This window comes from Agarivorans sp. MS3-6 (assembly GCF_054112545.1).
In genome coordinates, this window is record NZ_CM134202.1 from 3,141,904 (window position 1) to 3,199,574 (window position 57,671).

The following is a 57,671-nucleotide window of genomic DNA, read 5'->3' on the forward strand; positions in this document are numbered from 1 at the left end:
AGCCATATAGAATAGAGCCTTAAGTTTTAAGCCTTAAGGTAAAGCCTGTAGCGCGCTTAGTTCTTGGCTTTTAGCTTGAGGCTTATAGCTTATAACTTAAGCCTTACAGGTAAGGCCTGCAGCGCGCTTAGTTCTTGGCTTTTAGCTTAAGGCTTATAGCTTATAACTTAAGCCTTACAGGTAAGGCCTGCAGTGCGCTTAGTTCTTGGCTTTTAGCTTGAGGCTTATAGCTTATAGCTTAAGCCTTACAGGTAAGGCCTGCAGTGCGCTTAGTTCTTGGCTTTAAACTTAAGGCTTATAGCTTATAACTTATAACTTGAGACTTATAGCTGATTAACTTTTGGGCGTTCTAAGCGGATAGCTAGCTGCATTTTAGGAGTATTTATTGAAGATTAACTCGCAACACCAATTAAGCGCAGCACAGCAGGTGCCTAGCCCCTTTTATAACCAACGGCCCGGCTGTGAGCCCAGCTTGTTGGTGATTCATTGCATTAGCCTACCCGAGGGGCAGTATAACAATGGCCATATCGATGCCTTGTTTAGCGGTTGTTTGGATTGCTCACTAGATGCCAGTTTTGCCGATTTGGCGGGTTTAGAGGTGTCGGCGCATTTACTGATTACCCGCGAGGGCGAACTGAAACAATATGTGCCATTTAATCTGCGCGCATGGCATGCGGGGGTCTCTAGCTTTGAGGGGCGCGAGGCTTGCAACGATTACTCCATCGGTATTGAGTTGGAAGGCACCGACAGCAGTGAATTTACCACTGAGCAATACTTTAGCTTGCAGCAAGTGACTAAAGCTTTGCTGGCGCATTACCCGCAACTGTCTAAACAACGCATTGTTGCCCATAGTGAGATCGCGCCGGGGCGAAAAACCGATCCCGGTAGCGGCTTTGACTGGGCTGTTTATTTAAATGGGCTGTGAGTCGCTTGGTTTGCTAGGCTAATTGGCTTACTATTTATGGCGATGGAAGGCGTTTTTGGAGAGTTATCAGCTACATGTCATTAATATCACTGTTATTAGCACTCAGTTTAGAGCGGGCCAGACGCATTGGTGCAGATTGGTGGTGGCAGCATGCCTTTCATTGGTGGCTAAAACGCTTTGATAGTGCCTCGGCCTTTTGGCAAATTACTATGGCGGTGTTGCTACCTAGCTTATTAATGGTTTACCTGCAACTGAGTTTGAGCGGTTGGTTATTTGGCTTGCCTAGTTTGGCTTTGTGGATTTTTGTACCGCTTATTACCTTGGGTTGCCCGCCCTTGCAGCAAGGTTATCGTGACTACTTGCGCTCGGCTGCAGAAGGCAACGAACAAGCCTGCAGCGAATTTAATCAACAGCTATTAGAGCAAATACATCCGCTACATCAGGTAGACCCTAAAGAATCTATCGCCATTTCAACTGGTACTCAGCTAATGTGGTTAAACTATCGTTATTATTTTGCGGTGATTTTTTTCTACGTATTAGCAGGCCCAGCTGGGGCCTTGTTTTATGCTTGTAGTCGCGGCCTATACTTGCATAAGAGCACAGAGGTACAAGCTCTCTCGCCAAGCATTAACACCTTTATGCATTATTTAGACTGGCTGCCTAGCCGCTTAGCCAGTCTTTGTTATTTAGCCGTAGGCAACACTAATCAAGCCATTACGGTGTGGTTACCGTCTCTAAAAGACCGCCAGCACAGTAATGGCTACTGGTTAACTAAAGTGGCGGTAGCGGCAGAGTTATCTGAACAAGAACATGATAGCGAAATGTTATGTGTTGCTACCACCTGCCGTTTTGTTAGTTTAGCGAAACGCGGCATTATGTTGGCGATAGCAATTATCGCTGCACTCACCATTGCTGGCTGGCTAATCTAAGCCAGGGTTGCAGCGCTTCGTCGCTGCGATTTTATTTCACATTCCCTATTTATCTTCCCGCTGTTGTTTACATTGTGGCGATCTAGTTCACAAAAAAAGGTCAGACCAAGTTTATTTGTACGACAAATGTATTTACAATACTTAGGCCTTTATGCTTGCAGGTTTGATGTAGATCAATTTTTCTGGACAGGGTGTTTCGTATTTGTTAATTTGCTGCGTGTAAATTGGTAATACCAATATTGATTGAATGGAAATTGATGAACTACCAACAAATTAAACCGCCAAAACTTGCCGATGTAATTGCAAAGCAATTAGAGCGAATGATCTTAGAAGGCAGTTTACCGCCTGGAGAGCGTTTGCCCGCAGAACGTGAATTGGCTAAGCAGTTTGATGTATCGCGACCTTCGTTGCGTGAGGCTATTCAACAATTGGAAGCCAAAGGATTGGTAATACGCAAGCAGGGTGGCGGTACTTATGTACAGCAGAAACTGCGTGAAGCGCTCACCGATCCCTTGTTTAATTTATTGTCCAATCATGATGAAAGCCAACTAGACTTGCTAGAGTTTCGGCATGCAGTTGAAGGTATTTCTGCTTATTACGCCGCCTTACGAGGCACCGAAGCAGACTTAGAAAAAATACAGTTGTGCCACGAGCAAATCGAACTGGCTCAACTAGATGGTAATACTGAGCAAGAAGCAAAAGCGGTGTTGAGCTTTTATGAGGCGATTACTGAAGCATCACATAATTTGGTGTTGTTTCATCTAATCAGAGGCTTAAGTCCATTGTTGGAAAAGAACATCATGGACAACTTTAAGGTCTTGTATACCCGCCCCAGTGTGGCCGAAAAAATACGCCTTCATCGGGTATTGATGTTACAGGCCATTTTGGATGGTAAGCCGGATGATGCGCGTGAAGCTTCACATAAACACTTAGCATTTATAGAAGAAACACTATTACAAATTGAGCGAGAGGAGAGTCGCGTAGAGCGTTCTAATCGTCGTTTAAAACAATTGAAAGTTTAACTCAAATCACTAGCCTGACTAGTGTTTTGAATAATGATAAATAACTGATAAGGAAACAGCCATGTCAGAGGTACTGAAGCATGATGTTGACTCACTAGAAACCAGTGAGTGGATCGACGCCATTGAATCTGTGATCCGTGAAGAAGGCGTTGAACGTGCCCAGTTCTTGTTAGAGCAGGTCATTGCTAGCGCTAAGATCGACGGTTTAGCCGGTCCGGGTGGAGCAATTACTAGCGATTACATTAATACTATTGCGGTAAGTGACGAGCCAGAATACCCAGGCGATAGCGTGATTGAACGTCGTATCCGTTCTATTATTCGCTGGAACGCAATTATGATTGTATTGCGTGCTTCTAAGAAAGATTTAGACCTTGGCGGCCACATGGCGTCTTATCAGTCTTCTGCAGCCTTTTACGAAGTGTGTTTTAACCACTTCTTCCGTGCGCGCAATGAAAAAGACGGCGGCGATTTGGTGTACTACCAAGGCCATATTTCTCCAGGTATTTATGCCCGTGCCTTTGTTGAAGGGCGTTTAACGGCTGAGCAGCTAGATAACTTCCGTCAAGAAGTGGGTGGCAACGGCTTAAGTTCGTACCCGCACCCTAAATTGATGCCTGAATTTTGGCAGTTTCCTACAGTATCTATGGGTCTTGGCCCTATCTCGGCGATTTATCAAGCGCGCTTCTTAAAATACCTAACCGGTCGCGGTTTGAAAGACTGTACTCAGCAGCGAGTATACGCCTTCTTAGGTGATGGCGAGATGGATGAGCCAGAATCACGCGGTGCAATTTCTTTCGCCGCTCGTGAGAAGCTAGACAACCTATGTTTCTTGATTAACTGTAACCTACAGCGCCTAGATGGCCCAGTTATGGGTAACGGTAAAATCATTCAAGAGCTAGAAGGCCTATTTAAAGGCGCTGGCTGGAATGTGATTAAGGTGGTTTGGGGCAGCGAGTGGGATAGCCTATTGGCTAAAGATAGCTCGGGTAAATTATTGCAATTGATGAACGAAACCATTGATGGCGATTACCAAACCTTTAAAGCTAAATATGGTGCCTATGTACGTGAGCACTTCTTTGGCAAATACAGTGAAACTGCTGAATTAGTTAAAGACATGTCTGATGATGAGATCTTCGCCCTGCGTCGCGGTGGCCATGATCCCGTTAAGCTTTACGCTGCCTTTGATAAAGCGCGTAAAACCTCAGGTGTACCTACGGTTATCTTAGCCAAAACTGTAAAAGGTTATGGTATGGGTGAAGCGGCGCAAGGCAAGAACATTGCCCACGGCGTGAAGAAAATGGACATGAACTACGTTCAGCAGTTCCGTGACCGTTTAGGGGTTGATGTTAGCGATGCAGACTTACCTAATCTGCCATATATAGAATTGAAGCCAGGTACCGAAGAGTATGAATATTTACATGCTCGCCGTACTGAATTAAAAGGTTATACGCCAACCCGTTTACCTAAGTTCACTGAAGCCTTAGCCATTCCAGAGCTTAGCGAGTTTGATGCCTTATTGGGTGAGCAAAAACGCGAAATCTCTACCACTATGGCTTACGTTCGTGCCTTGAACGTGATGTTGAAGAACAAAGGTATTGGTAAAAATATCGTGCCAATTATTGCCGATGAAGCGCGTACTTTTGGGATGGAAGGTTTGTTCCGTCAAGTGGGTATCTACAACCCAGGTGGTCAGGTATATACCCCACAAGATAGGGAGCAAGTGTCTTATTACAAAGAAGACACCAGCGGCCAAGTATTACAAGAAGGGATTAACGAGTTAGGTGCAATGAGCTCATGGGTGGCAGCGGCTACTTCATACAGCACCAACGACGTGCCAATGATTCCGTTCTACATTTACTACTCTATGTTTGGTTTCCAACGTGTGGGTGACATGTGTTGGATGGCGGGTGACCAACAAGCGCGTGGTTTCCTATTGGGTGCCACTGCCGGTAGAACCACCCTCAACGGTGAAGGTTTGCAGCACGAAGACGGCCACAGCCTGATTTTGGCTAACACCATTCCAAACTGTATTTCTTACGACCCAAGTTTTGCATTTGAAGTGGCGGTTATCTTACAAGACGGTTTACGCCGCATGTATGGTGAGCAAGAGAATGTTTACTACTACCTGACGTTGATGAACGAAAACTACCATCAGCCAGCGATGCCTGAAGGTGCTGAAGACGGCATTCGTAAGGGTATTTATAAGTTTGAATCTAATAAGGGCAGCAAAGCTCAGGTTCAATTGCTCGGTTCTGGCACGATTATGCAACAAGTACTTAAGGCCGCTAAAATCTTGAGTGAAGAGTATGACGTTGCCTCTGAAGTATTCAGTGTTACTTCGTTCAACGAGTTAACGCGTGAAGGGCAAGCGGTTGAGCGTTTCAATATGCTAAACCCAGACGCAGCCGAGCAGGTACCGTTTATCACTGAAACCTTAAGTGATTTACCTACTATTGCTGCCACTGACTATATGAAGCAATACGCTGAACAGGCGCGTGCTTATATTCCTGGTAGCTACAAAGTACTAGGTACCGACGGATTTGGTCGTAGTGATAGCCGCGAAAACTTGCGTCGTCACTTTGAAGTGAATTCAGATTACATTGTTTTAGCCTCGCTCACTGAGCTAGCTAAAGCTGGAACAATCGATAAGAAGTTAGTAGGCGAAGCCATTGAAAAATACGGCATCGACACTGACAAAGTTAACCCTCTCTACGCGTAAGGGCGAAGTGATATGAGTATTGAAATTTTTGTACCAGATATTGGCGATGATGAAGTTGAAGTGACCGAAATTCTTGTCAATGTGGGCGACAGCGTAGAGTTAGAGCAATCGCTTATTTCGGTTGAAGGCGACAAAGCTGCCATGGAAGTTCCTGCTTCTCAAGCCGGTATTGTCAAAGAAATTAAAGTGGCGGTAGGCGACAGCGTTGCCACTAACGCTTTAATTATGATTTTTGAAGCTGAAGGCGCAAGCGCAGCGGCTGAAGCTCCGGTAGCTGAGGCGCCAGCGGCGTCTGCAGCGCCAGTAGCTGGCGCTGTTGAGCTGGTACACGTACCTGATATTGGCGATGATGAAGTAGAAATTACTGAAATCACCGTCAGTGTGGGCGACGTCGTAGACGCTGAGCAAACGCTAATTTCTGTAGAGGGCGACAAAGCCGCTATGGAAGTACCCGCACCGTTCGCTGGCACGGTTAAGTCAATCAGTGTGGCTGTGGGTGACAATGTGACCACCGGTTCATTGATTATGGAATTTGAAGTGGCGGGTTCTGCTGCTTCGGCTCCCGCTCCAGTGGCAGACACAGCGCCTGCGGCACCCGCTGCTAAGCAAGAACAACAAGTGCTGATCCCTGATATTGGTGACGACGAAGTTGAAGTGACCGAAGTAGCGGTAGCGGTAGGTGATAGCGTTGAGCTAGAGCAAACGCTGATTTCTGTAGAGGGCGATAAAGCTGCTATGGAAGTTCCGGCCCCGTTTGCGGGTGTGGTTACCGCGGTTAAGGTTGCGGTGGGTGATAAGGTGAAAACTGGTTCACTGATTATGATGTTTGAAGTGAGCGCTGCAGCGCCTGCTGCTAGTGCGCCTGCGGCGAGTGCTCCTGCAGCACCCGCGCCTGCAACTAAGCCCGCTGCCGCACCGGCTAAAGCGGCAGCACCCGCTAAAGCTGAGGCGTTTGTAGAAAATAATGCTTACTTCCATGCGTCACCGGTTATTCGCCGTTTAGCCCGTGAATTTGGCGTTGATCTAGCCAAAGTGAAAGGCTCTGGTCGTAAAGGGCGTATCGTTAAAGAAGACGTACAAGCTTACGTTAAACAAGCCGTTAAAATATTAGAGTCTGGCGCTAAAGCTGGTGGCTCCGGTATGGACGTAGCGGCTTGGCCAAGTGTTGATTATTCTAAATTTGGTGAAGTGGAAGAAGTTCCATTATCACGCATTCAGAAAATCTCTGGCCCTGCATTACATCGCAACTGGGTTAAAATACCTCACGTTACTCAATTTGACGAAGCGGATATTTCAGAAATGGAAGCCTTCCGTAAAGAGCAAAACGTGATTGCTGAGAAGCAACAGTTAGGCTTTAAGATCACCCCATTGGTGTTCATGTTAAAAGCAGCAGCAAAAACCTTAGAAAGTTTACCTAAGTTTAATTCTGCCTTATCTGATGACGGCAACAGCCTGATCATGAAGAAATACATCAACATTGGTATTGCGGTAGATACGCCAAATGGCTTAGTGGTGCCAGTAGTACGTGATGTGAATAAAAAAGGTATTTACCAACTGTCTGAAGAGCTGGTTGAAATTTCTAAGAAGGCGCGTGCTGGTAAACTCACTGCGTCAGATATGCAAGGCGGCTGTTTCACCATTTCAAGCTTAGGTGGCATAGGCGGTACTCAATTTACGCCAATTGTAAATGCCCCTGAAGTGGCTATCTTAGGGGTGTCTCGTAGCGAGATGAAACCTAAATGGAACGGTAGTGAATTTAAGCCGAAGCTAATGTTGCCATTAGCCTTGTCTTACGACCACCGAGTGATTGATGGCGCCGACGGTGCGCGCTTCATCTCTACCTTAAGTGGTTTGCTAGGTGATATTCGCCGACTAGTACTTTAGTAATAAGAGCTGGATGTTTACCATCCGGCTCTTCTTTTTTATATCGATTAACCGTAAACTCAGTTTAGCTGCATGTATAAACAACATACCCTACAGCGGCTTAACAACATAACAATACCAAGAGGTCATCAATGAGTAAGGAAATCAAGACCCAGGTGGTAGTACTGGGTGCAGGCCCTGCAGGTTATTCTGCTGCCTTCCGTGCTGCCGATTTAGGTTTGGAAACGATAATTGTAGAACGCTACGCAACCCTTGGCGGCGTATGTCTAAACGTAGGCTGTATTCCATCAAAAGCATTGCTGCACGTCGCTAAAGTGATTGAAGAAGCTAAATCACTGGCCGAGCACGGCATTGTATTTGGTGAGCCGCAAACCGATATTAATAAAATCCGTACCTGGAAAGAGAAAGTGATCAGTCAGTTGACTGGTGGCCTCGACGGTATGGCTAAAATGCGTAAAGTGAAAGTTGTTCAGGGCCTAGGTAAATTTACCGGCGCTAACTCTTTGCAAGTTGAAGGTGATGATGGCGTTACTACCATTAATTTCGACAACGCGATTATTGCTGCTGGCTCGCGCCCAGTAAAACTGCCATTTATTCCGCATAATGACCCGCGTGTTTGGGACTCAACAGATGCGCTAGAACTTAAAGAAGTTCCAGGCAAATTGTTAGTACTAGGCGGTGGTATTATTGGTTTAGAAATGGGTACCGTTTACGGTGCGCTAGGCAGTGCCATTGATGTAGTAGAATTTGCTGACCAGCTAGTACCAGCAGCAGACAAAGATGTTGTTAGAGCTTACACCAAGAAGGTGAAAGACAAGTTTAACATCATGCTAGAAACTAAAGTTGTGGCGGTTGAGTCTAAGACAGACGGCCTATACGTGACTTATGAAGGTAAACAAGCCCCGCATGAGCCAGTGCGTTATGACGCAGTACTGGTAGCGGTAGGCCGCGTGCCAAACGGCTTAGGCTTAGACGCTGAAAAAGCCGGTATTACGGTGACTGAGCGTGGCTTTATTGAAGTGGATAAGCAGCTGCGCACTAACGTGCCTCATATCCACGCGATTGGCGATATTGTGGGGCAACCTATGTTGGCACACAAAGGGGTGCATGAAGGCCACGTAGCGGCTGAAGTTATCTCTGGTAAGAAACACTTCTTTGATCCTAAAGTGATCCCTTCAATTGCTTACACCGAGCCAGAGATGGCATGGGTAGGTCTTACTGAGAAAGAAGCTAAAGCTCAAGGTATTAACTACGAAGCCTCGGTGTTCCCTTGGGCTGCTTCGGGGCGTGCAATCGCTTCTGATTGCGCCGAAGGCATGACTAAGATGATTTTTGATAAAGAATCTGGTCGAGTTATTGGTGGTGCGGTAGTAGGTACTAACGGCGGAGAATTGCTTGGTGAAATTGGCTTAGCCATTGAGATGGGTTGTGATGCTGAAGACATCGCGTTAACTATCCACGCTCACCCAACCTTGCATGAGTCGGTAGGTTTAGCGGCAGAAATATTTGAAGGAAGTATTACCGACCTTCCAAATGCGAAAGCCAAGAAAAAGAAAAAATAGACTCTGATAGTGTAAAAAACTACAGTTATAAAGGCAGCTTAGGCTGCCTTTATTGTTTGTATTTCAAAGGAATGACTCTTGATGCAGCTGATGCGAAACAGTTTATTATTAATGCTGCTTTTGGTGATTACCTGCAGTGCTGTGGCTCGCCCTAAGATAGGTTTAGCTTTAAGTGGTGGAGGTGCCAAAGGTGCAGCCCATTTAGGGGTAATTCAGCTTTTAGAAGAGTATCAGATCCCGGTTGATTACGTGGCGGGGACCAGCATGGGGGCCTACTTTGGCGCAATGCTGGCAATGGGGCATAGTGCCGAAGAAATCGAAGCGATGACATTTTCTATTCACTGGGAAAGTGGCTTTGTTGATGAAGTTACTCGCAGCGAACTGTCGTTGCGTAAGAAGAAGCAGCAAGATAACTATCAAGTCGCGCTACCTTTAGGGCTTAGCCAAGAAGGCATTCAATTGCCCAAGGGCGCTGTGCAAGGCCAAACCATGGCTGAAATTTTGCGCTTTGCCACCAGTAATCTAGAAGCGCTAGCCAGTTTTGATGAGCTAGCGATACCGTTTCGAGCGGTGGCTACCGATATGGCAGAGATGAAGCCCTATGTTATACAGCATGGTGATTTAGCAGTAGCGATGCAGGCGAGCATGTCGGTGCCGGGGGCGCTACGCCCAGTTGAATTAGACGGTAAACTGTTATCTGATGGCGGAGTTGTCAATAACATGCCGGTTGATGTGCTCAAAGCCATGGGCGCAGATATTATTATTGCGGTAGATATTGGCTCACGCCTTAAATCACAGGATCAGCTTAATAGCGCTGTAGATGTGGTAGACCAGCTTTCTATCTATTTAACGCGCTCGGGCACAGAACGGCAGATAGCGTTATTAAACGTAGGGGATTTGCTGATCTCTCCAGATATGACAGGTATTGATACCGCTGATTTTTCTGCCATGCCACTGGCTTTAGCGCGCGGTAGAGAAGCAGGCAGAGAGCCTATCTCCAAATTGGCGCAGCGGATTGGTGCCCATGACTCGCAGCAATATATAGCCTATCAACAAACGATTCAGCAGCGCAAAGCCAAGCTAAAATTACATGAACAGTTTGTGGTGAGTCGCATTGAGCTAAATAATCATTCTAGTTTGAGTGATGCGGTTATTTTAACCCGTTTACAGCTTAATCAGGGAGAATTGCTATCTAAGGCAGAGTTAGAACAAAAAATTGGTCAACTGTATGCATTAGGTACCTTTGAGCGAGTGGATTACCGAATCAGCACCGAGCAAGGCGACAATGTTATTCACCTTGATACTACCGAAAAGAGCTGGGGGCCTGGTTATTTGGATATGAAAATTGGCTTACAAGAAAACTTTTCAGATAGAACCGAAGCCAATATAGGTGTGGGGCTAACCTTAACCAATTTAAATGGGCTTGGCGCAGAATGGCGTAACGAAGTTGAAATTGGTTCGATTAAGCGGTTGTATACCGAGTTCTACACCCCGATTACCGAGAATTTAAAATACTCATGGACCGTTTCGGCAGAATATGACAAAAGAAATCGGCGTATTTATGACATTACCGAAGATTTTGATTATCTAGAAGCTGGCTTTACAGACCTAAAATTTCGCACCCATATCGCTTGGAATTACCAGCCTTGGCAAGAGTGGTCTCTAGGGCTAGCCGCCAAGCGCGGCAATATTAAAGTGAACGGTATTGCTGCGGAAGCAAATTATTGGCTTTATGGCCCCTATTTTAAATTTGATTATGACACGCTGAATAGTTGGGCGTTTCCCACGAGCGGAAAAATGTTGGATCTGAACCTCACTTTATATAACGAAGATGTGGATGATTTTTCTAGCGTATTAGCGCCAAGCTTTGAAATGCGCTGGAAATATCCATTTGGTTGGAACAAACACCACCTCAATTGGTTTGGCGAATATGGTAGCAGTGGCAGTGATTTTATAATTCCAACGGATGCACAAGATCTTGGTGGTTTTCTACGCTTATCGGGCTTTACCTACGAGCAGCTGTCAGGACGCTATAAAGCGCTCACAGGCTTGATGTACTTTTATCAGCTGCACAGCTATCAATCGCCGCTTTTCCAAGCGCCAGTTTTTGTTGGTGGGTCTTTAGAAAATGGCGGTGTTTGGAATAGTTCCAGCGACATTTCATATAGCACTGCGTTGTGGGCCGGTAGCGTGTTTGTGGCTTTAGATACCAGCACGTTAGGACCGATAGTTTTGTCCTATGGGCACAATAAAACCGAGCAAACTTTATATTTATTTATTGGCAATGACTTCTAAATACGTAACAAATGTGAATAAATTGTAACTTTTAAGCTTGTGGCTAAAGTATAATATTGCGTTTAAGTTGCTGTTTAATAAGTGTTAAATGGTTTTTTTGGCGGCGTTAGCTAAACGTCGATATTTTAATTTATAGTTAAAACAGCTATAATCTCAGCCCGATGTGGCCAGCCAAGTCATTGGCCCACTCATATGGAAATCCCCTACGGGCATTATTACAATAAGGAGCGAGCCGTGCTAGAAAGCTACCGCAAACACGTCGAAGAGCGTGCTGTTGAAGGTATTGTACCTAAACCCCTCGATGCTGAACAAACTGCAGGATTAGTAGAGTTATTAAAAGCTCCGCCAGCGGGTGAAGAGGCATTTTTACTAGATTTATTAGCTAACCGAATTCCACCAGGTGTTGATGAAGCTGCTTATGTAAAAGCGGGCTTTCTTGCCGCCATTGCTTCAGGTGAGGTAAGTTCGCCGATCGTATCTCCTGCTTATGCTACTGAGTTATTAGGTACCATGCAGGGCGGTTACAATATCGAGCCACTGATCTCATTATTAGATAACGCAGAGCTAGCGCCGATTGCTGTTACAGCATTATCTCGCACCTTATTGATGTTTGATTCTTTTCATGATGTGGAAGAAAAAGCCAAAGCGGGTAATAGTTTCGCTCAGCAAGTTATGCAAAGTTGGGCTGACGCCGATTGGTTCTTAAAACGCCCTCAAGTGGCCGAGAAATCAACCCTTACCGTGTTTAAAGTGACCGGTGAAACTAACACCGATGATTTGTCTCCAGCCCCTGACGCATGGTCTCGCCCAGATATTCCTCTACATGCTTTAGCGATGCTAAAAAATGCCCGTGACGGTATCGAACCTGATCAAGCTGGCAGTATTGGCCCTATGAAGCAAATCGAAGCCCTTAAACAAAAAGGTCATCCTTTGGTTTATGTGGGGGATGTGGTCGGTACTGGTTCATCACGTAAATCAGCAACTAACTCTGTGCTGTGGTTAATGGGCGATGATATCCCCAATGTACCTAACAAGCGTGGCGGTGGATTCTGCTTAGGCGGTAAAATTGCACCTATCTTCTTTAACACCATGGAAGATGCCGGCGCGTTGCCGATTGAACTCGACGTAGAAACCTTGAACATGGGCGATGTTATCGACATTTACCCATTTACTGGCGAAGTGAAAAAAGCCGGAACCGATGAAGTGGTTTCAACTTTTGAGCTAAAAACCGACGTATTACTTGATGAAGTGCGTGCTGGTGGCCGTATTCCACTGATTATCGGCCGTGGTTTAACTGACCGTGCTCGTACCTCACTTGGATTGGCTCCTTCAGAAGTCTTTAAACGCCCGCAAGACGTGGCTGCTTCAAGCAAGGGCTTCACCCTAGCGCAAAAAATGGTGGGTAAAGCCTGTGGTGTAGCGGGTATTCGTCCTGGTCAATATTGTGAACCGAAGATGACGACCGTGGGTTCACAAGACACAACCGGCCCAATGACCCGTGATGAGCTTAAAGATTTAGCCTGTTTAGGTTTCTCTGCAGACTTAACCATGCAGTCTTTCTGTCATACCGCGGCTTATCCTAAGCCGGTAGATGTGACCACTCACCATACCCTACCAGACTTTATAATGAATCGTGGCGGCGTATCATTGCGTCCTGGAGATGGTGTCATTCACTCTTGGTTAAACCGCATGTTATTGCCTGATACCGTTGGTACGGGTGGCGATTCGCATACTCGTTTCCCAATTGGTATTTCGTTCCCTGCGGGCTCTGGTTTGGTGGCGTTTGCCGCGGCAACCGGTGTTATGCCACTAGACATGCCTGAATCTATTTTGGTTCGCTTTAAAGGTGAAATGAAACCAGGTATTACTTTACGTGACTTAGTACATGCCATTCCTTATGCTGCGATTAAAAATGGTTTGTTAACCGTTGAGAAGAAAGGTAAGAAAAATGCCTTCTCTGGCCGCATTTTAGAAATCGAAGGCTTAGAAAACCTAAAAGTTGAGCAAGCCTTTGAATTGTCTGATGCTTCAGCTGAGCGCAGTGCCGCAGGTTGTACCATTAAGTTGGCTAAAGAGCCAATCATTGAGTACTTAAACTCTAACATTGTTATGTTGAAGTGGATGATCGCTGAGGGGTATGGTGACCGTCGTACTATTGAGCGCCGTATCACTGCTATGCAAGAGTGGATCGCTAACCCTGAGTTGATGGAATCGGATAAAGACGCTGAATATGCTGAAATTATCGAAATCGATCTCGCCGACATCTCTGAGCCAGTATTGTGTGCGCCAAACGATCCTGATGATGCACGCTTGCTGTCTGAAGTGGCCGGTCAACAGATTGATGAAGTGTTCTTGGGTTCTTGTATGACTAACATTGGTCACTTCCGCGCAGCGGGTAAGTTACTGGATAAACATACCGGTTCTTTGCCAACACGTATGTGGGTTGCACCGCCAACACGTATGGACCAAAAGCAGTTAACTGAAGAAGGTTACTACGGTATTTATGGACGTGTAGGTGCGCGTACCGAGATCCCAGGTTGTTCACTGTGTATGGGTAACCAAGCACGAGTGGCTGATAACTCGACGGTGGTATCTACCTCTACGCGTAACTTCCCGAATCGCTTAGGTACGGGTGCCAATGTTTACCTTGCATCAGCTGAATTAGCCGCAGTGTCGGCTATTTTGGGCAAGCTGCCAACTCCTGAAGAATACCTAGAGTATGCGAAACAAATTGATGCTACCGCAGCTGATACTTACCGTTACTTGAACTTTGATCAAATTAGCGACTACACAAAAGTAGCCGATGAAGTGATTATTCAAGCAGCGGTATAGTTTTTCAACTAATCCAAAAAGCGTAGCCTTTAGCTACGCTTTTTTATGTCTGAAATTTGTTTACGCACTGACGGCTCCGATCGTTATACGCATCCATTAGCTCAATCTTAATCCTTCCATTATCTGGTCAGTTTTCCCTTCGGCTTTGACGATATTTTTTATATATAAAATGGCAAATAAAAATCATTTTAAGATTTTATACGGTGTTTGATCATGTTTTCAGGCGCTATATGCTGTTTTTGTGGATAATTACAGTTATTACTGGTATAACTTTTGCGCTACATTGTACTAGTTATTCTCTTGCGGTTGGAAAGAAGTATGTCCTTTAATGATGTTGTTATAGTTGGCCCTTTGGCCGTAGATATGAGCCAAAATAGTATTACATTTAAGGATAAAAGTGCCTATTTGGGACCATTAAGAACCCACTTATTGGGGTATTTATGTAAACATGTCAATCAAGTTGTTGGCAGAGACGACTTGTCTGATGCAGTCTGGGGACGCAGTGTTTCAGACCATACAATTAATCAGCATATCTCTCAGCTACGAAAAGTGATTACCACTTTAAATAATACCGACTTAACCATCGCCACGATTCCTAAAAAGGGGTACATCGCGCGTTGTGAAGCCGTCGCTCAAAAAGATAAAGCTAAACCTATTTTAGTTCAGCCAAAAGTATTGCTGTTGAGTGATTCTGATACTTGCCAGGCCTTACAAGCCCAGAAGGCGAACGGCGAGCTGAAAAACGTAGAGCTCTACTCTGAGATCTCGCGGGTACAAGAAAAGCTAATGACCAGCGAGTTTCAGCTGCTAATTGTAGATGTTGATTTAGCCAATGCAGAAGGCTTTAAGTTAATCAAGGCGATCAGAACTGGCCAAACCTTAGCCAGCTCAGATGTTGCGGTAATGGCCTTGGCGGCTGAAGCAGATAAAAAGCTAATGGGCTTTAATGTGTTAATGGATGTTCAAGGCTTGGCTCTAAAACCCATAGACGGTCAGCTATTAGATAGACAAATAAAGTCTGCTCTTGGCGCTCGGTTTAAGCTCAAGCCTAATGCTGCTTATGAATTAGTGCCTACTATGTTTAATCAGTGTACCGAGCTACACTTACAGTCAACTTGTGCAAATAATTAGACTGGTAGTATGGAACTGACAATACGCCGTTCGTTAGACGGCGTTTTTTTTATCGATTGTGGCGATGAGCAAAGATGTTTTGCTATGTGGTTAGAGCGAGAGCTTAACAATGACCGTGATTTTGTAGCTCAGTTGCTTGGGCGCTTAAAGTGTTTACAAGCGCTAGACGAGCTTCGTATCGATAGTGCGGAGTTTAGGTTTGTTGCGAATCGAGATGAGGTGTTAATTAAGGTTTCCACCGATACGCTGGGTGACGACGTCATCGACCAGCTTGATGACCTGAATCTAGATGCGGCTGAAAGTGCCTGCGGTTATGACGACTTCCTGTTGTTATTGCAAAACATCATCGATTATTAGCTTGGTGCAAGCGCGCTAAGCGTCGCTGAGCTTTTTACCGCTCCCTACTGTGTTATCTAATTTTCCATATTCATCAAGGTACTATGGGAAATATAGGCCTTAGGCCTTACTCACTTATTCCCTTCCAAATGTTTAACTGCACTCTATTAGGGCTTTTTAGTCTCGACTGTTTAATGATTGTTCCAAGTTGGGTCAATGTTAAATTTTTGTGCTCTATATTGGTGCGCCAAGCTTTGCCGTGAAATTGGGATTTTAAATTAAGTTGTTGTTTTTAATGGTTTAAATTGTTGTGGCACACACCTTGTTAGTAACTAACTAAGACTGGTTAATCGATGACTCTTTGGAGGAGTTAAAATGAAACTAATAAGTGCGATAATTAAGCCATTTAAACTAGATGATGTTCGCGAAGCTATCGCTGAAGTGGGTGTTGATGGTTTAACTGTATCAGAAGTGAAAGGTTTTGGCCGTCAGAAGGGCCACACCGAACTTTACCGGGGTGCTGAATACCAAGTGGATTTTTTACCAAAAGTAAAATTAGAAATTGCCACTAGCTCAGAAAATGTTGACCGAATCATTGAAGCTATTTCTAGTGCTGCTTACACCGGCAAAATTGGTGACGGTAAGATTTTTGTTTATGACTTAAGTAACGTTGTACGTATTCGTACTGGCGAAATGGATGCAGAAGCTATTTAAGGGGAACCTAAATAGCTTATTAATAGGGATTACGGGGAAGTAATTATGGAAAACGAAATTTATCAACTGCAGTACGCAATGGACACCTTTTACTTTTTGGTGTGTGGTGCGTTAGTAATGTGGATGGCAGCGGGTTTCTCGATGCTAGAAGCTGGCTTAGTTCGTGCTAAAAACACCACAGAAATTCTAACTAAGAATATCGCGCTTTATTCTATCGCTTGTATCATGTACTTGGTATGTGGTTATTCAATCATGTACGGCGGTGGTATTTTCTTATCGGGTATCGAAGCTTTTGATTTAGCAGGTGTTATCGCTGATAAACAAGACGCTGGCTTTGATGGCGGCAGCGTATACTCAGGCGCTTCTGACTTCTTCTTCCAAGTAGTATTCGTTGCAACGGCAATGTCTATCGTATCTGGTGCGGTTGCTGAGCGTATGAAGCTTTGGGCTTTCTTAATCTTCGCTGTAGTGCTAACTGGTTTCATCTATCCTCTAGAAGGTAGCTGGACGTGGGGCGGTGCAGACGTATTTGGTTTATACAACCTTGGTGACCTTGGTTTCTCTGACTTCGCTGGTTCTGGTATTGTTCACTTAGCCGGTGCCGCTGCTGCATTGTCAGGTGTATTACTACTAGGTGCTCGTAAAGGTAAATACAGCAAAAACGGTTCTGTTAACCCAATTCCTGGTTCAAACATGCCGCTAGCGACTGTGGGTACCTTCATCTTATGGATGGGTTGGTTTGGCTTTAACGGCGGTTCTGTATTGAAACTGGCCGATGCTGCAAGTGCTCACTCTGTGGCGATGGTTTTCCTTAACACCAACGCAGCTGCAGCTGCGGGTGCAATTACTGCGCTTATCGTATGTAAGTTAACATGGGGTAAGGCTGACCTAACCATGCTTCTAAACGGCGCGTTAGCAGGTCTAGTTGCTATTACTGCTGAGCCTTCTACTCCTACAGCGCTTCAAGCGACGTTATTCGGTGCGGTTGCTGGCGTATTGGTAGTGGCTTCAATCGTGTTCTTCGATAAGATTAAGATTGATGATCCAGTAGGTGCTATCTCTGTTCACGGTGTTGTGGGTCTGTTCGGTCTATTGATTGTTCCACTAACTAACGACGGTGTAAGTTTCTCTGGCCAAATCATTGGTGCATTAACCATCTTCGGTTGGGTATTTGTTTCAAGCTTCATCGTATGGAGCATTCTGAAAGCGGTAATGGGTATCCGGGTTTCAGAGGAAGAAGAAATGAACGGTATGGACTTACATGATTGTGGTATCGATGCATACCCAGAGTTTGTAACAGTAAAATCTTCTAACTAAGAATATTTAATTATCAAAAAGGCCTGCATTAGCAGGCCTTTTTTTGTTTTAAAACATAGTCAATCCCTTTTACTCGTGCTAATCTAAAGCCAAATGATAACGATTTGTATTTAACTTGTTGTGAAAGGATTAATTCGTGAAAAATACACCATTCTCTTCATTAACGGCTTTAGTAGTATCACTGGTGGTTGCTATACCGGCGTTTGCTGCTGAAGAAGTTAACCTTTATTCGTACCGTCAGCAAAGTTTGCTACAACCGCTTACTGATGCGTTTACTGCAGAAACGGGCATCAAAGTAAATGTTGTTCATGCAGAGAAAGGCTTGACCGAAAAAATCAAGGCGGCGGGTGCCAATAATCCAGCCGATTTAGTGCTTACTGTGGATATTGGCCGTTTGGAAGAAGTTCGCGCAGCGGGCTTATTTGAGCCTGTTAATTCAGCTTTGATTAATGAGGTTATTCCTGCGCATTTACGCCACCCCGAAAACCTTTGGTTTGCATTGACTACCCGCGCTCGGGTTATCTATGCACATAAAGATCGGGTTGCAGCTGGGGAGTTAAACTCGCTGAATGATTTAGCGGACCCTAAGTGGAAAGGGCGTATTTGTACTCGCTCTGGTAAACACGTCTACAACATTGGGCTTATCGCTTCGGTTATCGCAGAAGACGGTGAAGCTGCTGCAGAAACATGGTTACGTGGTGTTAAAGATAATTTAGCTCGTAAACCTCAAGGTAATGACCGCGCTCAAGCTAAGGCCATATTTGAGGGGCAATGTGATTTAGCCATCGCTAATCGTTACTACATGGGCAAAATGTATTACAACACCAAAAGCCCCGAGCAGCAGCAATGGGCAGAAAATATTCGTGTTGAATACTTGGACCAACAGGTGGGTGGCCGTGGCCAGCACATCAATATTTCTGGCGCAGGTTTATTGAAAACGGCTAAAAATAAAGCCAATGCTATTAAGTTACTCGAATTTTTAGCCGGTGAGCAAGCACAGGGCCTTTACGCTACCGCGAATTTTGAAGAGCCGGTTCGTCAGGGAATTCAAACCGATGAGTACATTGAGAGCTTAGGCGATTTTAAAGCTGACCGTATATCATTGCAGGCGGTGGCAGAGCAGCGCGCAGCAGCAGCACGTTTAGTTGACCGTGTTGGCTTTGATATGTAAAGGTTGATAAACTTAGTTTATATTACCAAGCTTTATAAAGCTGACCTTGGGTCAGCTTTTTCTGTATTAACGACAGCCGGTCTGTTTGGAAACTATGAGTAAACCCTCTACACCCCATTCATTTGGATTGGTTACAGCTGCACCTCAATTTGACCGTTGGGTGTGGATAGCTGTAAGTATCGCTTTATTGGCCTTTGTTCCTGTTATCACTTTGGTCAAATTGTCTTGGGCGAATAACCTGGAAATTTGGCAGCATTTACTCGATACGGTGTTTTGGATTTACGTAAAAAATACGGTGTTGTTATGTATTGGGGTGGCGTTCTTTACGAGCCTAATCGGCACCGGCGCCGCGTGGTTGGTGACGCGTTTTGATTTTCCGCTTAAGTCGATGCTGGTCTGGGGCTTATTGTTACCTTTAGCCGTACCTAGCTACATCTTAGCTTTTGTTATTACCGATCAATTGGAGTATGCAGGCTTTGTACAAAAAAGCCTGAGGGCGTTATTTGGTTGGCAAACAGCTCGTGATTACTGGTTTCCTGAAATACGCTCTATTCAAGGGGCTATAGCGGTACTCAGCTTAGTATTATATCCCTACGTATACTTATTGGCGCGCGCCGCATTTGTAGAGCAGGCCGCACAACTTTTCGAAATGAGTCGCTGTTTAGGTAAAAGCCAAACGCAAAGTTTTTTCAACGTTGCCTTACCTTTAGCGCGACCCGCCATTGTTGTCGGGGTGACGCTGGCGTTAATGGAGACGATTAACGAATATGGCACCGTAGAATTTTTTGCGGTACCAACACTAACCGCTGGTATCTTTGACGTTTGGTTAAATATGAGCAGTCTCTCCGCTGCTGCGCAGATTGCAATGATGTTGGTGAGCTTTTCCATTTTGTTACTGGGCTTAGAGCGTTATAGCCGTAATGCCGGTAAGTTCTACAAGCTAACTGGCCAATCTCCAGCCATGTTTGCAGAGCCGCTAAAAGGAGCAAAAGCTTGGCTGGCAACGGGGTTATGTCTGTTGCCGATTGGTTTAGGTTTCTTATTACCGATTGCGGTGTTGAGCAATTACGCACTGCGTAATCTCGACTCTGGTTTAGAGCAATACATGAGTAGTGCTTGGAATAGCTTCTCGCTCGCGGCAATGGCAGCCATCGTTACCACGGTGTTAGGTTTATTGCTGGCTTATGGTGTGCGTCTATCGAAAAGCGCCAAGATGAGGAGCATCGCCGAGGCGGCGACCTTAGGTTACGCCATCCCTGGGGCGGTGTTGGCGGTAGGGATTCTTTACCCTTTAGGCTTGTTAGACAACGCCCTAGATCGTTTAATGACGGCGTGGTTTGATTATCCGCTTGGCTTGCTATTTACCGGTACTGGCGGGGCCTTAGTTCTGGCCTACTCGTTACGTTTTATTGCACTTAGTTATCGAACTCTGGATGCCAGTTTAAGTAAAATTACCCCAGAAATGGATGACGCTTCTCGAGTGCTGGGAGCGCAATCAGGTAGAACACTATGGCGTATTCATTTGCCATTGATTCGACCTAGTTTATTGACAGCGATGCTGTTGGTGTTTGTTGATACCATGAAAGAATTGCCGATAACGCTTATTTTACGGCCATTTAACTTTAATACTTTATCCACTCAAGTGTGGGATCTTGCTTCGCTTGAACAATTGGAGCAAAGCTCATTAGCGGCTTTGACCATTTTGTTGGCGGGTATTATCCCGGTGATTATTATGAGCCGAAACATTGGTTCATCAGGCTCTGGCCGCAAAGGAAACTAAAACAACAATGAGTATTGTGTTACGTCAAGTTAATCACTTTTACGGTGAGCAACAAGCACTTAAAGACATTAATATTGAGGTTGAAGAAAACCAAATAGTCGCCTTGCTGGGGCCCTCTGGTTGCGGTAAAACCACCTTGTTACGTTTAATTGCAGGTTTAGAGCGTTTGCAAAGCGGTGAGTTGTATTTGCAAGAGGCATTAGTCGCTTCTCCTGCCACGGGGACCCACCTTCCGCCGGAACAGCGGGCTATCGGTATGATGTTTCAAGACTATGCATTGTTTCCACACATGAGTGTTAGGGCTAATATAGAGTATGGTTTGCGCAAGCAGCAAAATATTGCCCAGCGTCGCCAATGGATCGAAGACAGTATTGATAGTATGGGAATGCAAGGCCTACTAGAGCGTTATCCGCACACCTTATCTGGCGGTCAACAACAACGTGTAGCATTACTTCGCGCGTTAGCACCAGAACCTAATACCATGTTGTTAGACGAGCCATTTTCAGCGCTAGACGAACATTTGCGCCAACAGGTTAGAGAAGAAACCCTAGATATTCTTAAAAAAAGCAATACTCCAGCGGTAATGGTGACTCACGATCCCCTTGAAGCAATGTTCATTGCTGATCGCATTGTTGTTATGGAGCAAGGGCGTATTGTGCAAAATGCCTGCCCGCAAGATATTTATTTGCATCCGGAAAATGCTTTTGTTGCCGCTTTATTTGGCCCCAGTAATCGTTTTGTGGCGAAGGTTAAAGCAGGCAGCGTAATGACACCTTTGGGTGAGATTACGGTTAAGCATATTGCTGACGATCATCCAGTAGAAGTGATTATTCGTGCTAAGGATGTCGTGGTACATCAATTGGAGAACAGTGAACTTGTTGAAGCCACTGTAATATCGGTACATGCAATGGGCAATGAAACTCATTTTAGATTGCAGTTGGCCACGATGCCTGAGCGAGTTGTTCATGCGCGAATGCGGGATCACTGGCAAGCGATGTCTGGTACAAAAGTGTGGTTGTCAGTAGAAAAAGATGCGGCGTTTGTTTTCCCCAAAAGCTAGCTTTTGAGGAAAACTTCAAACCGTTTACCCTATTTCAAATAGGTCTTTCACTGATTGAAATACGCTGGCGATATCAACTTGGCGAGTCGGGGTGATAAAAATGGTATCGTCGCCGGCAATGGTACCTAATATGCCCTCAGCCTTACCTAAAGAGTCAAGCAGCCTAGCAATAAGTTGGGCGGCGCCGGGGCTGGTATGAATAACGATTAAAGCATCATTAAAGTCCATTTCTAGGACTAAAATCTTTAGCTGACTAGAAACCGTCGGAACCCCTAGTTCAGCGGGTAAGCAATAAACCATTTCCATTTTGGCATTACGGGTGCGGACCGCGCCAAACTTACTCAGCATTCGTGAGACTTTTGACTGGTTTATATTTTCATAACCCTGATCTTGTAGGGCCGTTACAATTTCGGCTTGTGAGCCAAATCGCTCTTCTTTTAATAGTGATTTAAAGGCTTTTACTAATTGTTCTTGTTTGTCGCTATACTTCATCGGAGGTCCGAGCTTATAAGTCCGCGTTTATTGTCTCCAACTTTTTATGCTATATCAACTTTATTCTAGTTTTGTGCATATAAATGCATAGCTAAACACACTATTGGAGCGTGAGTTTTATCTATTAGTTGTTTGCATAGCTAAAGCTGCATTAAGATAGGGGCTACTCGCTATCATGTGTAAATGATTATGTGCTTAAAATCACTATTATTTGTTCCGCTTTTTTTCGTTCAGCTTAGTTACGCGGCAGTGCAACCGCTACGCGTGGTCACTGAAGCCTCTTATCCGCCTTTTGAATCATTTGATGAACATAAGAGCATTGTCGGTTTCGATATTGAATTGGCGAAGGCGATTTGTCAGCAGATTAATCGCCAATGTGAATTTTATCACCAACCCTTTGACAGTCTGCTAAGCAGTATTGCTGCAGGGCATTACGATGTAGCCATCTCTGCTTTAGATATCACCGAACAGCGTAAACAGACGGTGAGTTTTAGCGATGCGTATTTTGTTAATACCGCTGTTTACTTAAGCACTGCAGGTGTTAATGTCACCGAGGGAGCGGCGGTAGCGGTGCAAAGCGGTTCGAGTTTTCAACGCTTTTTACGTAGCCAGCGGCCCGCGTTCTTATCCATTGCTTACCCCAGCTACCAGTTAGCTTTAAACGATTTACAGCAAGCCAAAATCGATGCGGTATTTTTAGATTCTGCCGCCGCTCACTATTGGTTAGCCCAGCATCCGAAATTTGTCATTCAAACAGAAGAAAGCTACCCCGCGAGTGGTTTGGGTATGGCTGTATCACAGCAAAGCGTCGATCTGCTGAAGCAAATCAACCATGCGCTTAAAGTGTTAAAAAATAATGGTAACTACCAAACCATATACCAATCCTTTTTCTAGTGACAAACACTGTTAGACCAAGGTCTTAAGTGAGATTGTTAAAGTGTGATTAAGGCAGGCTTTTTCTGTTTTATAGTTGCTTTAAAAATGTTGCTAAATTGTATTTTGATGTGGATTCGGCTATCGTGTTTGCTGTCTGTAAAGACATCCCCTCTACAATTACAAAAAAGCATGGAGAAGTTGGATGAAAGTTGCCGTATTAGGTGCCGCTGGCGGAATTGGCCAAGCCCTTTCATTACTATTAAAAACCCAGTTACCTGCTGGTTCTGAACTTTCGCTTTATGACATCGCCCCAGTTACACCTGGTGTTGCTGTTGATTTGAGCCACATACCTACCCAGGTGGCTATAAAAGGATTTGCAGGCGAAGACCCAACACCAGCACTTGAAGGTGCTGATATCGTATTAATTTCTGCTGGGGTTGCTCGCAAACCTGGTATGGACCGCTCAGATTTGTTCAATATCAATGCAGGTATTGTTAAAAACCTGATTGAGAAAGTGGCAGTTACGAGCCCTAAAGCCTGTATCGGTATTATCACTAACCCGGTTAATACCACGGTACCAATTGCTGCTGAAGTGTTGAAAAAAGCCGGTGTTTACGACCCCGCAAAATTGTTTGGTGTAACTACACTTGATGTTATTCGTTCAGAAACCTTTATTGCTGAAGCAAAAGGTTTAAACCCTGCAGACATCAAGCTTAATGTTATTGGCGGGCACAGTGGCGTCACTATCTTGCCATTGTTATCGCAACTAGACGGTATTTCATTCACTGATGAAGAAATTGCCGCGATGACCACGCGTATTCAAAACGCTGGTACAGAGGTGGTTGAAGCTAAAGCGGGTGGCGGTAGCGCTACCTTATCTATGGGCCAAGCCGCTGCACGTTTTTGTTTGTCCTTAGTGAAAGCGGCTCAAGGCGAAGATGTGATTGAGTGCGCCTACGTAGATGGCGGTAGCGAACACGCTAAATTCTTCGCTCAACCGGTGCGTTTGGGCCCACAAGGCGTAGCTGAAATCTTACCTTACGGTGACATTAGCGCTTTTGAAAAAGCGGCTATTGACGGCATGTTAGATACCCTACATGGCGACATCGATAAGGGTGTCGAGTTTGTATAAACTCTCAGCCTAAACGATGATAAAGGAGTGCTTGCACTCCTTTTTTTTACCCGCAAAAGGGCCTTCAGCTTTTTGCCGAGGTGCCGATAGCTTAACTGTTAGCAGAACGCTGTTAAAAGATAGGAACGGCAAATGAATAAGCAATTAATTAGCTTTATGCTGGTCGCAGCATTAACCCTGCCCGTTATGGCAGAGTCCATTGATTCTCTGTCAGTGGATGATGAGCTCGATGCCGAGCAGCAAGCTGCTGTGCCAGTCGATCCAACAGAATATACTAGCCCCTCAGATATTGGTGCGGTGCAAATCTATAAACAAGCTGAGCTGATCTCATGGATTAACAATAACCAGCACTTGGCTCGAGTAAAAGCCGATGAATGCCAGTTGGTTGAAGATATTGGTGCTCGTGCAGAGAAAGTGGCTATACCGGCTTATCAATTTTTGTGGGGCGACATGTTAGCTTGGGGCGTTTGTGTTGACCCAAACCCTGAACTTGGCGTTATGTATATGTGGCGAGCGGCCAATCAAGGCTTAGCCGCGGCAATGGAGCAGCTAGGTCGCTATTACGCTACCGGTACGTTAGTACAGCAAGATTATGCCAAGGCAATTCCTTTACTGCGCGAAGCCGCTGGCCAAGGTTTTTTACCTGCACAGCTAAGATTGGTGGCCTTGTATGTTGAAGGCAAAGGCAGTCCTTATGATTACGAAGACGCCTATCGCTGGCTTCATCACTCGATCATTGCTGATAAAGCGGTGCACCGTGAAGCTAGTTTACTGCTGGCATCTTTAGCCAAGAAGATGCCCAATTATGTGGTTGATAAAGCTAAAGCAAGCAACCAACCCTACTAAAGGCCTGCCCAAAGCATTACCATAGGACTATTCTATAAAGGATAGTCCTTTATTTGTTTAATTTTGGCAGGTTAGTTAATGCAAAATCAGGCTGTGTCGGCCACCTTAAAATCGACCCTCTTGGCTGCTCTCAATGAAGAGATGGCGCCGGTGTCTAAAGATTGGTTACACGCTTTGTGTAGCCCTGAAGAAAGTGCGCAATTTGGTGCTACCTTAGCTCACTTACTTGAAGAGGGCCTCTTGGTAACCACCCGCATCGGCGCGTTTACCTTACCAGAACGACTAGGCTTAGTGACAGGGACTATTATTGGTCATAGAGACGGTTTTGGGTTTCTTAAAACCACTCAAGAAGGTAGCGATTTATTCCTACCCGCCAAAGAAATGCGCAAGGTCTTCCATAATGATTTTGTGTTGGCCGCTCCCTCGAGTATGGATAAGCGTGGTCGTAGAGAAGGACAAATCGTTAAGCTACTGAAACAGCGTAAAGTTGAATTGGTAGGGCGCTTTTTTGTTGAAGGTAACCACCGTTATGTGGTGCCTGATGATTCGCGTATTAACCAAGATATTTTAATTGCCAAAAGTGATACTGCTGGTGCTCGTCAAGGCCAAGTGGTGGTGGTTGAAGTCATTAGCCGACCCTCTGCGCCGAAATTGGCGGTGGGTAAAGTTATCGATATTCTTGGTGAGAAAATGGCGCCTGGCATGGAAGTACAAGTGGCGCTGCGTAATCATGATATTCCCCATGAATGGCCAAAGGCTGTTAGCAAGTCCGTTAGCAAGCTTGAAGAAGAAGTCGACGAAGCCGCTAAACAACAGCGAGTAGATTTACGTGCTCTTCCATTGGTGACGATTGATGGCGAAGATGCGCGAGATTTTGATGACGCGGTCTACTGTGAAGCTAAAAAATCGGGAGGCTGGCGTTTATGGGTCGCCATTGCTGACGTGTCTTACTACGTCAGACCTGACTCTGCACTTGATAGAGAAGCCTTGCTGCGTGGTAACTCGGTCTATTTTCCTGACCAAGTTATTCCGATGTTGCCCGAACAGCTATCCAATGGATTGTGTTCGCTGAATCCACAGGTTGATCGTTTGTGCATGGTGGCCGAGATGACCATTTCCGCTGCGGGGCGATTATCTGGCTATAAGTTTTATGAAGCAGTGATGCACTCTCATGCGCGTTTTACTTATAACAAAGTAGCTGCGATTTTAGAGGGTGATGAAGCCCTAATTGAACGTTATGCCCAGCAAGTGCCGCATCTAGAAGAGCTACACCGTTTATATAGCGCATTAAAAGTGAGTCGCGCGCAACGTGGTGGCATAGAGTTGGAAACCCAAGAAACCCGCTTTATTTTTAATGCACAGCGAAAAATTGAGCAAATTGTTCCGCTGACTCGTAATGATGCACATAAGATGATTGAAGAGTGCATGATTCAAGCAAACGTGGCGGCGGCAAAGTTTGTTGAGAAGCAGCAACAAGCCATTTTATATCGGGTTCACGATAAACCGGGTAAAGAGCGTTTAACTAATTTTAGAGGCTTTTTAAATGAACTTGGCCTACCGCTAGGTGGCGGGGACGAACCTCAACCTAGTGATTACTTTAAATTGGTTGCAGACATCCAACAGCGCCCTGATCTAGAACTTATTCAAACGATGTTGCTGCGCTCGATGATGCAGGCTGTTTATCAGCCCGATAATCTTGGGCATTTTGGTCTGGCACTAAAATCTTATGCGCATTTCACCTCACCAATTAGGCGTTATCCTGACTTATTGCTGCATCGAGTGATCAAGTATTTGGTCAACAAGCAAGATACCGAAGCGGCTGGTAACACCATTAGTAATAAGTGGACCCCCACTGGCGGATACAGCTACTCAGAAGATGAGATGGAAAAGTTTGGCGAAAACTGTTCAATGACCGAGCGACGTGCCGATGACGCCACACGAGAAGTGTCAGATAGTTTGAAATGTGAATATATGCTCGATCATGTGGGGATGGTTTATTCAGCGACCATTGCCGCGGTAACGGGTTTTGGCTTCTTTGCGCGTTTAGATGAGTTCCATATCGACGGCTTAGTACACATCAATTCTTTACGTGGCGATTATTATCATTATGATGCAGCACGCCAATTGTTAGTGGGAGAGAAAACCGCTAAACGTTTTCGCATTGGTGATGCGGTAATGGTGAAGGTAGCGTCAGTCAATATGGCGGACCGAAAAATGGAATTTATCTTGGTCAACAAAGACGGCCAAGAAGATGAGTTTGACCGGCCAAACCGCAGGGCTAAACCTAGCAATCCTCCTCGTGGTAAGCGTTTTGCCGCCAACCGAGAAGAAGACGCTAGCGGGAAGCCAGCAACGGCCAAGAAAAAGCCGCGCCATCGCGATACCAAAAATAAAGGTAAACGCCGCCAACCGAGTGCTGTTAGTGAGACCAATAAAGACTCTGGCACAGAAAATAAAGGGGGTTTTAGCCCTTGGCAGCAGCGTGACCCAAAAGCCAACAAAGCTAAAGGCAATAATGAGTCGGCTAGCCCTAAGCGTAAAAAACCGAAAAAGAAACGTAAGCAACGCCCTGGTAAACAAGAGCGCAGCGCCGCTAAACAACAGAAGAATCAATCATGAGCCAACAAGTAATTTATGGTTTGCACGCTGTGCAAGCTTTATTAGAACGAAGCCCAGAGCGAATTATCGAAGTATTTGCTTTAAAAGGTCGTCAAGATGAACGGCTACTTCCTTTGCTTAACGAGCTTCGTCGTTTAGGGGCATCGGTGCAGTTTATGCCACGTAAGGCCCTAGACGACAAAGCCGAAAGCACTCAACACCAAGGGATTGTGGCTCGGGTTAAAGCGGGGCGAGGGTATAACGAACACGATCTTAAGCAATTAGTTGAATCAACGACAGCGCCGCTATTTTTGATATTAGACGGTGTCACCGATCCGCATAACCTAGGCGCTTGTTTACGTAATGCCGATGCTGCTGGGGTGGTGGGGGTGATTGTACCTAAAGATAACTCGGTGCAGTTAAATGCCACGGTTCGTAAGGTGGCCAGTGGCGCGGCTGAAACCGTCCCTCTAGTGGTGGTGACCAACCTCGCCAGAACGCTGCGAGAGTTGCAACAAATGGGCGTGTGGGTGGTTGGCACCGCTGGCGAGGCCGAACAGTTTATTTACGACACAAAGTTACAAGGCCCTATGGCTATTGTTATGGGTGCTGAAGGTACCGGTATGCGCCGCTTAACACGTGAAACCTGTGATGAGCTAATCAAGCTACCCATGCTAGGGGCTGTATCAAGTTTAAACGTCTCTGTCGCTGCGGGAATTTGTTTATTTGAAGCGGTTCGTCAGCGTCGCTAAGCCTCCACTTGTTTGCTGATTAAAAGCCACTGAATAGTTAATCTAGCAGTGGCTTTTATTTAGCTTGATTAAATTCTCACCTTCGCATAGAATCAGCGCCCCTAAAACAGTCATTTTACTTTTAGTTCCTTGCCTCTTCGGTTCGACTGTACCATGAACGAGGCTATAACCCGTAGGGAGCAATCATGCGTCATTACGAAATCGTATTCATGGTCCACCCAGACCAGAGCGAACAAGTTCCAGGTATGATCGAACGTTATTCTGCAGTTATCAATGATAACGGCGGAAACATCCATCGCTTGGAAGATTGGGGCCGCCGTCAATTGGCTTACCCAATTGAGAAGCTGCATAAAGCACACTATGTTCTTTTGAACATTGAAGCCAGCGCAGAAGTTGTCGATGAATTGGAAACTGCTTTCCGTTTCAACGATGCTGTTATCCGCAACATGATCATGCGCACTAAGTCTGCTGTTACAGAGATGTCTGCAATTGCTAAAGCTAGAGATGAGCGTCCAGCTCGTCGTGATGATGAGCGTCCAGCTCGTCGTGAAGAAACTGAAACAGCAACTGAAGAAGCTCCAGCAGTAGAAGCTAAAGAAGAGTCAGCTAGCGAAGAATAAGACGCATGTCTGAAAATAGGTTGGTTTTGCAGGGGCGGGTATTACGCGCACCTAAACGCTCTACCAGTCCAGCCGGTGTTGCTCACTGCCAGTTTTGGTTAGAGCATCGTTCGCAGCAGCAAGAAGCTGGATTTTCGCGCCAAGCCTATTGTCAAATGGCAGTAGTTGCAAGTGGCGATATTTTGAAGCAAGATTCATCGCATATAAGTATGGGGTGTGAGGTAAAAGTAAGTGGCTTTTTAAGTAGCCACAAAGCGGCCAACGGTACATACCGATTGGTACTTCATGCTTCTGAAATTGATTTGTTATCACGAGGATAATGTTATGGCACGTTTTTTCCGTCGTCGTAAATTCTGCCGCTTTTCAGCGGAAGGTGTTGTAGAGATCGACTATAAAGATACTACAACATTGAAAAACTACATCACTGAAAGTGGTAAAATTGTACCTAGTCGTATTACTGGTACAAGCGCTAAATACCAACGTCAACTTGCACGCGCTATTAAACGTGCTCGTTACCTGGCTCTATTGCCATACACTGATTTACATAAGTAAATTCTTGTATGCGATTGGCCTAACTCAATCGAATATTTCGAGGAAAGGTAATGGAAATTATTTTATTAGATAAAATCGCTAACTTAGGCGGTTTGGGTGATCAAGTTAATGTTAAAGCAGGTTACGCACGTAACTTCTTGATCCCACAAGGTAAAGCTGTACCAGCAACTAAATCTAACGTAGAAGTTTTTGAAGCTCGTCGTTCAGAATTAGAAGCTAAGTTAGCTGAAACTTTGAAAGTATCTGAAGCTCGCGCTGAAAAACTAAACGCTCTAGAAGCGATTGTTATTGAAGCTAAAGCTGGTGAAGAAGGTAAACTATTTGGTTCTATCGGTACTCGCGACATCGCAGACGCTATTACAGCGGCTGGTGTTGAAGTAGTGAAATCAGAAGTTCGTCTTTCTAACGGTGTACTACGTAACACTGGTGAAGTTGAAATTGTTATTCAAGTTCATACAGACGTTAGCGCTACTGTTACTCTACAAGTTGTTGCTGCAGAATAAATTTCTGTTCAATTGCTTGATAAAACCGCGCCTCGGCGCGGTTTTTTTGTATATTAACTACTATTTTGGTTTATTGTGAAAGATAGTCAGCACTTATCCGGTTTTTGACTGTAGAAGATATTAGCGAAATATAACAAGGAGTGTGATCGTGCGTTTAATCATGGTACTGGTGATAACTTTATTCAGCCTATCATCGCTAGCTAAGAGTAGTTGGTCAGAAATAGCAGCACAGGCTAAGGGACAAACCGTTTATTTCAATGCTTGGGCTGGCGCTGATAATATTAATGCTTATATTCGTTGGGTTGCCGAACAGGTAAAGCAGCAATACGATATTGAATTAAGCCATGTGAAAATTACTGATACCGCTAATGTAGTTAGTCGAGTTTTAGCCGAAAAAGTGAGCGGAAGAAGCCAAGGTGGCAGTGTTGACTTGGTATGGGTCAACGGCGAAAACTTTCGTAGCTTAAAACAAGCAGGCTTATTATTCGGGCCATTTAGCCAACAGTTGCCGAATTTGGCATTGACCGACCAAACTAACCCCGCACTTCTCTATGACTTCACTCTTCCTGTGGAAGGTTTCGAATCGCCCTGGGGCGGAGCGCAACTCACCTTTTATTATGACAGTGAGCGCCTGAAGCAAGCGCCTAAGTCGATGGCTGATTTAGTTACTTATTTGAAGATTAACCCCGGGCTGTTCACTTACCCTGCGCCTCCTAGCTTTTACGGTTCAACCTTTATTAAACAGGCATTGTTGGAGACCATCGCTGATCCTGCTCAGTTATATCAGCCGGTAAATAAACAAACCTTTGATGATGTGACCGAAGACTTGTGGGCCTTATTGGATGAGTTGCATCCTTTGATGTGGCGTCGCGGTCAAAGCTTTCCAAGCGGCAGCGGACAAATACAACAACTGGTCAATGATGGTGAATTGAGTATTGGTTTTAGCTTCAACCCTAACGATCCTGCTGCGGGTATAGAACAAGGTTTATTACCTAACTCTATACGCAGTTATGTTCATGACAGTGGCACCATCGGTAATACTCACTTTGTTGCTATTCCTTTCAATAGTGACGCTAGCGCGGCGGCGATGGTTGTGGCGAACTTCTTGCTGTCTCCTGAAGCACAAGCTCGCAAAGCCGATTTAGATTATTGGGGTGACCCCAGCGTACTAGATCTCAGTAAACTATCGGAACAACAGCAACAGTTTTTTGCTAAACAGCAGAGCAGCTTAGCAAGCTTAAGCGCCGAAGATAGAGCTAAAGTATTGGCTGAGCCCCACGCTAGTTGGGTGGGCTTATTGGAAGCCGAATGGTTGCGCCGCTATAGTCGATGAGTTTTTCGAGAAAAAAAACGATGGTAGTATTTCCACTGATAACCAGTGGATTGCTGCTGTTACCGTTAATTTTCGGCTTTATCGATACATTGTTACCGGCTTTTGGCTATTTTCCGTTAGCGGGACATAGCCGCTTTAGTTTCTCTGCATGGCAGAATTTGTTTGCCCAGCCTGCATTGTGGTCTGGCATTGCCTTAAGCTTGTTTAGTGGTTGGGCTGCAACCTTACTTTCCTTATTTAGCGCCTTTTGGATAGCAATGCACTGTTATCACAGCGCTTGGTGGCGGCTATTAGAAAAAAGCCTAGCGCCATTCTTAGCCATTCCTCATGCGGCAATGGCGATTGCCTTATTGTTTTTATTGGCGCCTAGCGGCTGGATTATGCGCTGGTTATCACCTTGGTTGACCGGCTTTGCTTATCCGCCAATGTGGACCACCACACAAGACAGTTGGGGGATTAGCCTTATTCTAGCGTTGTGGATAAAAGAGCTGCCATTTTTACTGCTGGTAGTGATGGGAGCTTGCTCACAGCTGCCAGTTAAATCGAGCTTAGCGATTGGTCAAAGTTTTGCCTACTCAGCAGCGCAAGTGTGGCGCAGCGTGCTGATCCCGCAGTTGCTTAAAAGGATCCGCTTGCCACTATTTGCAGTGTTAGTCTTCTCACTCACCGTGGTTGATGTGGCGCAAATTATCGGCCCCAGTCATCCGGCCACATTGGGTTTACTCGTGTGGCAGTGGTTTAGTGATAGCAATATAGAGATGCGTTTAACGGGTGCCGCTGGTGCTTTATTGTTGTTGGTGGTGGTGTTATTCAGTTTGGCTGGCGCTCTGCTATTGGAACAACTCTATCTTAGGTTTAATTTGCGACGGACTATGCAAGGCATTCGCCTTAAAGCATCGAGCGCGACACCTGCGCGGGTCTTCTTACTGATTACCGTGTTGATACTTGCCTTAAGTGTGCTGCTTATTGCTATTTGGTCTTTTGCGTGGCGCTGGCGCTTCCCTGAGGGGCTGCCGTCACAATGGAGCCTACATTATTGGCAGCAAGCAGAAACCTATCTCTACCAGCCTTTAAGCAGTAGTTTGTCTATCGCAATGTTATCTGCGGGGCTTAGCTTAATCTTGGTTGTAGGGTGTTTAGAATTTCAACACCAACGCCGACAGCATTCAGGCTGGTGGTCGCTGGTGATGTACTTACCGTTATTATTGCCACAAGTAGTGTTTTTGTTTGGTATGCAGGTGCAGCTATTTAAGTTCCACCTTGATGGTCTGTTTATTAGCGTGGTATGGGCACATTTGGTGTTTGTTTTACCGTATGTGTATTTATCGTTAGTCGATAATTATCAAAGCTATGATCAACGTTACATGCAAGCGGCGGTGAGTTTGTCACAAAGCTATTGGCGTAGCTTTTGGCGGGTAAAAATCCCCATGCTAACTAAACCTTTACTGCTGGCTTTTGCGATAGGTTTTGCGGTAAGTATTGCCCAATATTTGCCGACTCTGTTTGTTGGTGGCGGGCGAATTAGCACCTTGACTACTGAAGCAGTGGCATTAGCGTCAGGGGGGGATCGCAGAGTGACTGCGGTCATGGTCATTTGGCAGATATTGTTGCCGCTAACGGTATATAGCTTTGCCATCATCTGGCCCAAATGGCGTTATCGTCATCATCGAGGAATGTAAGTCTTGCTAACAATCAACAATTTTAGCCTGCAGTCAGCTGAACAGCGATTAATGGCTGACATTAACTTAAGCGTGGCGCCAGGAGAAGTGTTAACCATCATGGGGCCCAGTGGCTGTGGCAAATCTACTTTTTTGGCGGCTATTGCAGGCACCCTAGATGCTACATTTAACTGTAGCGGAAACCTATTATTGGCAGGGGTGAATATTATTGATTTACCCCAAGCCCAGCGACAAGTGGGGATATTGTTTCAAGATGACTTGCTGTTTCCACATTTTAATGTAGCGCAAAACCTTCAGTATGCTTTAGCCAAGTCACAGCAGGCCGATGCTAAACGGATTATTGCTCAGGCTCTGATGGATGCGGGTATGCAGGGCTATGAATTGCGTGATATAGCGAGTCTCTCTGGTGGTCAAAGAGCCCGAGTTAGCGTATTACGTAGCTTATTGGCCCAGCCAAAACTGCTGTTACTGGATGAGCCATTTAGCAAGTTAGATAGGCCTCTGCGTAAACAATTTAGACAGTTCGTAAAAGAGAGAATTGAGCAACTTAATATTCCCGCTATCTTGGTTACCCACGATCGTGACGATAGCTTACAGGGAGCGCCTGTAGAATTGTTTAGCGGTGTTTGACGTTCTTAGTATTAAGTATTCGTTGATATTTTGCCGCAGTAGCGGGTTAAGCATATACTCTCATTGAGCCAAGCTGTTGCTGTTTAGCTTTATTTGATAAGCTAAAGTTACCTGAGGCTTATTGTTGTGGAGCATGGGCTACAGGGCTCAATTCATGGGATTTATAAATAACAATAATGAGGACGAAGATGAACAAATTGATACTTGCTATGGCAATGTTACTTCCGTTTGTTGTATCAACCGCTAATGCGGCTCCAGCCAAAGCGCCTTTGTGCGCAGCTTGTCACGGTGCTGAAGGTAAAGCGATGATACCGGGTTATCCCCACCTAGCTGGTCAGAATGAGCAATATTTGATTTCTTCTTTGAAAGCTTATAAAGACAAGCAGCGCAATGGCGGCCAAGCGGCAATAATGCAAGCCCAAGCTGCGGCACTCAGTGATGGTGAAATCGCAGAGCTTGCGGCTTACTTCTCAAAAATGTAAGTCATTCTCTTTATCACTAGGCCAGCCTTGAGCTGGCTTTTTTGTGGCGCGAGATCACAGTGTTTTAATAAGCAGCATCACAACAAAATGTTACTTGGTGTCATCTCCATAATCCCGCATAATAGGCGCCAGTAAAAGACAACCGCAATGATAGATTATGGCAGCCACAGCGCCCCCTCGTAAATATAAAGAGAAAGACAAGAAGCCTAGAGACTCTCAGGTAGATCAGCTGAAAACACCTCCTCACTCCCTTGAAGCGGAGCAGGCGGTACTAGGCGGTCTGATGCTGGACAACAATGCTTGGGATAACGTCGCCGAGCAAGTGGTTGAGCAGGACTTCTATCAGCGCGCTCATCAATTTACGTTTGCTGCTATGACTCGCCTTGCAGAGGCTGGCCAACCGATCGATTTGGTGACCGTTTCAGAAGAGTTAGAGCGACAAGAGCAATTAGAAGATATCGGTGGTTTTGCTTACTTAGGTGAAATTGCCAAAAATACACCGAGTGCGGCGAACATTCGAGCCTACGCCGAAATTGTGCGAGAGCGAGCGGTGACCCGGGAATTGATTGCGGTAGCCAATGAAATTGCTGACAGTTGTTATGAGCCGGCAGGCCGTAAGAGCAGTGATTTATTAGATTTTGCCGAGAGCAAGGTGTTTAAAATTGCTGAGTCGCGGGCTAACGCCAACGAAGGCCCAAAAGAAGTGAAGGGTCTATTAGCAGCAACCATTGATAAAATTGAAGAACTATATAAATCGCCGAACGACGGTGTAACCGGTGTCTCGACTGGTTTTGCTGATTTAGACAAGAAAACAGCAGGCTTGCAAGGCTCCGACCTAATTATTGTTGCTGCCCGTCCATCGATGGGTAAAACTACCTTTGCGATGAACTTATGTGAATACGCAGCAATGACCCAAGATAAACCCGCTCTGATTTTTAGTTTGGAGATGCCCTCTGAGCAAATCATGATGCGGATGTTGGCCTCGCTTGGGCGAATTGACCAAACTAAAATCAGAACCGGCGCCCTAGATGATGACGATTGGGCAAGATTATCGTCTACTATGGGTCTTATGGCCGAAAAATCTAAGATGTATGTGGACGACTCCTCTGGCTTAACCCCCACCGAAGTTCGCTCTCGCGCCCGTCGTGTGGCGCGAGAAGAAGGCGGGCTTAGCATGATCATGATTGACTACTTGCAACTGATGCAAGTGCCGGGTCTTAGCGACAACCGAACCTTAGAAATTGCCGAAATTTCTCGCTCGTTAAAATCTTTAGCAAAAGAGCTAAACGTGCCGGTAGTCGCTCTTTCACAACTTAACCGTGGTTTGGAGCAGCGGGCAGATAAACGCCCAATTAACTCAGATTTGCGTGAATCAGGCTCAATTGAGCAGGATGCCGATCTCATTATGTTTATTTATCGTGATGAGGTATACCACGAAGACTCCGCGAATAAAGGCATGGCAGAGATTATTATCGGTAAGCAGCGGAATGGTCCTATTGGTAGAATTGCACTGACCTTCCAAGGCCAGTTCTCTCGCTTTGATAACTGGGCGGGTGAATTTTACGATGACGAATAAAGCTTAATGAATATAGCGAATGCTGCCGTGTCACTATCGGCACTCCAGCATAACTTAGCAGCGCTGCGCGCTTTAGCGCCAGCCAGTAAAGTGTTGGTGGTGATCAAGGCTAACGCTTATGGGCATGGCATGTTGCAGGTAGCTAAATGCTTACAACAATATGCTGATGGCTTTGCGGTTGCGCGCACGAATGAAGCTTTAACGCTGCGACAAGCGGGTATAAACAGCAAACTATTAGTCTTGGAAGGATTCTTTGACGAAGCCGAAGCATTGATATTAGCCAGCAATGATATCTCTACGGTTATTCATAGTGAGCAGCAATTAATCCAATTAGAAACACTCAGGCTGCCAAACCCTCTTGATACCTGGATTAAGCTAGATACAGGAATGCATCGTTTAGGTTTGTTACCCGAGCAGTTTACCGCGCTGATGCCTCGCATAGAGGCTTGCCACAACATTCAAACTAAGCCTACTTTTATCAGTCACTTTGCTTGCGCTGATGAGATTGAACATCCACTGAATCGTAAGCAAATCGCTCAGTTCAATGATCTCTGTGAGGGCTATGATGTCGAAGCATCGCTAGCTAATTCTGCTGGCATTTTGTTGTGGCCAGACTCACACAAAGATTGGAATCGACCTGGTATCTCTATTTACGGGATATCGCCGCAGATTGACAATACCGGCAAGGATCTTAACTTACTGCCGGTGATGACTTTGCAATCCAATTTGATTGCTGTTCGTGAGCATCCTAAGGGTGAAACGGTGGGTTATGGCGCCACCTGGCAAGCAGAGCAAGATACTCGCTTGGGCGTGGTGGCAATGGGTTATGGTGATGGCTACCCTCGAAGTGCTCCTAGCGGTACACCGGTTTGGGTTAACGGGCGTTTAGTCCCTATTGTTGGTCGCGTATCGATGGATATGTTATGTGTTGATTTAGGCGCTAAGGCCACTGATTCTGTGGGTGACAGGGTGGTACTATGGGGGGCCGAGTTACCGGTGGAGACGGTAGCAAAAGCAGTAGGAACCATCGCCTACGAATTGGTCACTAAACTTACCTCACGAGTTCGATTAAGTTATATAAAGTAGTATTTACAAGTGCTTGCTTTTAGGCTATTAATTGGGTGCTGGTTTATTAATCTATTATTCAATAGGTTTTAACTATCAAACTGATTGATTATAACAATTCGTTTGTTCGATGAAATTAGCGCATTATTTGTAGCGATATTGATAACCCAAATTAACAAGGAATACGAAATGAGTGTTTTAGTTGGTCGTCCTGCTCCAGACTTTACTGCCGCAGCTGTTCTAGGTAATGGCGAAATTGTTGATAGCTTTACGTTAAGTGAGCATATCAAGGGCAAAGCCGCAGTAGTGTTCTTTTACCCACTAGATTTTACTTTTGTTTGTCCTTCTGAGTTGATCGCTTTTGACCACCGCTTTAAAGATTTCCAAGATAAAGGTGTTGAAGTGATTGGCGTTTCTATTGATTCTCAATTTTCTCACAATGCATGGCGTAACACTGCGATTGAAGACGGCGGTATCGGCCAAGTTCAATACCCGCTAATTGCAGACGTTAAACACGAAATCTGTAAAGCGTATGATGTTGAGCATCCTGAAGCGGGTGTTGCATTCCGTGGTTCTTTCTTGATTGATACTGCTGGTGTTGTTCGTCACCAAGTAGTCAACGATTTACCACTAGGCCGTAACATCGATGAAATGTTGCGTATGGTTGACGCATTAAACTTCCATGAGAAACACGGTGAAGTTTGTCCTGCACAGTGGGAAGAAGGCAAAGAAGGTATGGATGCAAGCCCTGAAGGTGTTGCTAAGTACTTATCTGCAAATGCTGAAGGCCTATAAAAAGGCGTTAATTTTTACTGAATATGAAGCTCGCTTTTAGCGGGCTTTTTTTATGCCCTAAATCTCGCTTTCATCCCGATTGTCAAATAGACCGTGAGCCCTTAAAAGGTTGTTTGCGCTTAGCAACTGTACTGATATTGGTTTTTTCGCATAAGCTTATTGTGGGTGGTGGCTTGATTGCCCCCCTTTCGAGCATAGGAGGTTTCAACAATCATGAATCAATCCGAATTAGCTTTAGTATTAGCAGGGCCTATTTTACGTCGCGTATCTCAACATCAAGTGGGTATCTGGTTGGCTACCTCGCAAGCCGTTTCGTTGAGTATTCGCTTTTGCCCTGAAGACCAAGCTGCGATTGAGCTTAATCCGGAGCAGATAGATGACTCAGTGCACACGCTCAAAGCAGGCGAAAACATTTACTATCACTTGTTAGACATAACACTGGCGCCGGCCTTACCCTTAGAAACATGGATTGCTTACGATTTACGGTTACAGGTAGATGGCAAGCGCGAATGGCTTTGCTGGCAAGACTGGGCGCCAAATTTGGTGTATCCAGCATATTCATTGCCTGGTTTTAGGGTACCGGGTAGGGTCAAAAACTTACTGCATGGTTCTTGTCGTAAGCCCCACCATAATAGCAGTGATGGTTTGGTGAGCGCTGATGCATGGTTGGCTAAAACACCACCACAACAGTGGCCTAGTTTGCTAATGATGAGCGGTGACCAAATCTATGCTGATGATGTAGCTACGCCGATGTTGCTGGCGATTCACCAGTTGATTAAACGTTTGGGCTTTAGCACTGAGAGTTTCAGTGATGCCGTTATTAATGATAGCCAGCAACTGCACAATGATGAGCCACACTATTTACAACGACAACACTTGTTACCGCGCGACTCGAATCAAGAGGGGGCCTATAAGGCTCTGTTTTCAGGGGTGAAAAAGCCTATATTTACCTCTGATAATGCTAATAATCATTTGATCTCTTTGGCAGAAGTCTTAGCCATGTATTTGTTAGTGTGGTCGCCCAGTGTATGGCAAAACATAGATTTAAGCCCGCCCGAAGATTTGTTGTCAGAACATCGAGATAACTACCTTAAACAACAGCAAGTTATCGCGAAGTTTTCAAAGGGACTGGCTAAGGTGCAGCGGCTAATGGCGCATTTACCTTGCGCCATGATGTTTGACGACCATGATGTGACCGATGATTGGAATTTGACAGCCGCTTGGGAGCAAAGCGCCTATGGTCATGCCTTTTCTAAGCGGATTATTGGTAACGCTTTATGTGGATACTTCATTTGCCAAGGTTGGGGGAATGCGCCAGAAAACTTCTCTGAGGAATTGCTTGCTCAGGTACAAGCTAGCCTGGCAAAACCCGGCGAAGACACCCATTTGGCAATTATCGATGATTTTCTTAGCTTCCCTCATTGGCACTATCTCTGGGATACTCAGCCAAGCTTAATCGTGTTAGATACACGAACCCACCGTTGGCGCTCTGAGCGCAATCTAGCCTCGCCGTCGGGGCTGATGGATTGGGAATCTTTAACCAATTTACAACAGCAGTTGCTTGGTCAAGAGGCGGTAATAATGGTGTCACCCGCGCCGGTTTTTGGGGTGAAGTTGATAGAAGTGATTCAACGGATATTTACCTGGTTTGGTAAACCCTTGTTGGTGGATGCTGAAAATTGGATGGCTCACCCAGGCTCAGCTAATGCTTTATTAAATTTGTTTCGACACCCTAAAACCCCTAATCATTTTGTTATTTTGTCAGGTGACGTGCATTACTCTTTTGCTTACCGAGTCGAATTTAGAGGGCGTTATCGTGGACCCGATATATGGCAAATAACCAGCAGCGGTATTAAAAATGAATTCCCAGCAAAGCTGTTGGATGTGTTTGATCGGCTCAATCGTTATCTGTATTCGCCTAGATCGCCGTTAAATTGGTTTACTAAGCGTAGACGGATGAAAATCATACCTCACCGTCCGCAAGGCGCAGCCCGTGGAGAGCGTTTATTAAATGCCGCTGGTATTGGTTTGTTAAGGCTAAACGCCGACGGCTCACCCAGTGAGGTATTACAATTAGTTGGAGAGGGGAAGGTGATTGCCTTTGAGTTAGAAGAGCAAGCTGCGCGCTGGGAATAGCGGCAAAATAGTAAGGTGAAGCGTGGCTAGTGATTGAGCGTGCAATGCTGAGTTATCCGCGGGGTTTAAAGCGAGTCATGGGCTTGTCTGCTGTGAACTCTCAGCGTATTTGTTCAGTTGTAAGCCACTATTGGTGAAAGCTTGTTTCATCTTTTGAGCGAAATATTTAGGCGGGTTCAAAGTTTACTCGATTGCTAATAGCTTCGCTCTGTAACAAGGCCAATTAGGTTTAAGATTACCCACTCACTGTGCTCATTTCTGAGTGCTTATGCCTAGCCGTAACAAAAGGTGAAAAAATGCAATTAAAAGATAAATGGGCGCTAGTCACTGGTGCAAGCCGCGGTGTCGGCTTGCGCGTTGCTAAAGCCTTAGCTGCCGAAGGCGCTAAAGTTATTGTGCATAGCCGACAATTAGATAGCTCTAGAGTGGTGGTTGAACAGATTGAAGCAGCTGGTGGGCAGGCTGTCGCGGTTGCGGCTGAGCTGTCGAAACGCGCCGATGTGCAGCGTTTAATTGCCGAAGTAAACACGATTACTGCTGCTCACTTGGCTATTTTGTATAACAATGCCGCAATCATGACTCCGTGGTCTGATACTTATCAAGTGAGCGCAGACGACTACGCAAACAGTTTTGAGGTTAACTGCATTGCCCCAGCCAAGTTATGTGATGCCTTTATACCACAGATGATTAAACACGCCTTTGGTCGAGTCGTGAACGTGACCTCGGGCATTGCCGACCAACCACAGTTAATGGCCTACAGTTGTTCAAAAGCTGCTTTAGACCGCTATGTTCGGGATATGTTACCTAGCATCAGTGGCACTGGAGTGGTGATGAGTCTGATGGACCCAGGATGGTTACAAACAGATCTAGGCGGTGAGCAAGCACCTAATCATCCTGATTCCGTGATCCCTGGAGCGTTAGTGCCTATTTTACTGGCCAGTGATGCGCCAAGTGGTCAGCAGTATAATGCCCAAGATTACGCGCAATAGAATGGGCTAAACCTATACGGATATCAGGGGGGAAATTTGCAATCCCGCCATTTAGTTGCTTTATTGCTACTAGATGGCGTTTTTTTGTCTAAACTAAGCTCAGGTGCGTAATTTGATTACTTTACCCTGCCTTTACATGCTGATATGTTTGATATTTAAGCTGTCGGGTTGCAGGACTGCGCCTAACAGATTTTACTTTACATAGCCCTGAGCATTTTAGGGAAGCGAGTGAACGCTTTCTTATTTGGAGGTTTGGATGACCGAACGAGAATTGCTGTCCCGTGTTAACGAACTACCTAGAATATCTCAAGTGGTACAAGAGCTGGTTGATATGCTTAATCACCCAGACTGCGAATTTTCAGCACTAGCCAAAAAAATCGCGATGGACCAAGTGATTAGTGCTCGAGTACTACGTTTATCTAATTCTGCGCATTTTGGTCGAAGTAGAACCATTGCGTCAATTAATGAAGCGGTTATCCGTTTAGGATTAGCTCCTTTAAAGACGATGATCGTTGTTTCTTGGCTTACCGGCGCTTTCCCCAAAGTTAAAAACCTTAACCTGCGTGATTTTTGGTGTGATAGCTTTGAAATCGCCACTATTGCTAGCAAAATGGCAGAAAAGCTGTCGATCGATCCAAATGAAATGTTTACCGCAGGGATCCTCCATAATATAGGCGATTTGATGATTTATACCTTGGTGCCAGATGTCGCCAATGAGATAGCGATTCGTCAGGCCAAAGGGGAAGACCGGATTGCTTTACAGCAAGAATTATTAGGTATTAGTTACGATAAATTAGGTGCCGAGTTGGCTCGTCAGTGGAAGTTTCCGCCTCGTCTGGTTGATGCTATTGAATTTCACATCACGCCTGAACAAGCAAAAATAGAACCGCTTCGAGCGTTTATATTGCATTTTTCTTGCCAAATCCATCGTGACTGGGATGCACTAGAGAGCGAAGCCGCAAAAATAGACTATTTTGCCAGCCACGCCAATACTGGACGATTGGTTTTACCCTCATCTTTTTACCTTACCATTGATAAAGTGCGAGGGCAGGGGCGAGAGATGGCGGTACAAATGACCGCTTAAACCGATTAAGCGTTTAATAGCTGACGGCGTTTATGTTTTAATAGGCGGGTACATTAGCTAGCGGAACCCCCTGTGACCTCATCAAATGAAAAGCGCCTAAATAAATTTATCAGTGACTCTGGATTTTGTTCGCGCCGAGAAGCCGACAAATTAATCGAACAACAACGAGTAACGATTAACGGACAAAAGCCCGAGCTGGGAACTAAAGTTCAAGTTGGAGACAAGGTCGCGGTTGATGGGAAGCTAATTAAAGCGATTGCCGGTAATAAATCAGACCGTGTTTATATTGCCTACAATAAACCTGTTGGCATAACCAGCACCACCGAGCTGCATGTTAAAGGTAATATGATCGATGCCATTGGACATAAACAACGTATTTTCCCGATTGGTCGCTTAGACAAACCTTCTGAAGGTTTGATTTTTCTCACTAGTGACGGCGATATAGTGAATAAGATCCTACGTGCCGAAAATGCCCATGACAAAGAATACGTAGTAACCGTAGATAAGCCCTTAAGTGAGCGTTTTGTCGAGCGAATGTCTCGTGGTGTACCGATTCTGGATACTGTTACCAAGCCTTGTAAAGTAAGAGTTAATAGTAAATTTGTATTTACCATTATTCTCACTCAAGGTTTAAACCGACAAATTCGCAGAATGTGTGAGTACTTGGGTTACGAAGTGACCAAACTGAAACGTACACGGATCATGAATGTACGTTTAGATAATTTAAAACCGGGCCAATGGCGCAACCTCACTAGCAGTGAAATGGCCGAGATTAATCAAGCTGTCGCCCACTCAAGCAAAACCGCTCCTGAGCTAAAGCCCGCTTCTGAAAAAGTCATTGTTGTGAATAAGAATGCCACTCAGCCGAGGCGTAACAAATTGCAACAGGCCCAGGCTAAACGCAGTGGTAAGCCGATTTTGAGCTTAAAGAAAAAAGCCCCTTAGCCTTTGCTTAATATAGCTGGAGAGAGTGATGTTCCTTTATTTGGGCCTTCTTGATGATCGATAAACAAGCGCGAAGCTATTTAGCTGAAATGGGCATTGATGTTTGGCAAACCAGGCCTACAGTTGCGAGTAAAACTATTACACCACTGCCTGCATGGCCTTTAGTGATTGTGGTTGAGCCTTTAGTGCTACAACAGCATCAAGATCTATTTAAAGGGATCGTTGCAGCAATGAAGCTGGAGTGGGAGGCTATTTGCTGCGTCAGTCAGCAACATTTCCCAGAAGGATACCAAGGCTGGGTTTTATGGGCTGATGCCAATACACCGCCTACGGCTCATCCACATGTATTACAGTGTGATCCCGAATTGTTGGCGTCAGATCGCCAAGCTAAACGTGTTTTATGGCAACAAATATGCACTCAGATCCTAGCCCCCAAATAAGCCCTTTGTCAGTGATGGATGTACCGGCGATGCTAAATATCGAGCAGCAGGCCCATACCCATCCTTGGAGTCGTCAGTTGCTAAGTAGCAATTTTGGTGGCTTATACCGAAACGTAGGTTTATGGCAACAAAACCGACTACTGGCTTATATTATTTTGCGAGTTGTAGCCGGTGACGCTGAGCTGATTAATATTGCCGTAGATCCTGAATACCAAGGTCAAGGTTTAGGCAAGCGCTTAATCTTAGAAATGCTTCAGCTGGCTAAGCAGCAGCAATGGCAGCAAATACTGCTAGAAGTGAGACAAAGTAACCATGTAGCTCAAGCTTTGTATACCAATGTTGGCTTTATTGAAATAGATCGGCGCAAAGCCTATTACCCTTGCAGCGAGCAAGGGCGAGAAGATGCGTTAATTATGCAGTTGTTCTGCGTTGACTAGGCTGAACACTTATTTACCAATGCCACTGAAAGTGAAGACCTTGGTAATTACTGCCGCCTTTAATCCGACCAAACAACGATGAATTTTCGAAAATGCCTGAGCGGTGGTGAATGTTATAACCTAGCCACATGTTTTCCATTTCAGGTTTTCTAAATAAATCACCTAAGTTTAAGTCAAGCGAGAAGTCCAAATAGTTAAGCAGCTTACTTGGCTTGTAGCCTTTACCGTCTTCGGCTAACTCTGACTCTTCAATATAGGTAATATTTGTGGTGTAAGATAAACCTTCAGCCACACCAAAACGCCAGCGCAATGGCCAAGTAAAGGTGTAGTAAGCCTTAAACGCCACAATGTATTCTAAGATAGGCTCTTGCACCTCAGAGCTGTGATGATAAGCCAGACCCGGAGTGAGGTAAACATCAATTGGGAACCCTAACAAAGTCTCACTCAGTAGGTGACCATAGAAAATAGAACTTAACTGATTATTGTACTCATCTTTCTCTGCGTTAAACCTAATTATTTCACTTAAGTTAGAGGGAGTAGCCCAAGCATGAGAAACCCGTAAATAGCCTTTCGGCCAGTCACCTGATGTTGTTTGGTATTGTTTATTGAAAAAACTTATACCTAAGAAGCTCTCTAGCTGAAAATCTTGATCGATAATCTCAACTTTTTGGGTTTCTTGGCCAAAGTAGGTACCACCAACACGGCCTACCAAATAGAAATCGCGCCAGACTCGATAGCGCATATTGATTCCCGCTTTCAAATCGATATCGGCTTGAGTTTCAAATAGCTCCAGCCCATAGTAACGAGTATTGTAGTCACTGCTTTTTAGGTGGGCTGTCGCATAAGGGGCAAAATACCAATCTTTATAATATTTTTGCCATGTTAGCCCAAGGTTGGTGTGAAATTTACCGGTATCATCACTCAGTAATTCTACGTTAAATGAATAATCTGGTTTGAATCGCCATTGACTACGCACGCCGTAATCAATGCCATCTCCGCGAATTTGGTTTTGATAATCTGCTGGAATATCAAAGAAGCGATAGCGGCCCATGACGGCAATATCGAAATCATCTTCTTTCCATAATTTATAACCGGCTTCTAAACCATCTAAATAAACCCGGTCGCCTTTGTAAAAAAGCAAAGGTACTATATCGGCTACGCTATTGGATTCAGATTGAAAAGGAATGGTGGCGTTGCGAAAACCAAAGGCGATGCCCCAATCGTTATTCATCGGCCCTTCAAGCATTTTACTGGCAGAGCTAGTAAAGCTTATCGATAACAATGCGGCGAATAATAACTGAGTGATTATTAATTTAAGGCGGTGCTTCACCGGTTTCTACGTCCATGTTAGCGGCTTCTCGTGCCAATATTGTCGCACGGCTCACCGATAAACTAAAGCTCGCTTCAGATAAGGGCATGAAATTACCCTTTTTTAATGTTTGTTGGGCTACCCATATTTGGTTCATCTCAAGCACCAAATAGCTAGAAATTGGATATTCTTCATCAAAGATAACAAACATGGAGGGGTAGGTATAAAGCTTAAAGCGAGCGGCAAACTGTTCGTGTCGCCGGTCAGTATCGATATTCACCTGCACTTTTACGTGGTCTTTTAGTAACGTTTTTATCTGGGGATTATTAAGATAGTTCTGCTCAAATCCGATGCAGCGCTGGCAAGCTTGACGCCGTAAATAAAGAAAAACCGGTCGCTGGGTCAGTTTAGATTCACGAATTGCCGCATGATAACCGGATATGTCAAATAGCCAGCCATCTTTAGCGCTGACCCCACGGTCTTTAACGTGATAAATGAAAATATAGCTCAGCGCTGCACCGCCAAGTGCAATTAGCAACAGGCTAAAGACGACCTTTTTAATCGGTTCTAAGCGCATTAGTGGATAATCCTGCCTGTCATTATTGCTCGTGAGTGGTAACAGCCTTAACTAAGTTATCGGCTTAATTGTAGTAAGCTTTAATGACGTGAGTAAACCTAAGCGTAGTGACGGCTTTTGATAATCTTAACTTACGCCTGTTGTAATCGTGGTTCAGGCTCTAAAGCTTAGCTGATGCATTGGGTAGGCGAGCATTGATACTGTCGGTGATGTCCAATGCCTTTGTCATTGAGAGTATGCTTACATTGTTAATGCTGGTGCTAACTGCGTGATGAGCCGTGAAATTCATGGCACTAGTGACTGCCATTTTTAGCGCGCTTTTATCAATTTTTAGGTTTCATCCGTAAATCACATTATTGGCCGGCAGAGGCAAACCTTTAGAGAAAAATGAAAATAAAAAAGCCCTGTAAATACAGGGCTTGGTTTAAGCAGGTTTTAGCAATATTTTATTTACTAAACTCAAGTACTGTTAACTGCTCACCCAAGTAGGCGGTGTTGTTGCCTGGTGTTGGGTAAAGCTGAGCACTACGGCTGCCATCATCGTTGTCGGCTAGCGCGATGTTCCAGTCAATGCGTTTACCTTTTAGGCTGTCAACCGGCAGTTCAATAGCAAATTGCATAATTGTACCGTCTTCATTCCAGTTAGCTACCCGCTTACCTGGAAAGGTGTTTTTCTGGAAGTCTTGACCGACAATGCTGCGCAGCTGCACGAACTCTTCACCAACTTTAATAAAGATTTCTATGTTGTCAGCTTGCCAATCGTCGCCGCTAGTAACTGTTTTGCTGTCACGACGATGTACTACGCCATACAAGGTGTTACCAGAGTAAGCCACGCGCCAGCTGCCACTAATAATATCTTGGCTTGGAGGCGTTTGGTCTGCAGAGTTTAGCTGGTTAAAGGCAAACGGATAGTGGTAAGCATTGGCCCATTGTGATGCGTCAAATGCGGTATTGGCATCTAGACCTTCCACAGGCTCAGCTTTGAAACTGACAACTTGGCCTTTTAGCTTGTCACTGATTTCGGTGTTTTGAGCGGTAAAGAATACCTCACCAAAATCGTGTCCTTGCCAACCGTTGTTAGTACCAGGTACAGGGTACAGTTGAGCGTGGCGACCAGCATCAGAGCCTGCGTCATTATCAGCTAAAGCAATATTAAAACCTAATGTCGTACCTGATAAGGTATCGGTTTGCTTAGGTGTGATTGAAAACTCTAATACCGTACCGTCTTCGTTCCAGTAGTTTTTGATATCGGCTTGGAAAGCAGTAGGTGCAAATTCTTCACCAACTAATGCGCGAATTTGCGCAAACTCTTCACCAAAACCTAGGAATACTTCAACAGAGTCGTTTTCCCATACTTGAGCTTTATTACTGGTCACCGTTTTGTCGTCTTTACGTTCTACGCGCCCATATAAGGTGTTGTCGTCGTAAAGTAAGGCAAAGCGACCCGAAATATTACTCTCTGCAGGTAAGGTTAAATCTTTACCGCCCAATTGGTTATAGGCAAATGGGTAAAATACCGCATTGACCCATTTTGCAGCGTCACCGTCTAAGGGCATTGCCTGCTTGGCTTCATTACTAATAAAGGCTTCAAAGCGGCGACCCGTGTCAGCCATGGGTGCAGGTGGCTCCCAATCAAACTTACCTTGGGCTTTATCGGCGAATACTTTGTTTACGGCTAAATAAGCGGGTTTTTCTTTATATTGCTTATCAAACATTAGGCCATGGTCGTAACCTTTAAACCAAGATGGGATCCAACTGTATTTATCAGTAATACCCCAAGTGGTTAAAAAGTTAACGCTATCGTAGTAGGCGGTAAGTTTTGCCAAATCTTCATACATATTGGCTTGCTGTTGCAAGGCACGGTCTGTCGCTTCACCTTGGATTCGAATATCAATTTCGGTGAAGTGAAATTCTAAACCCAGTTCCTGAATGCGCTCGATATTAGCGGCAATATCGGCCACGCGAGGTTGAACACTCGCAACGAAGTGAGCTTGCGTACCGATACCATGAATTGGCACCCCTTGATCTTTCAATTTTTTCGCTAAGCGGTAGGCGGCATTGGCTTTAGGGCTTTTACCTTCGGTCGAGTAGTCGTTGTAAACTAAAATAGCATCAGGGTCGGCTTTGTGAGCAAATTCAAAGGCTTTGGCGATATAATCTTCACCTATGGCTTTGTACCAAATGGTTGGGCGCCAGCCTCCGTTATCATCTAAGGCTTCGTTTACTACGTCCCAGTATTTTACCTTGCCCTTATAATGGCTAACCACTGCAGTGATATGCTCTTCCATGATTTTAAGCATTTCTTCTTTAGAGAAATTGCCTTTTTCTAGCCAGTCAGGGTTTTGAATGTGCCATACCAAGGCGTGGCCACGAACGGTCATATTGTTCTGTTGGGCAAAGTCGACCAGTTGATCTGCTTTGTCAAAGGTGAATTGACCACGCTCTGGCTGCAGGTAGCTCCATTTCATTTGGTTTTCTGGGGTGAGCTGATTGAATTCGCGCGCTAGCGTTTCGGCAAACTGCTTATCTTGTAGGTGACGGGTTTCTAATGCTGCACCAATAAATGTTTTTTGGTCTTTGACCAAATCACGAAGGGGTTCGGCGTTTACTTGTAATGTACACAAAGCCGCTGCGAGTGCAGCCACTTTAATCAGTCCTGTTTTAAATGCATGCTGTCGCATGAGTCATACTCCTTAAACTATTTATAGCTTCGGAGCTACCTTAGCCTTCCATCATTATAAGTAGCACTGCGAAACTTAATAATGGGATTGCGAAAACACACTAATGTGAACTGTTTCAAATTTGTAAACAAACTGATGAAAAACTTCTATTTAATAGATGCTTAGTTTAGTTGTGTAATGCGTTTTTTATCAGGTAAGACATTTCGCTAAGAGGGAAATAACAGGCTGGAATCGAAAAAACGTATTATATTTTAGTCTTTTGTCGCGCCTTCTTCGGCATCGGCTGGCTCTATTTGGCTTAAGTTTGCTACTGCTTTTTCTGCTTCTAAGGCTGCGCGTTCAGCTTTGGAAATGTAACGAGGTTTATTGCTTTTTTGATTTTTAGCATTCATTTTTTTCTGCTTTTTCTTCAAGGTGTCGTTTATTTTCTTCTTACGATTCATAGTATTTATCTCCGCACAGTTGCTTGATGGCTCAGAGCATAGCAAATTTCTGTTTTAGCTGCTCAGTAAGTTGAGTATGAATAGGTTTAGTCAATTTACCCTAGCGCTTATTAAGTCATTGTCGTTATAGTCGTACACAAGCTGGTAAATGGATCTGTCGATGAATACTCACACTCCGCTAGGTAAATTTAAGTATCGATATCAATTGGGTAAGCAAAGTTATGGTTTTCATAATTTAGCCGACTTGATGGCCAAGGCCACGCCTGAGCGCTCGGGAGACACGCTGGCTGGTGTTGCGGCTGACAATGCGCAGCAGCGTGTGGTAGCGCAAATGGCGTTGGCCGAGTTGCCGCTTAAGCAATTTTTGCAGGAACCCTTAGTGCCCTACGAGCGCGATGAGGTAAGTCGCCTAATTATTGATGAGCATAATGCTGAGGCTTTTTTAGCGATATCCCATTTTACCGTGGGGGATTTTAGAAATTGGCTACTGAGTGATCAGGCAAGTAGCGCAATGCTGGCGCAGGTCGCCGCGGGTATTACCCCTGAAATGGCCGCCGCGGTGAGTAAAATCATGCGTAATCAAGATTTGATTCTGGTGGCTAAAAAATGTCGAGTGGTTACTGCTTTTCGCTCTACCATAGGGTTAGCGGGGCATTTTTCCACGCGTTTACAACCTAATCACCCTACCGATGATGTCAGAGGTATTGCCGCGAGTATTATTGATGGCCTAATGTATGGCAGTGGTGACGCAGTAATAGGCATTAACCCTGCTAGCGATAATGTGGCACAAACGGTTAAGCTGTTACATCTCATAGACGATGTTCGAACTCACTATCAAATTCCGACCCAAAGCTGCGTATTAACCCATGTGACGAATACAATTGAAGCTATAGAACAGGGCGCACCGGTTGATCTGGTATTCCAGTCAATCGCTGGAACTGAAGCGGCCAATGCTAGTTTTGGGCTTAATCTCGATTTATTAGCCCATGCGCAGCAAGCTGCATTAAGTCTTCAGCGTGGCACCGTGGGCAATAACCTCATGTATTTCGAAACCGGCCAAGGCAGTGCTTTGTCGGCCAACGCTCATCATGGCTTAGACCAACAAACTTGTGAGGCAAGAGCCTATGCGGTTGCACGTAAATTTGATCCTTTATTGGTTAATACGGTCGTAGGTTTTATTGGACCAGAGTACCTATACGACGGAAATCAAATCACTCGAGCTGGCCTCGAAGACCATTTTTGCGGCAAATTGTTGGGCTTACCGATGGGCTGTGACGTCTGTTATACCAACCACGCTGAGGCTGACCAGAATGACATGGATAACTTATTAACCTTATTGGCAGTGGCGGGCTGTAACTTTGTGATGGGAGTACCGGGATCTGATGACATTATGCTTAATTATCAAAGTACGTCTTTTCATGATGCCTTATATATTCGGCGTGTATTGGGGCTTAAACCGGCGCCTGAGTTCGATAGTTGGTTGCAGAAAATGGCTATCAGCAAAGCTGGGCAGCCGTTTAGTTTACAAGACCAGTTGCCAGCAGCGTTTAGCCAATCTTTAATCGAACTCTCTCAGCGAAGGTAAGCAATGACTAAGCAAAAAAACATAGCAACCGTCAAACAGGACGACTGGCATGAGCTTAAGCAACTTAGCGATGCGCGTATCGCCTTAGGGCGAGCGGGAGTAAGTTTACCGAGTCAGCATCAATTAGCCTTTCAATTAGCCCATGCTCAGGCACAAGATGCGGTGCATTATCCTTTAGCGTTGGCCGAATTAACAAGCCAACTAGAGGATGTGTTTACTGATTCAGCCCACAGCATTGTTAGTTTGCATTCTAAAGCCACCGACAGAGCGAGGTATTTACAACGGCCCGATTTAGGCCGCCGTTTAGATGCTGCTTCAGTTAAACAGCTCAAGTCTGTCGCGACTAAACAGCGTGTTGACTTAGCCATCGTGATCGCCGATGGATTATCAGCTTTAGCGATATCACAACATGCTTGCGCCTTCTTAGGTTGCCTATTTGAGCGATTTGAGCAAGATCCACAAGCTTGGACATTGGCGCCTGTGAGCATAGTGCAGCAAGGGCGGGTGGCGATTGGCGACGAAATAGGTCAGTTGCTTAATGCTGATGCAGTATTGGTATTGATTGGTGAGCGCCCTGGTTTAAGCTCGCCCGACAGTATGGGCTTATACATGACTTGGCAGCCAAAGTTAGGCTTGAGTGATGAAGCGCGAAATTGTATCTCTAATGTAAGAACTGCCGGTCTAAGCTATCAGCAGGCGGCCAACAAACAACATTATTTATTGGCTAAAGCCAGATCGCTGAAGCTATCAGGCGTTGCACTTAAAGAAGATTATCAAGCGGAGGCATTGGTGAACTCGAGCCCGACCCAACTGGCTTCCAGTGAAGAAGATAGTTGAAGCTTGACGCAACAACTAGCTACTAGCATCCTTGCCGGTCATCTAAATGAATATTTACGCAGCTTGACTTAGCGCCTGCTGGGCTTGTTGTTGCAGTTGCTCGGCCAAATCGAAAGGTAAGCGCAGTGCATACGCCAAGCTATCCAGATGGGCTTGTTCTGTCGCTTGGTCTAAATCGATAGCAAAGCAAGAGATTAAGTACAGTTCTGACTTTTGCTCAATGCTTGCTGCACTAGCGGCCAACTCTCCCACTGATACCGGATTGCGCATTAGTTCAAACAAGGTGTTTTTTGTTTCATTGCTTAAAGCCATTTGCTCGACCGCATCAAAGATCCGCTGTTGCTCTATTTCGTCAATATGCCCGTCGGCCTTTGCTGCTGCTATCATGGCCTTGACTAAAGTTAGCTGAAAGTCATCGCTCAAGGTCGCTGGTGAGCTAAAACTCGCCTCGTTAACTTGGCTTAGGCTCGTGCTAGAGTGGCCTTGGTCTGAGGGCTTTGACTGCTTCTTCCAATTACTGAAGGCGCTATAAGCTAAGCCGCCTAGCACTGCTGCACCCCCATAGGTGGCCGCTTTACCTGCCACTTTGCGTGCAGATTTATTACTCACCAGTAAAGCCATTAGCCCACCAGCGGCCGCGCCGCCCACTAATCCACCAGGTATATTGTTAGTTATTGAACCCAGCACGCCGCGTTCACTTCCATTTTGCTGATTTTGTGGGGAGCCCGATGGCTGCCCTCCCACAAATTGGTTTAATAGATTTTTAATCGTCATTACGGTATCTCCTCTCGCTGAGTATTAGTCATCGCCGTTTAGGAAGCCAAGAATATGCAGCAAGCTCGTGAACAAGTTGAAAATAGCGACAAACAGCGAGGTGGTCGCCATGATGTAGTTGGTTTCTCCACCGTGAATAATGTTGCTAGTTTCATACAAAATCAGGCCAGACATCAGCAATACAAACATGGCCGACACACCTAGTGACAATGCGGGTATAGCAAAGAAAATAGCACCTAAACCGGCAAGAAAGGCCACAATAATACCCACCATTAAGAACCCTCCCATAAAGCTGAAGTCTCTTTTGGTAGTAATCGCGTAAGCTGACAAAGATAAAAAAATCACGGCGGTGGCTACCATTGCTTGGGTTACGATCATGCCACCATTAGGCATGCTCAAATAAGAGCTTAATATTGGGCCAAGGGTTATCCCCATAAAACCAGTTAGGGCAAACACACACACTAGGCCCCATCCGCTATTGCGGCATTTGGTGGTCGCAAATAATAAGCCGAAATAGCCCACCAAAGTGATTATGATGCCAGGATGCGGCAGATTTAATGCCACCGACAACGCTGCGCAAGCACCGCTAAACAATAAAGTCATCGACAATAAAGCATAGGTATTGCGAATTACCTTGTTACTCGATAGCGCTGAGCCTCCCGCTTGTAGAGCTGTGTTGGAGAGCGGTTTGGTACTCATCTTGTTTCTCCTTCTTTAACTTCATCTTGGTGTTCTTCCGCGAACTCAAATAGCTGTTCGTCGATTCCTCCATACTCTGAGAACTCGTTATCCAAAGGGTCGGTTTCTTGATGTTCGTCGTCGTAGTCTGCCGCGCTAAAACTAGGGGCTCGTAAGGCTTTATTGCGCATGCGGGCAATGCGCCGAGTCACCGAGCGACTGGCTCGGCTAGCTGCTCTATCTATAGCTACGTAAAGCTGGCTTTGAATGTCTTCGATTACCACATCTGCTTGACCCGCTAATTTGACCAGTATTTGACAGCGTTTGCCGGCAGCGCCTTTGGCTTCTTTACTATCGGAAAGCTTTACCGCAATGCGCATGATGTTGTCGTATTGGGAGCCCAGCGCGAAGTTAATGCGCCGGCGAATGTACTCTTGTAAAGAGTCACCTAAGGGGAAGTGTTGGGCGTGCATATCAATTTTCATGGTGCCAGGCATAATTTGCTCCTAGGTCATTCAGGGTAATTTGAGTCACGAGCCTCTACCTTAATAGTCTTTGATACTTAGGTATACTCGAATATACTTTCCTTATGGTTCGTAAAAAACGAAGTATTTACTGATGCTTAATTACAAACACCTACATTATTTCTGGGTAGCAGCAAAGCAGGGCGGTATAGCTCGAGCCAGTGAGTTATTGCACATCACGCCGCAAACCATTAGTGGTCAAATTAGCTTATTGGAGCAGCATTTTGGGGATGCTTTGTTTCGCAAGGTAGGCCGAAACTTAGAGTTGACCGAAACCGGTCGTCTAGCCTTGAGTTATGCCGATGAAATCTTTTCGTTAGGTGATGAGTTAGAAGATGCGCTTCGCAACGGCCCAGCCGAACGACCGCAAGTGCTTAAAGTCGGTATTGCCGAAGTGGTGCCTAAAACCATTGCTTACCGTTTGTTGGCGCCAGCCTTACATTTATCGGACTCAGTGCGAATGGTGTGTAAAGAAAACACCCTGCAAAGCTTGTTGGCAGAACTGGCACTTAATCGTTTGGACATAGTATTAGCCGATGGCCCTGTACCGCCGAGTTTAGGTATTAGAGGTTTTAACCACTCGCTGGGTGAAAGCGGGATCAGCTTTGTGGCCGTGCCTGAGTTGGCCGTTACGCTAAAGGCTAATTTTCCCGCCAGTTTAGATGGCGCTCCCTTACTTATCCCGAGTGATATTAATTTGCTGCATGTGCGTTTGTTGCAATGGTTTGATAAACAAAATATTCATCCGCTGGTGGTGGGAGAGTTTGACGATAGCGCTTTAATGAAAACCTTTGGGCAAGCGGGCATCGGTGTTTTTACAGTACCTAGCGCCATCGCTGATGAAGTCGTTAGTCAATATAATGTTCAAATCATCGGCAGCACTAACGCTGTGCGCGAACAGTTTTTTGCTATTTCGGCTGAGCGGCGTATTTCTAATCCTGCCGTGGTGGCCATTACTGAGTCTGCAAGAGAGTGGTTAAAGTAGCTAAGTTATTTATGCCCTTAAAAAAATTATGCCGCCCTAAGAACTACAGTGTTCTTCCTTCGTTCGGCTATCGTTTTAATCACACACCCTCAGTGACTATTTTAAGGAGCATTACAACTTATACTTCCCCGAGAGCTGGCATTATCTCGTGCTGACTGTTTTGTTAGTTCTTGTTCTAGGTGGCTGATGATTAAAACAAAAGGTGGTAATCTGCATTTTAATAGATTGTTAGAATACTTCGAGGATGTATGAATAAATGGATTTTGTTAGCCGCTCTTGCTGTAAGTGGTTGTGCCTCAACGAGTTCAAGTTCTGTGGACCATTCGGAACCTTTTACCAGCATTGTGACAAAAAGACTCCCCACCGATCCTTCTGAAGAGGCTGCAGGCTGTATAACGTTTACGTCTCACTTGTATTGCGCTAGTGATAAAGCGAATAAGGCCTACTACCTATCGAAAGAGTTTTTCGCAGATGGGTTGTCGAGAGACAACTGGAGTCAGTTGCTAGAACTTCGTTTGTACTCCCAAGATGTAACGCTTAAGCAGGCTTTTAATTCATTTATTAAAAGTACAAAAGGTTATAGGGCAAGAAAAGTAGAAATTTTCACTCAAAAAATTGACTCTTCGAATGTTTATGCCGTTGATATGCTTTTGTGTAACAAGGTTTCTGCTCAGTGTGAGTTGGCCTATGCAGTCTTCTCAGAACAGGGCGGGAAAGTTGTTGCTTCTATTGCAACTGAGCGTCTTGAAATAGATAACTCGGTTGCTCAGAATCCTGAATATTCTAGTGGTGTAGATAAAGATTACGCTTCCAATAGACTAAGTGAGCTGACATTAATTCGTGTTAAGCGCTTTTTATAAAACGTACCACATACACGAATCGGTAACCAGCGTATAACCATTGCTTGGGCTGATTCGTCGCTATATTAGCCAATAAATATTTGCCTGTTAATTAGGCTTTATGCGCAATAGGAAAATAATGAAAAAGTGTATTGTATTTGCTCTGGCTTGTTTGTCGTTTACTGTTTTGGCGGCGAACAAAGCTGTCGATTGTGATAATGCTTTAAATACACTGGAGATTAACCAATGTGCCGCTATCGAATTGGAATTGGCAAAAGTAGAGCTAACTCAGTATCTGGAAGCAAGCTTTGAGCATAATGATTATGATCCTGAGCTGATAGCATCAATCAACGTTGCACAAAAAGATTGGCAGGTTTATATGTCATCTCATTGTGGCTCTGTTTATACACAATGGCGTGAGGGAACTATTCGAGGTGTAATGGCTATCTCTTGTAAAACGGCGTTAACCAAGCAGCGAACCCATGACATTTGGTTAAACTTCTTAACTCACATGGATAGTACACCACCGGTTTTGCCTGAACCCAAATAGTTGCTATTTGGCCAGGTGCATCACAAGTAGTTAAAGAATGACAAGAGGGCTGGGTCTACTTAAATTTAACTGATTCGGGCTAACAATAACTTATCTCGACGTTAAGCAGGCAAGGCTCTCTAAAAATTGGCTAACTATCAGCTCAAGTTGGAACCACAGAAGTTAAAAGCTCACATTTGTCACTTACCCTTTTGTGCTCTGTACTCCACATTCATCAAATTTGGTTTAATTGCTGCTTTACTAAACCGCTAAATATCACCGGGTGATTTACACTTAAGCTTATTATTAACCGCCTTGGGTACATTGTATGTCGGCTAGAGTGTTTCCTTTCTCGTTTCTTGTTGATGGTAGCTTAACTAAAGGGATTGCTGAGCTTAGTTTTGTTAACGCTTGCACGGTAAAAGTGCGTATAGCGCTTAACTCACAGCAATTCGACCAGGCTAAAGCGTTAAGTGAATTAGTCGTTTTACCACAGCCTATTTTTGAGCCTGAACTCTGCTCTGCAAGCCAGTTGTTAAGCTCAGAATTGTGCGTTGATTTTGATGACGCTAGTATTAGCTTTAACATTGCCAAGGGTGAATCGCTATTACACTTAGGCGAGACACAGTTGAGCCCACAAAGTGGCGATGGCGCCATTGCCCAATATTTTGTTAGCGATGGTGATCAAGCCTTTTATGGTCTAGGCCAATACCCTGATGGGATCTTTAACTACCACAGTCAACGCCGAGAAATATGCCAGTCAAATAAAGGCATTGCTGCCCCCTTGCTGCTTTCAACTAAGGGTTATGCCATTTTATGGAATCAACTGTCGTTTACCGAGTTTACGAGTCGAGATAATGGTTTTAATTTTAGCAGTGAAGCTGGCGACAGCATTGAGTTCTACTTTATTTATGGCCCAGAGTTTGAACAAATCATTCAGCAATATCGGCGTTTAACTGGCGCAGCGCCATTGTTTGGTCGCTGGGCTTATGGTTACTGGCAAAGCAAAGAGCGCTACGTTAATGCCGAAGACTTGCTCGCTACGGCTAGACGCTATCGTGAGAAAAACATTCCCATCGATAATATTGTGCAAGATTGGAAGTATTGGGGAGACCTAGGCTGGAGCGCCATGCAGTTTGACCCACAAACCTTTGGTGATGGAGCGGCAACTATTGCCGAGCTTCACGCCATGAACTTTAAGCTGATGGTATCGATTTGGCCAATAGTGGGTAGGGGGAGTCCGGTATTTAATCAGCTCTTAGCGCACGGCCATTTATTTGAAACCGAACATTGGGCTTATGGCCATATTTACGATGCCTATAGTCAACAAGGGCGCGACATCTATTGGCAGCATGTTAAGCAAGGCTTGATGGATTTAGGTGTGGATGCGCTATGGATGGACGGTACAGAACCTGAATTTATCTCCACTCAAAATCCAAAAGATGGCGTTGAGTTTTGTTATCAGCAGCGTGACACAGAGTTAGGTTCATGGAAAAAAGTACTTAATGGCTACTCGTTAATGACCACGCGAGGCGTTTACGAAGCACAGCGAAAAGATATAGCTGAAGGTGCTGAAGACAAACGGGTATTTACCCTTAGTCGCTCAAGTTATTTAGGGCAACAGCGTTATGCTGCGGCCTGTTGGTCGGGCGATATTAGTGCTACTTGGCAAGTATTGCGTCAGCAAATTCCAGCAGGTTTAAATTTGTGTGCTGCCGGATTACCTTATTGGACCACTGATATTGGCGGCTTCTTTACCAGTGGTTTTGGCGCTAATTTCCCAGAGGGGGTAGATGATGATGCCTATAAAGAACTCTATGTGCGCTGGTTTCAATTTGGCGCATTTTGCCCGCTGTTTCGCTCTCATGGGGCGAATACTCCGCGTGAGATTTATCAGTTTGGCGAGCCGGGTGATTGGGCCTTCGATGCTTTGTTAAAGTTTGATAAATTGCGTTATCGCTTGTTGCCTTACATCTATTCGCAGGCGTGGCAAGTGACTCAACATGGCGGCACAATGATGCGTTTGCTAGCGTTTGATTTCAGGCAGCAACGCCAGTTACACAATATTAGTGATCAGTTTATGTTTGGTCATAGCCTGATGGTTTGCCCTGTGACTCAGCCGATGTTCCACCAACAACAGCTACAGCAACAATTGATTGAATGCTCATGCCTGCAAACTGAAGAAGGGCTGTCTGGGCTGATTGAGCAGCATTATCGAGATGACAGCTTTATGCAGCTCGTCAGTGAGCATAGATGTGACACCTTAGACGG

Annotated in this window: 51 protein-coding genes (1 of these 51 running past the window's edge); 43 read left to right on the forward strand and 8 right to left on the reverse strand. The window is 45.1% G+C overall.

All coding sequences use genetic code 11. The annotated features are described in order from the left end of the window. Positions 1–385 precede the first annotated feature (385 nt). The 15 genes from ampD (at position 386) to ACVFI8_RS14500 (ending at position 21,677) form a co-directional block, all read left to right on the forward strand. Positions 386–925, forward strand: coding sequence for a 1,6-anhydro-N-acetylmuramyl-L-alanine amidase AmpD (gene ampD / locus ACVFI8_RS14430; protein WP_457871718.1), 540 nt, complete (start codon positions 386–388; stop codon positions 923–925). A gap of 74 nt (positions 926–999) precedes the next feature. Further along, positions 1,000–1,854 carry a regulatory signaling modulator protein AmpE gene (ampE, locus tag ACVFI8_RS14435; protein WP_457871719.1) on the forward strand — a complete coding sequence of 285 codons (855 nt, stop codon included), beginning with the start codon at positions 1,000–1,002 and terminating at the stop codon, positions 1,852–1,854. Positions 1,855–2,111: 257 nt separating this feature from the next. Then, entirely contained in the window at positions 2,112–2,876 is a 765-nt protein-coding gene (gene pdhR / locus ACVFI8_RS14440) for a pyruvate dehydrogenase complex transcriptional repressor PdhR (RefSeq protein WP_248712872.1), read from the forward strand. Between the two features lie 61 nt (positions 2,877–2,937). Further along, the gene (gene aceE / locus ACVFI8_RS14445; protein WP_457871720.1) at positions 2,938–5,595 is read left to right on the forward strand and encodes a pyruvate dehydrogenase (acetyl-transferring), homodimeric type; all 2,658 of its coding nucleotides are present in this window, start codon (positions 2,938–2,940) and stop codon (positions 5,593–5,595) included. A 12-nt stretch (positions 5,596–5,607) separates the two neighbouring features. After that, a complete protein-coding gene (aceF, locus tag ACVFI8_RS14450; RefSeq protein ID WP_457871721.1) occupies positions 5,608–7,479 on the forward strand; it encodes a pyruvate dehydrogenase complex dihydrolipoyllysine-residue acetyltransferase in 1,872 nt (623 codons plus the stop codon). A gap of 131 nt (positions 7,480–7,610) precedes the next feature. After that, entirely contained in the window at positions 7,611–9,041 is a 1,431-nt protein-coding gene (gene lpdA, locus ACVFI8_RS14455; RefSeq protein ID WP_248712869.1) for a dihydrolipoyl dehydrogenase, read from the forward strand. An 81-nt stretch (positions 9,042–9,122) separates the two neighbouring features. Continuing rightward, the gene (locus ACVFI8_RS14460) at positions 9,123–11,336 is read left to right on the forward strand and encodes a patatin-like phospholipase family protein (protein WP_457871722.1); all 2,214 of its coding nucleotides are present in this window, start codon (positions 9,123–9,125) and stop codon (positions 11,334–11,336) included. A gap of 234 nt (positions 11,337–11,570) precedes the next feature. Continuing rightward, positions 11,571–14,168 (forward strand): bifunctional aconitate hydratase 2/2-methylisocitrate dehydratase, encoded by a 2,598-nt coding sequence (gene acnB / locus ACVFI8_RS14465; RefSeq protein WP_248712867.1) that lies wholly within the window; start codon positions 11,571–11,573, stop codon positions 14,166–14,168. Positions 14,169–14,486: 318 nt separating this feature from the next. Beyond that, complete coding sequence (locus tag ACVFI8_RS14470) at positions 14,487–15,299, forward strand: winged helix-turn-helix domain-containing protein (protein WP_248712866.1); 813 nt, start codon at positions 14,487–14,489, stop codon at positions 15,297–15,299. A 9-nt stretch (positions 15,300–15,308) separates the two neighbouring features. Then, positions 15,309–15,656, forward strand: coding sequence for a YacL family protein (locus ACVFI8_RS14475; protein ID WP_457871723.1), 348 nt, complete (start codon positions 15,309–15,311; stop codon positions 15,654–15,656). A gap of 354 nt (positions 15,657–16,010) precedes the next feature. After that, entirely contained in the window at positions 16,011–16,349 is a 339-nt protein-coding gene (locus ACVFI8_RS14480) for a P-II family nitrogen regulator (RefSeq protein WP_016400812.1), read from the forward strand. Positions 16,350–16,394: 45 nt separating this feature from the next. Beyond that, complete coding sequence (locus ACVFI8_RS14485) at positions 16,395–17,666, forward strand: ammonium transporter (protein ID WP_457871724.1); 1,272 nt, start codon at positions 16,395–16,397, stop codon at positions 17,664–17,666. A gap of 136 nt (positions 17,667–17,802) precedes the next feature. Beyond that, complete coding sequence (locus ACVFI8_RS14490; RefSeq protein ID WP_457871725.1) at positions 17,803–18,837, forward strand: extracellular solute-binding protein; 1,035 nt, start codon at positions 17,803–17,805, stop codon at positions 18,835–18,837. Between the two features lie 94 nt (positions 18,838–18,931). After that, positions 18,932–20,617, forward strand: a complete 1,686-nt coding sequence (locus tag ACVFI8_RS14495) for an ABC transporter permease (protein WP_248712862.1) — start codon at positions 18,932–18,934, stop codon at positions 20,615–20,617. A 7-nt stretch (positions 20,618–20,624) separates the two neighbouring features. After that, positions 20,625–21,677, forward strand: coding sequence for an ABC transporter ATP-binding protein (locus tag ACVFI8_RS14500; protein WP_457871726.1), 1,053 nt, complete (start codon positions 20,625–20,627; stop codon positions 21,675–21,677). Between the two features lie 24 nt (positions 21,678–21,701). Here the strand turns inward: ACVFI8_RS14500 and argR are convergent, their stop codons facing one another. Next, positions 21,702–22,169, reverse strand: coding sequence for a transcriptional regulator ArgR (gene argR / locus ACVFI8_RS14505; protein WP_248712860.1), 468 nt, complete (start codon positions 22,167–22,169; stop codon positions 21,702–21,704). A gap of 249 nt (positions 22,170–22,418) precedes the next feature. On the opposite strand from argR, the gene ACVFI8_RS14510 reads away from it, so the two are divergent. The 22 genes from ACVFI8_RS14510 (at position 22,419) to rimI (ending at position 43,639) form a co-directional block, all read left to right on the forward strand. Continuing rightward, the gene (locus ACVFI8_RS14510; RefSeq protein WP_457871727.1) at positions 22,419–23,063 is read left to right on the forward strand and encodes a transporter substrate-binding domain-containing protein; all 645 of its coding nucleotides are present in this window, start codon (positions 22,419–22,421) and stop codon (positions 23,061–23,063) included. A gap of 184 nt (positions 23,064–23,247) precedes the next feature. Further along, on the forward strand, positions 23,248–24,177 hold the full coding sequence (gene mdh, locus ACVFI8_RS14515; RefSeq protein WP_248712858.1) for a malate dehydrogenase: 930 nt from the start codon (positions 23,248–23,250) through the stop codon (positions 24,175–24,177). Between the two features lie 132 nt (positions 24,178–24,309). After that, entirely contained in the window at positions 24,310–25,023 is a 714-nt protein-coding gene (locus ACVFI8_RS14520; RefSeq protein WP_248712857.1) for a tetratricopeptide repeat protein, read from the forward strand. A gap of 78 nt (positions 25,024–25,101) precedes the next feature. After that, the gene (gene rnr, locus ACVFI8_RS14525; RefSeq protein WP_248712856.1) at positions 25,102–27,642 is read left to right on the forward strand and encodes a ribonuclease R; all 2,541 of its coding nucleotides are present in this window, start codon (positions 25,102–25,104) and stop codon (positions 27,640–27,642) included. Next, a complete protein-coding gene (gene rlmB / locus ACVFI8_RS14530; RefSeq protein ID WP_248715656.1) occupies positions 27,636–28,373 on the forward strand; it encodes a 23S rRNA (guanosine(2251)-2'-O)-methyltransferase RlmB in 738 nt (245 codons plus the stop codon). Before rnr ends, rlmB begins: the two co-directional genes overlap by 7 nt. 185 nt (positions 28,374–28,558) lie before the next feature. After that, positions 28,559–28,993, forward strand: a complete 435-nt coding sequence (gene rpsF / locus ACVFI8_RS14535; protein ID WP_457871728.1) for a 30S ribosomal protein S6 — start codon at positions 28,559–28,561, stop codon at positions 28,991–28,993. Between the two features lie 5 nt (positions 28,994–28,998). Next, positions 28,999–29,313, forward strand: coding sequence for a primosomal replication protein N (gene priB / locus ACVFI8_RS14540; RefSeq protein ID WP_248712854.1), 315 nt, complete (start codon positions 28,999–29,001; stop codon positions 29,311–29,313). Positions 29,314–29,317: 4 nt separating this feature from the next. Further along, positions 29,318–29,545 (forward strand): 30S ribosomal protein S18, encoded by a 228-nt coding sequence (rpsR, locus tag ACVFI8_RS14545; protein WP_137673721.1) that lies wholly within the window; start codon positions 29,318–29,320, stop codon positions 29,543–29,545. A gap of 50 nt (positions 29,546–29,595) precedes the next feature. Beyond that, positions 29,596–30,048, forward strand: a complete 453-nt coding sequence (gene rplI, locus ACVFI8_RS14550; RefSeq protein ID WP_248712853.1) for a 50S ribosomal protein L9 — start codon at positions 29,596–29,598, stop codon at positions 30,046–30,048. Positions 30,049–30,196: 148 nt separating this feature from the next. Beyond that, a complete protein-coding gene (locus tag ACVFI8_RS14555; RefSeq protein ID WP_248712852.1) occupies positions 30,197–31,381 on the forward strand; it encodes an ABC transporter substrate-binding protein in 1,185 nt (394 codons plus the stop codon). A gap of 20 nt (positions 31,382–31,401) precedes the next feature. Continuing rightward, complete coding sequence (locus ACVFI8_RS14560; protein WP_457871729.1) at positions 31,402–33,060, forward strand: ABC transporter permease; 1,659 nt, start codon at positions 31,402–31,404, stop codon at positions 33,058–33,060. 3 nt (positions 33,061–33,063) lie between these two features. Then, the gene (locus ACVFI8_RS14565) at positions 33,064–33,690 is read left to right on the forward strand and encodes an ATP-binding cassette domain-containing protein (RefSeq protein ID WP_457871730.1); all 627 of its coding nucleotides are present in this window, start codon (positions 33,064–33,066) and stop codon (positions 33,688–33,690) included. Between the two features lie 188 nt (positions 33,691–33,878). Further along, complete coding sequence (locus ACVFI8_RS14570) at positions 33,879–34,172, forward strand: c-type cytochrome (protein WP_457871731.1); 294 nt, start codon at positions 33,879–33,881, stop codon at positions 34,170–34,172. A gap of 157 nt (positions 34,173–34,329) precedes the next feature. Continuing rightward, positions 34,330–35,748: a replicative DNA helicase gene (dnaB, locus tag ACVFI8_RS14575; protein WP_248712848.1), complete on the forward strand. Its 1,419-nt coding sequence runs from the start codon at positions 34,330–34,332 to the stop codon at positions 35,746–35,748. Between the two features lie 6 nt (positions 35,749–35,754). Further along, positions 35,755–36,834: an alanine racemase gene (alr, locus tag ACVFI8_RS14580; RefSeq protein WP_457871732.1), complete on the forward strand. Its 1,080-nt coding sequence runs from the start codon at positions 35,755–35,757 to the stop codon at positions 36,832–36,834. Positions 36,835–37,002: 168 nt separating this feature from the next. Then, the gene (locus ACVFI8_RS14585) at positions 37,003–37,608 is read left to right on the forward strand and encodes a peroxiredoxin C (RefSeq protein WP_457871733.1); all 606 of its coding nucleotides are present in this window, start codon (positions 37,003–37,005) and stop codon (positions 37,606–37,608) included. 213 nt (positions 37,609–37,821) lie between these two features. Beyond that, on the forward strand, positions 37,822–39,744 hold the full coding sequence (locus tag ACVFI8_RS14590; RefSeq protein ID WP_457871734.1) for an alkaline phosphatase D family protein: 1,923 nt from the start codon (positions 37,822–37,824) through the stop codon (positions 39,742–39,744). Between the two features lie 296 nt (positions 39,745–40,040). Further along, positions 40,041–40,733: an SDR family NAD(P)-dependent oxidoreductase gene (locus tag ACVFI8_RS14595; protein ID WP_457871735.1), complete on the forward strand. Its 693-nt coding sequence runs from the start codon at positions 40,041–40,043 to the stop codon at positions 40,731–40,733. Positions 40,734–40,989: 256 nt separating this feature from the next. Next, the gene (locus ACVFI8_RS14600; protein WP_457871736.1) at positions 40,990–41,817 is read left to right on the forward strand and encodes an HDOD domain-containing protein; all 828 of its coding nucleotides are present in this window, start codon (positions 40,990–40,992) and stop codon (positions 41,815–41,817) included. 72 nt (positions 41,818–41,889) lie between these two features. Continuing rightward, complete coding sequence (rluF, locus tag ACVFI8_RS14605) at positions 41,890–42,762, forward strand: 23S rRNA pseudouridine(2604) synthase RluF (protein ID WP_248712842.1); 873 nt, start codon at positions 41,890–41,892, stop codon at positions 42,760–42,762. A gap of 53 nt (positions 42,763–42,815) precedes the next feature. After that, positions 42,816–43,202 carry a DNA polymerase III subunit psi gene (locus ACVFI8_RS14610; protein ID WP_457871737.1) on the forward strand — a complete coding sequence of 129 codons (387 nt, stop codon included), beginning with the start codon at positions 42,816–42,818 and terminating at the stop codon, positions 43,200–43,202. Further along, the gene (gene rimI / locus ACVFI8_RS14615; protein ID WP_248712840.1) at positions 43,175–43,639 is read left to right on the forward strand and encodes a ribosomal protein S18-alanine N-acetyltransferase; all 465 of its coding nucleotides are present in this window, start codon (positions 43,175–43,177) and stop codon (positions 43,637–43,639) included. The genes ACVFI8_RS14610 and rimI overlap by 28 nt, the downstream gene beginning before the upstream one ends. 13 nt (positions 43,640–43,652) lie before the next feature. Here rimI and ACVFI8_RS14620 read toward each other — a convergent pair whose 3' ends face one another. The 4 genes from ACVFI8_RS14620 to ACVFI8_RS14635 all read right to left on the reverse strand — a co-directional run bounded on the left by ACVFI8_RS14620 (position 43,653) and on the right by ACVFI8_RS14635 (position 48,649). After that, positions 43,653–44,969, reverse strand: a complete 1,317-nt coding sequence (locus ACVFI8_RS14620) for a MipA/OmpV family protein (RefSeq protein ID WP_457871738.1) — start codon at positions 44,967–44,969, stop codon at positions 43,653–43,655. Then, a complete protein-coding gene (locus ACVFI8_RS14625) occupies positions 44,953–45,525 on the reverse strand; it encodes a thioredoxin family protein (protein ID WP_457871739.1) in 573 nt (190 codons plus the stop codon). Before ACVFI8_RS14625 ends, ACVFI8_RS14620 begins: the two co-directional genes overlap by 17 nt. 446 nt (positions 45,526–45,971) lie before the next feature. Then, entirely contained in the window at positions 45,972–48,206 is a 2,235-nt protein-coding gene (locus ACVFI8_RS14630) for an endo-1,4-beta-xylanase (RefSeq protein WP_457871740.1), read from the reverse strand. A 251-nt stretch (positions 48,207–48,457) separates the two neighbouring features. Next, on the reverse strand, positions 48,458–48,649 hold the full coding sequence (locus ACVFI8_RS14635; protein WP_457871741.1) for a DUF2986 domain-containing protein: 192 nt from the start codon (positions 48,647–48,649) through the stop codon (positions 48,458–48,460). A gap of 160 nt (positions 48,650–48,809) precedes the next feature. Here ACVFI8_RS14635 and ACVFI8_RS14640 point away from each other — a divergent pair, with 160 nt between their 5' ends. Next, positions 48,810–50,234, forward strand: coding sequence for an ethanolamine ammonia-lyase subunit EutB (locus ACVFI8_RS14640; protein ID WP_457871742.1), 1,425 nt, complete (start codon positions 48,810–48,812; stop codon positions 50,232–50,234). Positions 50,235–50,237: 3 nt separating this feature from the next. Beyond that, the gene (eutC, locus tag ACVFI8_RS14645) at positions 50,238–51,071 is read left to right on the forward strand and encodes an ethanolamine ammonia-lyase subunit EutC (protein WP_457871743.1); all 834 of its coding nucleotides are present in this window, start codon (positions 50,238–50,240) and stop codon (positions 51,069–51,071) included. A gap of 54 nt (positions 51,072–51,125) precedes the next feature. Here the strand turns inward: eutC and ACVFI8_RS14650 are convergent, their stop codons facing one another. The 3 genes from ACVFI8_RS14650 to ACVFI8_RS14660 are packed head-to-tail and all read right to left on the reverse strand — an operon-like array spanning position 51,126 to position 53,020. Next, the gene (locus ACVFI8_RS14650; RefSeq protein ID WP_457871744.1) at positions 51,126–51,845 is read right to left on the reverse strand and encodes a tellurite resistance TerB family protein; all 720 of its coding nucleotides are present in this window, start codon (positions 51,843–51,845) and stop codon (positions 51,126–51,128) included. Positions 51,846–51,869: 24 nt separating this feature from the next. After that, on the reverse strand, positions 51,870–52,544 hold the full coding sequence (locus tag ACVFI8_RS14655) for a Bax inhibitor-1/YccA family protein (protein WP_457871745.1): 675 nt from the start codon (positions 52,542–52,544) through the stop codon (positions 51,870–51,872). After that, positions 52,541–53,020 carry an HPF/RaiA family ribosome-associated protein gene (locus tag ACVFI8_RS14660; protein WP_457871746.1) on the reverse strand — a complete coding sequence of 160 codons (480 nt, stop codon included), beginning with the start codon at positions 53,018–53,020 and terminating at the stop codon, positions 52,541–52,543. The genes ACVFI8_RS14655 and ACVFI8_RS14660 overlap by 4 nt, the downstream gene beginning before the upstream one ends. 121 nt (positions 53,021–53,141) lie before the next feature. On the opposite strand from ACVFI8_RS14660, the gene nhaR reads away from it, so the two are divergent. The 4 genes from nhaR to ACVFI8_RS14680 all read left to right on the forward strand — a co-directional run. Next, complete coding sequence (gene nhaR / locus ACVFI8_RS14665) at positions 53,142–54,032, forward strand: transcriptional activator NhaR (RefSeq protein ID WP_457871747.1); 891 nt, start codon at positions 53,142–53,144, stop codon at positions 54,030–54,032. A gap of 248 nt (positions 54,033–54,280) precedes the next feature. Then, on the forward strand, positions 54,281–54,892 hold the full coding sequence (locus ACVFI8_RS14670) for a hypothetical protein (protein WP_457871748.1): 612 nt from the start codon (positions 54,281–54,283) through the stop codon (positions 54,890–54,892). Between the two features lie 118 nt (positions 54,893–55,010). Then, complete coding sequence (locus ACVFI8_RS14675) at positions 55,011–55,421, forward strand: lysozyme inhibitor LprI family protein (RefSeq protein WP_457871749.1); 411 nt, start codon at positions 55,011–55,013, stop codon at positions 55,419–55,421. A 307-nt stretch (positions 55,422–55,728) separates the two neighbouring features. Continuing rightward, positions 55,729–57,671 carry the 5' portion of a TIM-barrel domain-containing protein gene (locus ACVFI8_RS14680; protein WP_457871750.1) on the forward strand. 778 nt of this gene lie beyond the right edge of the window, so only the first 1,943 of its 2,721 coding nucleotides appear in the window; it begins with the start codon at positions 55,729–55,731; the stop codon falls past the right edge of the window.

What these genes read in the sequence shown, in the direction of transcription:
- nhaR (WP_457871747.1), top strand. Translation starts at nt 53,142, where the DNA reads ATGCTTAATTACAAACACCTACATTATTTCTGGGTAGCAGCAAAGCAG.
- ACVFI8_RS14480 (WP_016400812.1), top strand. Translation starts at nt 16,011, where the DNA reads ATGAAACTAATAAGTGCGATAATTAAGCCATTTAAACTAGATGATGTT.
- ACVFI8_RS14470 (WP_248712866.1), top strand. Translation starts at nt 14,487, where the DNA reads ATGTCCTTTAATGATGTTGTTATAGTTGGCCCTTTGGCCGTAGATATG.
- ACVFI8_RS14460 (WP_457871722.1), top strand. Translation starts at nt 9,123, where the DNA reads ATGCAGCTGATGCGAAACAGTTTATTATTAATGCTGCTTTTGGTGATT.
- ACVFI8_RS14650 (WP_457871744.1), bottom strand. Translation starts at nt 51,845, where the DNA reads ATGACGATTAAAAATCTATTAAACCAATTTGTGGGAGGGCAGCCATCG.
- ACVFI8_RS14570 (WP_457871731.1), top strand. Translation starts at nt 33,879, where the DNA reads ATGAACAAATTGATACTTGCTATGGCAATGTTACTTCCGTTTGTTGTA.
- rpsR (WP_137673721.1), top strand. Translation starts at nt 29,318, where the DNA reads ATGGCACGTTTTTTCCGTCGTCGTAAATTCTGCCGCTTTTCAGCGGAA.
- ACVFI8_RS14675 (WP_457871749.1), top strand. Translation starts at nt 55,011, where the DNA reads ATGAAAAAGTGTATTGTATTTGCTCTGGCTTGTTTGTCGTTTACTGTT.
- ACVFI8_RS14495 (WP_248712862.1), top strand. Translation starts at nt 18,932, where the DNA reads ATGAGTAAACCCTCTACACCCCATTCATTTGGATTGGTTACAGCTGCA.
- rimI (WP_248712840.1), top strand. Translation starts at nt 43,175, where the DNA reads ATGCACTCAGATCCTAGCCCCCAAATAAGCCCTTTGTCAGTGATGGAT.
- ACVFI8_RS14485 (WP_457871724.1), top strand. Translation starts at nt 16,395, where the DNA reads ATGGAAAACGAAATTTATCAACTGCAGTACGCAATGGACACCTTTTAC.
- ACVFI8_RS14625 (WP_457871739.1), bottom strand. Translation starts at nt 45,525, where the DNA reads ATGCGCTTAGAACCGATTAAAAAGGTCGTCTTTAGCCTGTTGCTAATT.
- ACVFI8_RS14595 (WP_457871735.1), top strand. Translation starts at nt 40,041, where the DNA reads ATGCAATTAAAAGATAAATGGGCGCTAGTCACTGGTGCAAGCCGCGGT.
- ACVFI8_RS14585 (WP_457871733.1), top strand. Translation starts at nt 37,003, where the DNA reads ATGAGTGTTTTAGTTGGTCGTCCTGCTCCAGACTTTACTGCCGCAGCT.
- ampE (WP_457871719.1), top strand. Translation starts at nt 1,000, where the DNA reads ATGTCATTAATATCACTGTTATTAGCACTCAGTTTAGAGCGGGCCAGA.
- argR (WP_248712860.1), bottom strand. Translation starts at nt 22,169, where the DNA reads ATGAAGTATAGCGACAAACAAGAACAATTAGTAAAAGCCTTTAAATCA.
- ACVFI8_RS14640 (WP_457871742.1), top strand. Translation starts at nt 48,810, where the DNA reads ATGAATACTCACACTCCGCTAGGTAAATTTAAGTATCGATATCAATTG.
- rnr (WP_248712856.1), top strand. Translation starts at nt 25,102, where the DNA reads ATGCAAAATCAGGCTGTGTCGGCCACCTTAAAATCGACCCTCTTGGCT.
- ACVFI8_RS14590 (WP_457871734.1), top strand. Translation starts at nt 37,822, where the DNA reads ATGAATCAATCCGAATTAGCTTTAGTATTAGCAGGGCCTATTTTACGT.
- ACVFI8_RS14670 (WP_457871748.1), top strand. Translation starts at nt 54,281, where the DNA reads ATGAATAAATGGATTTTGTTAGCCGCTCTTGCTGTAAGTGGTTGTGCC.
- eutC (WP_457871743.1), top strand. Translation starts at nt 50,238, where the DNA reads ATGACTAAGCAAAAAAACATAGCAACCGTCAAACAGGACGACTGGCAT.
- alr (WP_457871732.1), top strand. Translation starts at nt 35,755, where the DNA reads ATGAATATAGCGAATGCTGCCGTGTCACTATCGGCACTCCAGCATAAC.
- priB (WP_248712854.1), top strand. Translation starts at nt 28,999, where the DNA reads ATGTCTGAAAATAGGTTGGTTTTGCAGGGGCGGGTATTACGCGCACCT.
- ACVFI8_RS14630 (WP_457871740.1), bottom strand. Translation starts at nt 48,206, where the DNA reads ATGCGACAGCATGCATTTAAAACAGGACTGATTAAAGTGGCTGCACTC.
- pdhR (WP_248712872.1), top strand. Translation starts at nt 2,112, where the DNA reads ATGAACTACCAACAAATTAAACCGCCAAAACTTGCCGATGTAATTGCA.
- mdh (WP_248712858.1), top strand. Translation starts at nt 23,248, where the DNA reads ATGAAAGTTGCCGTATTAGGTGCCGCTGGCGGAATTGGCCAAGCCCTT.
- ACVFI8_RS14655 (WP_457871745.1), bottom strand. Translation starts at nt 52,544, where the DNA reads ATGAGTACCAAACCGCTCTCCAACACAGCTCTACAAGCGGGAGGCTCA.
- rpsF (WP_457871728.1), top strand. Translation starts at nt 28,559, where the DNA reads ATGCGTCATTACGAAATCGTATTCATGGTCCACCCAGACCAGAGCGAA.
- ACVFI8_RS14660 (WP_457871746.1), bottom strand. Translation starts at nt 53,020, where the DNA reads ATGCCTGGCACCATGAAAATTGATATGCACGCCCAACACTTCCCCTTA.
- aceE (WP_457871720.1), top strand. Translation starts at nt 2,938, where the DNA reads ATGTCAGAGGTACTGAAGCATGATGTTGACTCACTAGAAACCAGTGAG.
- ACVFI8_RS14500 (WP_457871726.1), top strand. Translation starts at nt 20,625, where the DNA reads ATGAGTATTGTGTTACGTCAAGTTAATCACTTTTACGGTGAGCAACAA.
- ACVFI8_RS14600 (WP_457871736.1), top strand. Translation starts at nt 40,990, where the DNA reads ATGACCGAACGAGAATTGCTGTCCCGTGTTAACGAACTACCTAGAATA.
- ACVFI8_RS14635 (WP_457871741.1), bottom strand. Translation starts at nt 48,649, where the DNA reads ATGAATCGTAAGAAGAAAATAAACGACACCTTGAAGAAAAAGCAGAAA.
- ACVFI8_RS14520 (WP_248712857.1), top strand. Translation starts at nt 24,310, where the DNA reads ATGAATAAGCAATTAATTAGCTTTATGCTGGTCGCAGCATTAACCCTG.
- dnaB (WP_248712848.1), top strand. Translation starts at nt 34,330, where the DNA reads ATGGCAGCCACAGCGCCCCCTCGTAAATATAAAGAGAAAGACAAGAAG.
- ACVFI8_RS14560 (WP_457871729.1), top strand. Translation starts at nt 31,402, where the DNA reads ATGGTAGTATTTCCACTGATAACCAGTGGATTGCTGCTGTTACCGTTA.
- aceF (WP_457871721.1), top strand. Translation starts at nt 5,608, where the DNA reads ATGAGTATTGAAATTTTTGTACCAGATATTGGCGATGATGAAGTTGAA.
- ACVFI8_RS14475 (WP_457871723.1), top strand. Translation starts at nt 15,309, where the DNA reads ATGGAACTGACAATACGCCGTTCGTTAGACGGCGTTTTTTTTATCGAT.
- rplI (WP_248712853.1), top strand. Translation starts at nt 29,596, where the DNA reads ATGGAAATTATTTTATTAGATAAAATCGCTAACTTAGGCGGTTTGGGT.
- lpdA (WP_248712869.1), top strand. Translation starts at nt 7,611, where the DNA reads ATGAGTAAGGAAATCAAGACCCAGGTGGTAGTACTGGGTGCAGGCCCT.
- ACVFI8_RS14610 (WP_457871737.1), top strand. Translation starts at nt 42,816, where the DNA reads ATGATCGATAAACAAGCGCGAAGCTATTTAGCTGAAATGGGCATTGAT.